57 protein-coding genes and 1 pseudogene (2 of these 58 only partly in view) are annotated in these 55,634 nt (G+C 64.1%); 40 read left to right on the top strand and 18 right to left on the bottom strand.

Going from position 1 to position 55,634, the window contains the following annotated elements; all coding sequences use genetic code 11:
* The 5 genes from AB6802_RS22835 to AB6802_RS22815 all read left to right on the top strand — a co-directional run.
* A protein-coding gene (locus AB6802_RS22835; RefSeq protein ID WP_371012441.1) for a sugar phosphate isomerase/epimerase family protein crosses the window boundary here: on the top strand, positions 1 to 534 show its 3' portion. It extends 378 nt beyond the left edge of the window; only the last 534 of its 912 coding nucleotides appear in the window; the start codon falls outside the window, past its left edge; its stop codon occupies positions 532 to 534.
* A gap of 73 nt (positions 535 to 607) precedes the next feature.
* On the top strand, positions 608 to 1,642 hold the full coding sequence (locus AB6802_RS22830) for an ABC transporter substrate-binding protein (RefSeq protein ID WP_371012440.1): 1,035 nt from the start codon (positions 608 to 610) through the stop codon (positions 1,640 to 1,642).
* Positions 1,643 to 1,843: 201 nt separating this feature from the next.
* Positions 1,844 to 3,382 (top strand): sugar ABC transporter ATP-binding protein, encoded by a 1,539-nt coding sequence (locus AB6802_RS22825; RefSeq protein ID WP_371012439.1) that lies wholly within the window; start codon positions 1,844 to 1,846, stop codon positions 3,380 to 3,382.
* Entirely contained in the window at positions 3,379 to 4,365 is a 987-nt protein-coding gene (locus AB6802_RS22820; RefSeq protein WP_371012438.1) for an ABC transporter permease, read from the top strand. Before AB6802_RS22825 ends, AB6802_RS22820 begins: the two co-directional genes overlap by 4 nt.
* A complete protein-coding gene (locus AB6802_RS22815; RefSeq protein WP_371012437.1) occupies positions 4,362 to 5,348 on the top strand; it encodes an ABC transporter permease in 987 nt (328 codons plus the stop codon). The genes AB6802_RS22820 and AB6802_RS22815 overlap by 4 nt, the downstream gene beginning before the upstream one ends.
* 170 nt (positions 5,349 to 5,518) lie before the next feature.
* On the opposite strand, the gene AB6802_RS22810 is transcribed toward AB6802_RS22815, so the two are convergent.
* Complete coding sequence (locus tag AB6802_RS22810; RefSeq protein ID WP_371012436.1) at positions 5,519 to 7,018, bottom strand: helicase HerA domain-containing protein; 1,500 nt, start codon at positions 7,016 to 7,018, stop codon at positions 5,519 to 5,521.
* Positions 7,019 to 7,234: 216 nt separating this feature from the next.
* Here AB6802_RS22810 and AB6802_RS22805 point away from each other — a divergent pair, with 216 nt between their 5' ends.
* The gene (locus AB6802_RS22805) at positions 7,235 to 7,489 is read left to right on the top strand and encodes a hypothetical protein (protein WP_371012435.1); all 255 of its coding nucleotides are present in this window, start codon (positions 7,235 to 7,237) and stop codon (positions 7,487 to 7,489) included.
* Between the two features lie 188 nt (positions 7,490 to 7,677).
* Here the strand turns inward: AB6802_RS22805 and AB6802_RS22800 are convergent, their stop codons facing one another.
* On the bottom strand, positions 7,678 to 8,163 hold the full coding sequence (locus AB6802_RS22800; RefSeq protein ID WP_371012434.1) for a hypothetical protein: 486 nt from the start codon (positions 8,161 to 8,163) through the stop codon (positions 7,678 to 7,680).
* 243 nt (positions 8,164 to 8,406) lie between these two features.
* Here AB6802_RS22800 and AB6802_RS22795 point away from each other — a divergent pair, with 243 nt between their 5' ends.
* Both AB6802_RS22795 and AB6802_RS22790 read left to right on the top strand, forming a co-directional pair.
* A complete protein-coding gene (locus AB6802_RS22795) occupies positions 8,407 to 8,775 on the top strand; it encodes a RidA family protein (RefSeq protein WP_371012557.1) in 369 nt (122 codons plus the stop codon).
* 28 nt (positions 8,776 to 8,803) lie between these two features.
* Positions 8,804 to 10,027: an amidohydrolase/deacetylase family metallohydrolase gene (locus AB6802_RS22790; RefSeq protein ID WP_371012433.1), complete on the top strand. Its 1,224-nt coding sequence runs from the start codon at positions 8,804 to 8,806 to the stop codon at positions 10,025 to 10,027.
* A gap of 192 nt (positions 10,028 to 10,219) precedes the next feature.
* Here the strand turns inward: AB6802_RS22790 and AB6802_RS22785 are convergent, their stop codons facing one another.
* Positions 10,220 to 12,010 (bottom strand): NAD(P)/FAD-dependent oxidoreductase, encoded by a 1,791-nt coding sequence (locus AB6802_RS22785; protein WP_371012432.1) that lies wholly within the window; start codon positions 12,008 to 12,010, stop codon positions 10,220 to 10,222.
* Between the two features lie 371 nt (positions 12,011 to 12,381).
* On the opposite strand from AB6802_RS22785, the gene AB6802_RS22780 reads away from it, so the two are divergent.
* From AB6802_RS22780 to AB6802_RS22750, 7 genes are read left to right on the top strand one after another with little or no spacing between them, the layout of a single operon-like run.
* Complete coding sequence (locus AB6802_RS22780) at positions 12,382 to 12,471, top strand: K(+)-transporting ATPase subunit F (RefSeq protein WP_112096557.1); 90 nt, start codon at positions 12,382 to 12,384, stop codon at positions 12,469 to 12,471.
* Between the two features lie 34 nt (positions 12,472 to 12,505).
* Positions 12,506 to 14,209: a potassium-transporting ATPase subunit KdpA gene (gene kdpA, locus AB6802_RS22775; RefSeq protein WP_371012431.1), complete on the top strand. Its 1,704-nt coding sequence runs from the start codon at positions 12,506 to 12,508 to the stop codon at positions 14,207 to 14,209.
* Between the two features lie 7 nt (positions 14,210 to 14,216).
* Positions 14,217 to 14,429 (top strand): hypothetical protein, encoded by a 213-nt coding sequence (locus AB6802_RS22770; protein ID WP_371012430.1) that lies wholly within the window; start codon positions 14,217 to 14,219, stop codon positions 14,427 to 14,429.
* Positions 14,426 to 16,522, top strand: coding sequence for a potassium-transporting ATPase subunit KdpB (gene kdpB, locus AB6802_RS22765; RefSeq protein WP_371012429.1), 2,097 nt, complete (start codon positions 14,426 to 14,428; stop codon positions 16,520 to 16,522). The genes AB6802_RS22770 and kdpB overlap by 4 nt, the downstream gene beginning before the upstream one ends.
* 11 nt (positions 16,523 to 16,533) lie before the next feature.
* A complete protein-coding gene (gene kdpC, locus AB6802_RS22760; protein WP_371012428.1) occupies positions 16,534 to 17,097 on the top strand; it encodes a potassium-transporting ATPase subunit KdpC in 564 nt (187 codons plus the stop codon).
* A 57-nt stretch (positions 17,098 to 17,154) separates the two neighbouring features.
* Positions 17,155 to 19,875, top strand: a complete 2,721-nt coding sequence (locus AB6802_RS22755; protein WP_371012427.1) for a DUF4118 domain-containing protein — start codon at positions 17,155 to 17,157, stop codon at positions 19,873 to 19,875.
* Positions 19,872 to 20,564, top strand: a complete 693-nt coding sequence (locus AB6802_RS22750; protein ID WP_371012426.1) for a response regulator transcription factor — start codon at positions 19,872 to 19,874, stop codon at positions 20,562 to 20,564. The genes AB6802_RS22755 and AB6802_RS22750 overlap by 4 nt, the downstream gene beginning before the upstream one ends.
* A 171-nt stretch (positions 20,565 to 20,735) precedes the next feature.
* On the opposite strand, the gene AB6802_RS22745 is transcribed toward AB6802_RS22750, so the two are convergent.
* Complete coding sequence (locus AB6802_RS22745; RefSeq protein ID WP_371012425.1) at positions 20,736 to 21,332, bottom strand: invasion associated locus B family protein; 597 nt, start codon at positions 21,330 to 21,332, stop codon at positions 20,736 to 20,738.
* 33 nt (positions 21,333 to 21,365) lie between these two features.
* Positions 21,366 to 29,444 (bottom strand): autotransporter outer membrane beta-barrel domain-containing protein, encoded by an 8,079-nt coding sequence (locus AB6802_RS22740; RefSeq protein ID WP_371012424.1) that lies wholly within the window; start codon positions 29,442 to 29,444, stop codon positions 21,366 to 21,368.
* Positions 29,445 to 29,942: 498 nt separating this feature from the next.
* Here AB6802_RS22740 and AB6802_RS22735 point away from each other — a divergent pair, with 498 nt between their 5' ends.
* Positions 29,943 to 30,248 (top strand): hypothetical protein, encoded by a 306-nt coding sequence (locus AB6802_RS22735; protein ID WP_371012423.1) that lies wholly within the window; start codon positions 29,943 to 29,945, stop codon positions 30,246 to 30,248.
* 147 nt (positions 30,249 to 30,395) lie between these two features.
* Entirely contained in the window at positions 30,396 to 30,860 is a 465-nt protein-coding gene (locus tag AB6802_RS22730; RefSeq protein ID WP_371012422.1) for an NUDIX hydrolase, read from the top strand.
* An 8-nt stretch (positions 30,861 to 30,868) separates the two neighbouring features.
* Here AB6802_RS22730 and AB6802_RS22725 read toward each other — a convergent pair whose 3' ends face one another.
* Entirely contained in the window at positions 30,869 to 31,102 is a 234-nt protein-coding gene (locus AB6802_RS22725) for a hypothetical protein (protein WP_371012421.1), read from the bottom strand.
* 70 nt (positions 31,103 to 31,172) lie between these two features.
* On the opposite strand from AB6802_RS22725, the gene AB6802_RS22720 reads away from it, so the two are divergent.
* From AB6802_RS22720 to AB6802_RS22695, 6 genes are all read left to right on the top strand, one after another.
* Positions 31,173 to 31,496: an ArsR/SmtB family transcription factor gene (locus AB6802_RS22720; protein ID WP_371012420.1), complete on the top strand. Its 324-nt coding sequence runs from the start codon at positions 31,173 to 31,175 to the stop codon at positions 31,494 to 31,496.
* Positions 31,493 to 31,897 carry an SRPBCC domain-containing protein gene (locus tag AB6802_RS22715; RefSeq protein ID WP_371012419.1) on the top strand — a complete coding sequence of 135 codons (405 nt, stop codon included), beginning with the start codon at positions 31,493 to 31,495 and terminating at the stop codon, positions 31,895 to 31,897. The genes AB6802_RS22720 and AB6802_RS22715 overlap by 4 nt, the downstream gene beginning before the upstream one ends.
* Positions 31,898 to 31,987: 90 nt before the next feature.
* Positions 31,988 to 32,380 (top strand): VOC family protein, encoded by a 393-nt coding sequence (locus AB6802_RS22710; protein ID WP_371012418.1) that lies wholly within the window; start codon positions 31,988 to 31,990, stop codon positions 32,378 to 32,380.
* Positions 32,381 to 32,422: 42 nt separating this feature from the next.
* On the top strand, positions 32,423 to 32,656 hold the full coding sequence (locus AB6802_RS22705) for a hypothetical protein (protein ID WP_371012417.1): 234 nt from the start codon (positions 32,423 to 32,425) through the stop codon (positions 32,654 to 32,656).
* Positions 32,656 to 33,105, top strand: coding sequence for a DUF1801 domain-containing protein (locus AB6802_RS22700; RefSeq protein ID WP_371012416.1), 450 nt, complete (start codon positions 32,656 to 32,658; stop codon positions 33,103 to 33,105). Before AB6802_RS22705 ends, AB6802_RS22700 begins: the two co-directional genes overlap by 1 nt.
* A 164-nt stretch (positions 33,106 to 33,269) precedes the next feature.
* A complete protein-coding gene (locus AB6802_RS22695) occupies positions 33,270 to 33,665 on the top strand; it encodes a DUF1801 domain-containing protein (protein WP_371012415.1) in 396 nt (131 codons plus the stop codon).
* 30 nt (positions 33,666 to 33,695) lie between these two features.
* Here the strand turns inward: AB6802_RS22695 and AB6802_RS22690 are convergent, their stop codons facing one another.
* Positions 33,696 to 34,250 carry a GNAT family N-acetyltransferase gene (locus AB6802_RS22690; RefSeq protein ID WP_371012414.1) on the bottom strand — a complete coding sequence of 185 codons (555 nt, stop codon included), beginning with the start codon at positions 34,248 to 34,250 and terminating at the stop codon, positions 33,696 to 33,698.
* Between the two features lie 201 nt (positions 34,251 to 34,451).
* Between AB6802_RS22690 and AB6802_RS22685 the strand changes: the two genes are divergently transcribed.
* Positions 34,452 to 34,907: a DUF2214 family protein gene (locus tag AB6802_RS22685; RefSeq protein ID WP_371012413.1), complete on the top strand. Its 456-nt coding sequence runs from the start codon at positions 34,452 to 34,454 to the stop codon at positions 34,905 to 34,907.
* Here AB6802_RS22685 and nth read toward each other — a convergent pair.
* Positions 34,904 to 35,710 carry an endonuclease III gene (nth, locus tag AB6802_RS22680; protein ID WP_371012412.1) on the bottom strand — a complete coding sequence of 269 codons (807 nt, stop codon included), beginning with the start codon at positions 35,708 to 35,710 and terminating at the stop codon, positions 34,904 to 34,906. The two genes, AB6802_RS22685 and nth, sit on opposite strands and share 4 nt — an antisense overlap.
* 23 nt (positions 35,711 to 35,733) lie before the next feature.
* On the opposite strand from nth, the gene AB6802_RS22675 reads away from it, so the two are divergent.
* Both AB6802_RS22675 and AB6802_RS22670 read left to right on the top strand, forming a co-directional pair.
* Positions 35,734 to 36,225: a DUF2244 domain-containing protein gene (locus tag AB6802_RS22675; protein ID WP_371012411.1), complete on the top strand. Its 492-nt coding sequence runs from the start codon at positions 35,734 to 35,736 to the stop codon at positions 36,223 to 36,225.
* Between the two features lie 58 nt (positions 36,226 to 36,283).
* The gene (locus AB6802_RS22670) at positions 36,284 to 36,490 is read left to right on the top strand and encodes a hypothetical protein (RefSeq protein WP_371012410.1); all 207 of its coding nucleotides are present in this window, start codon (positions 36,284 to 36,286) and stop codon (positions 36,488 to 36,490) included.
* A gap of 19 nt (positions 36,491 to 36,509) precedes the next feature.
* Here AB6802_RS22670 and AB6802_RS22665 read toward each other — a convergent pair whose 3' ends face one another.
* Positions 36,510 to 37,325, bottom strand: a complete 816-nt coding sequence (locus tag AB6802_RS22665) for a class I SAM-dependent methyltransferase (RefSeq protein WP_371012409.1) — start codon at positions 37,323 to 37,325, stop codon at positions 36,510 to 36,512.
* 114 nt (positions 37,326 to 37,439) lie between these two features.
* On the opposite strand from AB6802_RS22665, the gene AB6802_RS22660 reads away from it, so the two are divergent.
* From AB6802_RS22660 to AB6802_RS22625, 8 genes are all read left to right on the top strand, one after another.
* Positions 37,440 to 38,342: a methylated-DNA--[protein]-cysteine S-methyltransferase gene (locus tag AB6802_RS22660; RefSeq protein WP_371012408.1), complete on the top strand. Its 903-nt coding sequence runs from the start codon at positions 37,440 to 37,442 to the stop codon at positions 38,340 to 38,342.
* 235 nt (positions 38,343 to 38,577) lie between these two features.
* Complete coding sequence (locus AB6802_RS22655) at positions 38,578 to 39,048, top strand: hypothetical protein (protein WP_371012407.1); 471 nt, start codon at positions 38,578 to 38,580, stop codon at positions 39,046 to 39,048.
* 13 nt (positions 39,049 to 39,061) lie between these two features.
* On the top strand, positions 39,062 to 39,454 hold the full coding sequence (locus AB6802_RS22650) for a hypothetical protein (RefSeq protein ID WP_371012406.1): 393 nt from the start codon (positions 39,062 to 39,064) through the stop codon (positions 39,452 to 39,454).
* Positions 39,421 to 39,942 carry a hypothetical protein gene (locus AB6802_RS22645; RefSeq protein WP_371012405.1) on the top strand — a complete coding sequence of 174 codons (522 nt, stop codon included), beginning with the start codon at positions 39,421 to 39,423 and terminating at the stop codon, positions 39,940 to 39,942. Before AB6802_RS22650 ends, AB6802_RS22645 begins: the two co-directional genes overlap by 34 nt.
* A complete protein-coding gene (locus tag AB6802_RS22640; RefSeq protein WP_371012404.1) occupies positions 39,917 to 40,399 on the top strand; it encodes a hypothetical protein in 483 nt (160 codons plus the stop codon). Before AB6802_RS22645 ends, AB6802_RS22640 begins: the two co-directional genes overlap by 26 nt.
* A gap of 145 nt (positions 40,400 to 40,544) precedes the next feature.
* Complete coding sequence (locus AB6802_RS22635; protein ID WP_371012403.1) at positions 40,545 to 41,450, top strand: ribokinase; 906 nt, start codon at positions 40,545 to 40,547, stop codon at positions 41,448 to 41,450.
* A 5-nt stretch (positions 41,451 to 41,455) separates the two neighbouring features.
* On the top strand, positions 41,456 to 42,907 hold the full coding sequence (locus tag AB6802_RS22630; protein ID WP_371012402.1) for an amidase: 1,452 nt from the start codon (positions 41,456 to 41,458) through the stop codon (positions 42,905 to 42,907).
* 93 nt (positions 42,908 to 43,000) lie between these two features.
* On the top strand, positions 43,001 to 43,615 hold the full coding sequence (locus AB6802_RS22625; protein WP_371012401.1) for a LysE family translocator: 615 nt from the start codon (positions 43,001 to 43,003) through the stop codon (positions 43,613 to 43,615).
* A 34-nt stretch (positions 43,616 to 43,649) separates the two neighbouring features.
* Here AB6802_RS22625 and AB6802_RS22620 read toward each other — a convergent pair.
* Positions 43,650 to 44,816: pseudogene (locus AB6802_RS22620) on the bottom strand (alpha-D-ribose 1-methylphosphonate 5-triphosphate diphosphatase).
* A gap of 225 nt (positions 44,817 to 45,041) precedes the next feature.
* Positions 45,042 to 45,983 (bottom strand): nucleoside hydrolase, encoded by a 942-nt coding sequence (locus tag AB6802_RS22615; protein ID WP_371012400.1) that lies wholly within the window; start codon positions 45,981 to 45,983, stop codon positions 45,042 to 45,044.
* Between the two features lie 185 nt (positions 45,984 to 46,168).
* Here AB6802_RS22615 and AB6802_RS22610 point away from each other — a divergent pair, with 185 nt between their 5' ends.
* The gene (locus tag AB6802_RS22610; protein ID WP_371012399.1) at positions 46,169 to 46,594 is read left to right on the top strand and encodes an Hsp20 family protein; all 426 of its coding nucleotides are present in this window, start codon (positions 46,169 to 46,171) and stop codon (positions 46,592 to 46,594) included.
* 64 nt (positions 46,595 to 46,658) lie between these two features.
* Positions 46,659 to 46,916, top strand: a complete 258-nt coding sequence (locus AB6802_RS22605) for a DUF1150 family protein (RefSeq protein ID WP_371012398.1) — start codon at positions 46,659 to 46,661, stop codon at positions 46,914 to 46,916.
* A gap of 139 nt (positions 46,917 to 47,055) precedes the next feature.
* On the opposite strand, the gene ptsN is transcribed toward AB6802_RS22605, so the two are convergent.
* The 6 genes from ptsN to lptC all read right to left on the bottom strand — a co-directional run bounded on the left by ptsN (position 47,056) and on the right by lptC (position 52,410).
* Entirely contained in the window at positions 47,056 to 47,520 is a 465-nt protein-coding gene (gene ptsN / locus AB6802_RS22600; protein WP_371012397.1) for a PTS IIA-like nitrogen regulatory protein PtsN, read from the bottom strand.
* A 61-nt stretch (positions 47,521 to 47,581) separates the two neighbouring features.
* Entirely contained in the window at positions 47,582 to 48,163 is a 582-nt protein-coding gene (hpf, locus tag AB6802_RS22595; protein WP_371012396.1) for a ribosome hibernation-promoting factor, HPF/YfiA family, read from the bottom strand.
* A 415-nt stretch (positions 48,164 to 48,578) separates the two neighbouring features.
* Positions 48,579 to 50,108 (bottom strand): RNA polymerase factor sigma-54, encoded by a 1,530-nt coding sequence (gene rpoN, locus AB6802_RS22590; RefSeq protein WP_371012395.1) that lies wholly within the window; start codon positions 50,106 to 50,108, stop codon positions 48,579 to 48,581.
* Between the two features lie 187 nt (positions 50,109 to 50,295).
* On the bottom strand, positions 50,296 to 51,114 hold the full coding sequence (lptB, locus tag AB6802_RS22585) for an LPS export ABC transporter ATP-binding protein (RefSeq protein WP_371012394.1): 819 nt from the start codon (positions 51,112 to 51,114) through the stop codon (positions 50,296 to 50,298).
* On the bottom strand, positions 51,114 to 51,710 hold the full coding sequence (locus tag AB6802_RS22580) for an LptA/OstA family protein (protein ID WP_371012393.1): 597 nt from the start codon (positions 51,708 to 51,710) through the stop codon (positions 51,114 to 51,116). The genes lptB and AB6802_RS22580 overlap by 1 nt, the downstream gene beginning before the upstream one ends.
* The gene (gene lptC / locus AB6802_RS22575) at positions 51,697 to 52,410 is read right to left on the bottom strand and encodes an LPS export ABC transporter periplasmic protein LptC (protein WP_371012392.1); all 714 of its coding nucleotides are present in this window, start codon (positions 52,408 to 52,410) and stop codon (positions 51,697 to 51,699) included. The genes AB6802_RS22580 and lptC overlap by 14 nt, the downstream gene beginning before the upstream one ends.
* Positions 52,411 to 52,703: 293 nt before the next feature.
* On the opposite strand from lptC, the gene sppA reads away from it, so the two are divergent.
* From sppA to AB6802_RS22555, 4 genes are all read left to right on the top strand, one after another.
* On the top strand, positions 52,704 to 53,660 hold the full coding sequence (gene sppA / locus AB6802_RS22570) for a signal peptide peptidase SppA (RefSeq protein WP_371012391.1): 957 nt from the start codon (positions 52,704 to 52,706) through the stop codon (positions 53,658 to 53,660).
* 75 nt (positions 53,661 to 53,735) lie between these two features.
* Positions 53,736 to 54,020 carry an integration host factor subunit beta gene (locus AB6802_RS22565; RefSeq protein WP_027165368.1) on the top strand — a complete coding sequence of 95 codons (285 nt, stop codon included), beginning with the start codon at positions 53,736 to 53,738 and terminating at the stop codon, positions 54,018 to 54,020.
* 52 nt (positions 54,021 to 54,072) lie between these two features.
* The gene (locus AB6802_RS22560; RefSeq protein WP_371012390.1) at positions 54,073 to 54,408 is read left to right on the top strand and encodes a DUF1049 domain-containing protein; all 336 of its coding nucleotides are present in this window, start codon (positions 54,073 to 54,075) and stop codon (positions 54,406 to 54,408) included.
* A 22-nt stretch (positions 54,409 to 54,430) separates the two neighbouring features.
* On the top strand, positions 54,431 to 55,396 hold the full coding sequence (locus tag AB6802_RS22555) for an ornithine cyclodeaminase family protein (protein ID WP_371012389.1): 966 nt from the start codon (positions 54,431 to 54,433) through the stop codon (positions 55,394 to 55,396).
* Here the strand turns inward: AB6802_RS22555 and AB6802_RS22550 are convergent.
* Positions 55,386 to 55,634 carry the 3' portion of an EVE domain-containing protein gene (locus AB6802_RS22550; protein ID WP_371012388.1) on the bottom strand. 192 nt of this gene lie beyond the right edge of the window, so 249 of the gene's 441 nt are visible here — the last part of the coding sequence; its start codon lies beyond the right edge, outside the window — the gene reads right to left on this strand; it ends in the stop codon at positions 55,386 to 55,388. The two genes, AB6802_RS22555 and AB6802_RS22550, sit on opposite strands and share 11 nt — an antisense overlap.

The raw sequence follows: 55,634 nt of genomic DNA, 5'->3' as shown, positions 1-55,634 counted from the left end.
GCCAATTGGGAAGACGCGCAAAAAGCCTGGCCGGCAATTATCGCCCATGCGCGCGAGCATGGCGTCAAGCTCGCCTTTGAAAACTGCCCGATGATCTTCAGCTATGACGAATGGCCGGGCGGGCACAACATCGCCTACTCGCCTTACATCTGGCGCCGTATCCTGGAAGCCTGGGGCGGCGACGTCGGCATGAACTTCGACCCCTCGCATCTCGTCTGGCAGATGATCGACAAGGAGCGCTTCATTCGCGAGTTCGGCAGCCACATGCTGCATGTGCATGCCAAGGACCTGATGATTGATCATGATGGTTTGTACGAGCGCGGAATCCTTTCGGCCGGCATAGGCTGGCAGGTGCCGCGCATGCCGGGGCTGGGGGACATCGACTGGAGCAGGATCTTTTCCGGCCTTTATCGCGCCGGATATGACGGTCCGGTCATCATCGAGCACGAGGACCGCCGCTTCGAGGGGACGGACGAGAATGTGAAGCGCGGCTTCCTGTTGGCTCGCGATGTGCTGCGTCCTTTCATCAAATGACGAAAAGCTTGGTTCTGATCGCTATCGGAACCCGGAACTAAACAACGAAAATCAATGTGGAGGAGTAACTGAAATGAAAAAACATCTGACCAAGGCCGCGCTCCTTGCGGGTGCTTCCCTGCTCGCCTCGGTGGGCGCCTCTGTCGCCGCCGGCAAGTACACGATCGGCATCTCCAACACGGTGCAGGGCAATGGCTGGCGCGAGGAGATGATCTGCGCCATGAAGGCGCAGGCGCTGGCTTCCGGCGAGGTGGCCAAGCTCAACATCGCCCACCGCAACACCGATGCCGCCGGCCAGCTCGAGGACATCCGCAACCTGATCAGCGCCAAGGTCGACGCCATCGTCGTCAACCCGGCCGATCCGGCCGGCATCAAGGCAGGCCTCGAGGAAGCCACCAAGGCCGGCATCGTCGTCGTTGCCGTCGATCAGGCGGTGACCGAACCGTCCGCCTACATCATCTCCAACAACCAGGAGCAGTACGCCTATCTCGGCGCCAAGTGGCTGTTCCAGCAGATGGGCGGCAAGGGCGAAGTGTTCTACATGCGCGGCGCTGCCGGCGCTTCGGCCGACAGCGATCGCGACAAAGGCTTCAAGAAGGCGCTGGCCGAATTCCCCGACGTGAAGGTGGCGCAGGAAGTCTTCACCGGCTGGCAGCAGGACCAGGCCAAGCAGCAGATCTTGTCCTTCCTCGCCACCGGCACGCCGATCAACGGCATCTGGACCTCGGGCATCGACAACGTCATCGTCGACGCGCTGGTCGAGCAGCAGGCGCCGATGGTGCCGGTTGTCGGCGCCGACAATGCCGGCTTCGTCGGCCAGCTCAGCTCGGTCAAGGGCCTGGTCGGCGCTGCCGTCACCAACCCCGGCTCGATCGGTGGCGCCGGCGTGACGCTGGCGCTGCAGATCCTCGACGGCAAGAAGCCGGCGCAGCAGACCGTCCTGGTCAATCCGGAGCTCTGGGAAAACGCCAGCGACGCGGGCAAGGCCAAGCTGAAGAGCGTCGTCGACCCCTCGCTCAGCCCCGAATGGCCGGTCTCGATCTCTATTCCTGACTGGACGACCTACACCAAGGACCAGATCATCGCCTGCAAGGGCCCGGGCGAGTAAGCGCCTGATCCGAACGGAAACGCGAGGACGCCGGACCAAGGTCTGGCGTCCTTGCCATTTCATTTGGCACGCATAGTTTGAGCTTCGAGCAATTCCAGGAAAAGTGTGAGCGGTTTTCCGTCCGGAGTTGCGTAAAAACAAAGGGATAGAGCCGGTTCGCCGTTTCCATGAAATGGTGAAGAGCTCTGGATCGAGAACGCTTTGACCACCAACCCTCTCCTCGACGCCACCGGCGTCGCCAAGAATTACGGCGCTGTTGCCGCGTTACGCAACGCGTCGCTCTCCGTGCTGCCGGGCGAAGTCCATGCGCTGATGGGCGCCAACGGCGCCGGCAAGTCGACGCTGGTGAAGATTTTGACCGGGGCCATCCGCGCCGATGCCGGCCGCATCCTGATCCGCGGCAAGCAGCTCGATGTCCGCTCGCCTGCTGCGGCCCGCCGCGCCGGCCTGGTGCCGGTCTATCAGGAACCGTCGCTGATCCCCGATCTCGACGTCCTGTCCAATCTGCGGCTTACAGGCACGCCGGTCGAGCCCTTTCGCGCCTGGGTGCGTGAGCTCGGCATTCCCGACCTCGATATCCGCGAGACCGCTCGCAATATCCCCCTGGCGATCCTGCGCGTGCTCGATCTGGCGCGCGCCCTTGCCGTCGAGCCCGACGTGCTGCTGCTCGACGAGATGACCGCCGCTTTGCCGGCTAACCTTGCCGAGAAAGTGCTCGGGGTCGTGCGCCGCCAGGGCGACGCCGGCCGCTCCGTTATCTTCATCTCGCACCGCTTCGTCGAGATCTCGGCGCTTTGCGACCGTGCCACGGTGCTGCGCGACGGCGCCACAGTCGGCGTTGTCGACATCGAACCGGGCATTGAGGAAAAGATCGTCGAGATGATGCTCGGCGCCCGCATCGAAAAGACCCGCGTCGCCGCGCGCATGGCAGCCGAAACCGCCACGGCAAAGGATCGCCGGCCGCGGCTTTCGGTACGCAACCTGCAGCTTGGCGCCAAGCTCAACGATGTCTCCTTCGATCTTGCCGATGGCGAGGTCGTCGGCGTCTTCGCGCTCGAGGGCCAGGGCCAGGACGAACTTTTCGCAGCCCTTGCCGGTTCGATCCGGCCGGCCGCCGGCACGATCGCGGTCGATGGCGCGCCGGCGAAATTCTCGCATCCGAGCGACGCCATCCAGGCCGGCTTCGCCTATGTGCCGGGAGACCGCACCGAGGCGCTGGCCATGCAGCGCTCGGTACGCGAGAACATCGCGCTGCCGTTCAGCGCGACACTGCGCAAATGGGGCCCGATCCGCATGCGGCGCGAGCAGGTGGTGGTTTCCAGCGCCATCGCCAGGCTGCAGATCGACACCCGCGCACAAGGCGAGGTGCAGCGCCTGTCCGGCGGCAACCAGCAGAAGGTGACCATCGCCCGCTGGATCGCGGCGAATGCAAAAACCCTGCTCTGCTTCGACCCGACGCGCGGCATCGATGTCGGCACCAAGCAGGAGATCTACAAGCTGTTGCGCGAGCTCGCCGGCCAAGGCAAGTCGGTGCTGTTCTACACATCCGAGATGGAAGAGGTGCAGCGTGTCTGCGACCGCGTCATCGTCATCTTCGGCGGCCGCGTCGTCGACACTTTCCCGGTCGAAGAGGCAGACGAGCCGGCGCTGATGCGCGCCGCCTATGGCCTGCCGCGTGGCGCCAAGGCCGATATCGGCATCCTTGCCGATGTCAGGGCGGATACGGAGGCCGCATCGTGAGCCACCTCTTGCGCAACCAGGGCTGGGTCGCCGGGCTTTTCGCTTTGCTGATCGTCCTGTTCATCGTCACCAAGCTGATCCAGCCCGGCTATGGCAGCAGCGATTTCGGCTCGCTGGCGCGGGCGGTCCTGCCCTACGCCTTCGCCGTCGCTGCCCAGACCGTTGTCGTCATCGCCGGCGGCATCGACCTGTCGGTCGCCGCCATGATGGCGCTGACCAGCGTGACCGCCGCCTCGATGATGAACGGCGCCAGCGAGGAATATGCGCTGTTCGTCGTGCCCTTCGTGCTTGCCATGGGCTTCGTGCTCGGCGCCGTCAACGGCCTGCTGATCGTCGTCACCCGCGTTCCCGATATCGTCGTCACTTTGGCCACGCTGTTCGTGCTGCAAGGCGCTGCCCTCTTGGTGCTCGACGCGCCGGGCGGCGCGGCAGCCGAATGGCTGAAGGCGATGATATCCGGCACGGTGCCGATACCGGGCCTGCCCGACAACATCGATGCCTGGTTGCCCAAGGCGCTGCTGGTGCTCGTTGTCTGCCTTTGCATCATTTGGATTCCGCTGAGGCGCTCGCGCCTCGGCCTGTCCATCTACGCCATCGGCTCCAGCGAACTTGCTGCCTACCGCAGCGGCGTGCCGGTCGCCCGCACCCGCGTCATCGCCTATGCGCTGTCCGGCCTGTTCGCGGCGATGGGCGGCCTGGCGCTGACCATGAGCACCGGCATCGGCGCGCCGATCCCAGGCCCCTATCTGCTCGCCAGCGTCGCGGCCGTGGTGCTGGGCGGCGTCGCGCTCGGCGGCGGCAAGGGCGGCCTGCTCGGGCCGATCATCGCCGTCTTCGTGCTCAGGCTGGTGCGCACCGACCTGACCTTGCTCGCCATCGATCCCAATGTCACAGCCATCATCGAGGGCTTGATCATGGTGGTGGTCGTCATGTTCGGCGCCTTCATCACCATTCGCGGCCGGCCAGTGGGAGCAACGTCATGACCGACAGCGTAATCATGCCCCCGCCCGTCTCGCTGGGCCGCCGCGTCAAGCGCTTCATGGCGGACCGGCCGCTCATCCCGTTGATCATCCTGCTGATCATTCTTGTGGTGATCCTGCAGATCCTGCGCCCCGGCATCGTCAACGAGCGCTGGCTTGCCAACACGGCAAAATTCGCCATCCCGCTGGCGATCCTTGCGGGATGCCAGACGATGACGATGCTGACCGGCGGCATCGACCTTTCGGTCGGCACGGTGGCGACGATGAGCGCCTTCATCATGGCGACCCAGATCGTCAACCAGGACCCGGCCGTGGCATTCCTCATCGCCATGCTGCCGGCGGTGCTGATCGGCCTCGTCAACGGCATCGGCGTCGGCGTGTTTCGGGTACACCCCTTGATCATGACGCTCGGCACCAGCCTGATCGGCACCGGCTTCCTCCAGGTCTACCAGCGTACGGTGATCGCCTCCGGCGCGAAAATCCCCGACTTTCTCAGCTGGCTCGGCACTGGCGTCACCTATGGCTTTCCCAACGCGCTTCTTCTTTTCGTGCCGGTGGCGGTGCTGATCGTTTTCATGCTGAGCCGCACCGGCTTCGGCCGCCTGCTCTACGCCGTCGGCGACAATGAGCGCGCCGCGCGACTGTCCGGCGTGCGCTACTGGCAGGTGATCACCGCGCTCTACGTGCTTTCCAGCCTGCTCGCCGGCATCACCGGCTTGCTCTATATCGGCCTGATCAAGGCGCCGTCGCTGTCGCTCGCCGAGCCGCTGGTGCTGCCTTCGGTGGCGGCCGCCGTCATCGGCGGCACCTCGATCTTCGGCGGCCGCGGCGGCTACGCCGGCACCATCATCGGCGCGCTGATCCTGACCGTGCTGACGACGCTGCTCACCATCCTGCAAATGCCCGAAGGCGGCCGCCGCATCCTGTTCGGACTGATCGTTCTGTTCGTGACAGCGGCCTATTTGCGGATCGTGGACGAGCGATAGCGGGCGAAGGCGCTGACGCAATGCCTGCTTGGACCGGGTGGCCGCTCGAATTCAGCCTGCGGCTTTCACCGAAGTGAACAGGTTTCTCGGCACGCTGGTAAAGGCAGCTGCACTTCAGGCGGCTTTGGAACCAAGACTTCTGATGCATCTCGCCCAGAAGTGTGCAGCGCCTATGCGGCTGAACTTCCTTGCTCTGCCTCTCCCGCATTCGGATCGCCTGGCGACGTCGCCCAGGCGAGTTCCACCAGCGTCACCGTGCGCCGACCGGCGCCATCGACCTGGCAAACGATGAGGCCCTGCTCCTCGATGTAGTCGAGCAGCCGGCGCGCGCGGCGCAGCGAGTGCGAACCGTAGGCGCGCGCGATCGCTGCATCGCTCGGACACGGCCAGCCTTCCTTGGCGGCCCGCGCGATCATCATGAACACGCCTTGCATATCCTCGGGAAGCAGCGAGGCGCGTACAGAAACATCCCGCCAGGCGTCGTCCTCGGCCATGTCGGAACCGACACCGGCGCGGGCGCGGGTCAGCATGCGGCGGAATTCGGACAAGTCGGGCACCACGGACGCGAGCCCTTCGATGCGGCAGCGGACCACGAACTCCTGGTAGAGCACGCCGATGACGCGGAACCCGGCGTCGGGCTCGGCCAGGATTGCGCGCAGGATGCGGTCCATCCGCTCGCGCCGCTCGGCGAGATCTTCCGCGCTCGGCAGCGGCTCCGCCGGCCCGGGACGCATGTCCATCGGCGCGGCCTTGGCCGCCATCAACTGGTCGAGCAGATCGGGCGAAGGCCGCCGTTGCGGCCTCACCGCATCCGGCGGCGGCGCCGCCAGGATGATCGCGCGCGCATCCTCAAGTGCTGCCCCGGGCATCGGCATCAGTCGCGGCGTGCCGTTGCGCGGGCTGGTTTCGGTCTGGCCGATGCGCACGCCGAGCGGACGGCGCGACAAGGCCGGACCGAGCGCCATGAAATGCCCGCGCTCGAGATCGCGGAAAGCCTCCGCCTGCCGCCGCTCCATGCCGAGCAGGTCGGCGGCGCGCGCCATGTCGATGTCGAGGAAGGTGCGGCCCATGAGGAAGTTTGAGGCTTCCGCCGCGACATTCTTGGCAAGCTTCGCCAGGCGCTGCGTGGCGATGATGCCGGCAAGCCCACGCTTGCGGCCACGGCACATCAGATTGGTCATCGCGCCGAGCGAAAGCTTGCGCGCCTCGTCCGAAACCTCGCCGGCCACCGCCGGTGCGAAAAGCTGCGCCTCGTCGACCACCACCAGCATCGGATACCAATGGTCGCGCGCGACGTCGAACAGCCCGCCGAGGAAGGCGGCGGCGCGGCGCATCTGGTTCTCGGCGTCGAGCCCTTCGAGATTGAGCACCGTCGAGACGCGGTGGATGCGCGCCCGTTCGCCAGCCGCCTGCAGGCCGCGTTCGGTATGCTCCTCGGCGTCGATCACCAGATGGCCGTAACGCTCGCCGAACGAGACGAAGTCGCCTTCGGGATCGATGATGGTTTGTTGGACCCAGGGCGCGCTCTGTTCAAGCAGCCGGCGCAACAGATGCGACTTGCCGGAGCCCGAATTGCCCTGCACCAGCAGGCGGGTCGCCAGCAATTCCTCAAGGTCAAGGGCCGCCGGCCCACCGGCCGACGTCTGCCCCATCTCGATCGCAACGGTCATATTTCGACTCGGGGTTAATCTCTACGCCCGGACGGGGTTATCAACCCGAGGACGATGCGTCGAGCGCGCCGGAGCCGGACGGGCGATGTTCCACATCTATCGACCAGTTGGCGGCAGGTTGTCGGCAATCGCTCTGGTCGGACCACCATTTCACTGGCGCGCGCCGGCCATCGGCGTATCATTGCTCCCGGGAGGGTTCTTGGCAGGAGGAAGCCAATGAACGTCGCTGCGGAAGTACCCGTCATCGATCCGACGGTTCAAGATCTTGTTTCGTCTGCTCTTTCGAAATTCCGCGCCGGCGACACCGTCTCGACCCGCGCCATGCTCGATGCCATCCGCAGATCCGATCCGGCCTGCGGGGACAGTGACGACCATCTGATCGAGCTCATTGTCATGGCGGCAATTGGTAAGACCATGGGCGTCGTGTTCGACCACCGCTCGCCGGACGAACGCTCGGCAAGGCTTGCTTAGTGTGCCTCTAGCAAATGGTTGCCTCTTTCGGGGTCGTCGCGCACTAGGATTTGTTGAGATTCAGGTCAGGCCGAGTCGAAAGTGGTGACTTCCGAGAACCGGCGCGGAGCGTACTACGGTACGCGAGCACCGGAAGCACAGGAAGACGCCACTTGCAGGCCGGCCTCACCTGAATATCGACAGATCCGCTAGCTTCCCAAGGGATGCGGCATGTAACCGACGAAGCCGGCGATCTTCCAGCGGCCGCCGACCTTGCGGCAGAAATAGAGCGTCTGCCATTTCAGCCTGTCGACGCTGCCGTCGGCCTTGGCGATCGAACCGTCGAATTTCTTGTGCAACACCGCGCGATCGCCATCGACGTCGATGTCGCGCAAATTGGTGACACGAAAGATGGCCTCGCGCAGCGGCTCGGCGAATGTCGTCGCCGCCGTCTCCTTGGCCTGGCGCAGCCATTCGTCGCGATAGACATCCAGCCTCGGGAATTGCAGGCGCCAGGCATCGGCATTGGCGAGGAAATGCGCGTGCATGCCGAAGAAGCTTTCGGCGATGAAATCATCCTCGACCATCGACCAGTCCTGGCCGAGGAAAGCGTCGATGTCGCGCCGCACCAGCATTTCCCACAACGCATGGCGATCGGCATCGCCTTCCGGAAACGGGTTCTTGTCGAAGGTCATGCCGGCTATCCCTCTCTCAAGCAATCCGGGGAAAAGTGCGTGGCGTTTTTCCGTCCGGAATTGCGTAAAACAAACGGCGTGCACCGTCCGTCGCAACGGTTTTGCGGCGCAAGATGCTCAGGCTTTTGTAATAAAGCAACATGAAATTCGAAAAAATGTTGCTTTCCAACAGAAGCTCTATGAGGATCACGCCGACCGACTAGACGGCTATAAGCGCCGTTTCCCAATCGACCGAAGGAGGCCATTTTGCCCAAGCAGTGTTTCGGAACCTCGCATGTGCCGCTCTCGCCCGCCGTGCGTGCCGGCGACTTCGTCTATATCTCGGGCCAGGTGCCGGTCGGCAGCGATGGGCTGGTCGTCAAGGGCGGCATTTCCGAGCAGGCCGAGCAGGTGCTGCAGAACGTCAAGGCGGCGTTGGCGCTGGCCGGCTGCACCATGGACGATGTCGTCAAGACCACTGTCTGGCTCGAGGACGCTCGCGACTTTGGCGGCTTCAATGCCGTTTATGCCAGGCATTTTTCGAAGGATCCGCCGGCGCGCACGACGGTCGAGTCACGGCTGATGATCGACATCAAGATCGAGATCGAAGCCGTGGCCTACCGACCGGTCTGATCGACGAGCGATAGTGGAGGATCCGGCGATGCAGTTCGATCTCCTGATCAAGGGCGGGCGCCTCATCGACCCGGCGTCGCGGCTGGACGCACCACGCGATGTCGCCATCGCCGGTGGCCGCGTCGCCGCGATCGAGGCGGCCATCGACGCCGAACACGCCGCGCAAGTCATCGATGCGCGGGACTGCATCGTCACGCCCGGCCTCGTCGACCTGCACAGCCATGTCTATTGGGGCGGCACGTCGCTCGGCGTCGACGCCGACCGGCTTGCCGCCAAGAGCGGCACCACCACCTTCATCGATGCCGGCAGCGCCGGCGCCGGCAATTTCCTCGGCTTTCGCCGCCACGTCATCGAGCGCTCGAAGGTGCGCATCCTGGCTTACGTCAACATCTCGTTTGCCGGCATTTTTGGGTTCTCGAATACAGTGTCGGTCGGCGAATGCAGCGACCTGCGTCTGTGTGAACCGCGCGAAACGGTGGCCGCAGTGCGCGAGCACGCCGATGTCGTCGTCGGCGTCAAGGTGCGTTCCGGCAAGCATGCCGGCGGTTCGAGCGGCATCGCGCCCGTCGACCTTGCGCTCGAAGCCGCGGACAAGGCTGGCCTGCCGCTGATGGCGCATATCGACGAGCCGCCGCCCGGCCGCTCGGAAGTGCTGCCGCGCCTACGTCGCGGCGATATCCTCACCCACTGCTTCCGCCCCTTCCCCAACGCGCCGGTCTTCGCTTCCGGCGCGGTGCGGCCGGACATGCGGCTGGCGCGTGAGCGCGGCGTCATTTTCGACATCGGCCACGGCATGGGCTCGTTCGACTTCGAAGTGGCAAAAGCCATGCTCGTTGAAGGCCTGGCGCCCGACGTCATCTCCAGCGACGTGCATCTCTACTGCGTCGACGGCCCGGCCTTCGACATTTTGGTCTGCATGTCCAAGCTCATGGCGCTCGGCATGCCGCTGGTCGAGGTGCTGCGCGCCGCAACGCAGAACCCGGCCGAGGCAATCGCCAGGCCGGAGCTGGGCAGTCTCAGGGTAGGCGGCATCGGCGATGTCGCGGTGCTCAGGGCGAAACCGGGGCGCTTCACCTTCGTCGATGCGGTTGGCGCATCGTTGATTGCGGACCAGCGCCTGGTTTCGGAGGGGATTGCTATCGGCGGAACATGGTATCCGAACGAGGCACCGGACCACAACGAGACGGAGCGTTTCGAGCCGCATGCGCACCACAGCCATGTGGCTGTGGCGGCCAGGCATTTTGGGAGATAATTAGCCGATTTCCCCCCTCGTGGGGGAGATGCCCGGCAGGGCAGAGGGGGGCGCGAAGGAACGCGACCTTTCTCGCCTTGCAATCGACCGAGAGCCAGTTGGCGCCGATGGCAATAGTTGAGATGCCGGCGGGACAGCGCCCCCCTCTGGCCTGCCGGCCATCTCCCCCACGAGGGGGGAGATCACGCAGCTTCAGCGCCTTGCGTTACTCGGCTCGCCATAAACCGGCGTCGCAATCCCCTCCATCCGCGCCTTGATCTGCAGCGCCACGAACTTCGAATAGAACCGCGACAGCGCCAGATTGCCGCCGTGAAACCAGAGCGCGTCCTGCGCCGTCGGCTTCCACATGTTGCGCAGCTCTCCCTGCCATGGGCCGGGATCGCCCTTCACGCCGGAGCCGAGACCCCAGCATGGACCGACCTTGTCGGCGACGTCGCGCGAGACGATTGCAGCCACCGTCTCGTTCATCGACTGATAGCCGGTGCAGCAGACGATCGCGTCGACAGCGAGTTCGCTGCCGTCCTCGAACAGGATGCCGGTCGCCGTCAGCGACTTGATGCCGATACCGCTCTTCACCGCAATCTCGCCGTTGAGGATCAGCGCGCAGGCGCCGACATCGATGTAATAGCCCGAGCCCGTGCGGTAGGCCTTCATCAACAGCCCGGTTTCGTCGTCGCCGAAGTCGAGCGCGAAACCGGTGTCGCCGAGACGCTTGTAGAAATCCGCATCGCGCGCCCGGATGACATCGTAGAGCGCCTTCTGGCCCTTCGGCACCAGCGCGAAAGGCACCGAGGCGACGATCATGTCGGCCTTGTCGGTGCTGATGCCACGCGCCAGCGCCTTTTCCGAAAAGATCTCGAAGCCGACCTCCATCAGCGTGTCGGATTTCACCACCGTCGTCGGCGAGCGCTGAACCATGGTGACCTTGGCGCCGCTTTCCCAGAGGTCGACGCTGACATCGTGACCCGAACTTGCCGCGCCGATCACCGCGACGCGTTTGCCGCGGAATTTCTCGCCGCTCGAATACTGGCTGGAATGCAGAAGCTCGCCCTTGAAGGCCTCGGCGCCCGGCAGCTCGATCTGCCGTGGCGGGCCATAGGCGCCTGTGGCGAAGACGATGTGCTTCGGCTTCAGCGTGATGCGCTGGCCGACACGGTCGACCACCACCGTCCAGACCTTCTCGGTCTCGTCATAGCTGGCGCTCAGGCATTTGGTGGCGACCCAGTAATTGAGCTCCATGACGCGCGTATACATTTCCAGCCAGTCGCCCATCTTGTCCTTGGGCGTGAACACCGGCCAGTTTTCAGGGAACGGGATGTAGGGCAGATGATCGTACCAGACCGGATCGTGCAGCACGAGCGAGCGATAGCGGTTGCGCCAGGAATCGCCGGCGCGCGCATTCTTCTCGGTGACCAGCGTCGGCACGCCGAGCTGCCTGAGCCGGGCGCCCAGCATGATGCCGCCCTGGCCGCCGCCGATGACCAGGCAATAGGGTTGTTCGTGCACGCCAAGGTCGCGCGCTTCTCGGGCTCTGGCTTCGGCCCAGGTCTCGCGCTCGGGATCGGCCTTGTGGCGAATGCCGAGCGGCCGGGCCGGGCCCTTCTGCTCCTCGAAACCCTTGAGTTCGCTCATCGCCGTCAACAGCGTGCGGCAGCGGCCGTCCTTGAGGCGCAGAATGCCCTCGCCGCGCGCCACCATGGTCTCGAAGGTGAACCAGGCCTCGACGACACCGTCGTCGACGCTCGGCTCTCCGGACAGCCGCCAATGCGACGGCTTCGCTTCTGACAGCGTTGCCTTCAGCATCTCGCGAATGGCCGCCTGGCCCTCCATGGTCTTGATGTTCCATGTGAGGGTCAAAAGATCGCGCCAGTAGCAGTCGTCCGCGAACAGGCCGGCCGCCGCCTCGATGTCGCCGGCCTCGAGCGCCCGCCCGAAGGAGCCGAGCCACGTGGCCGCCTGTTGCGATGGTGCGATGTCGAGCATTTTGGTCCTTCCCTTCGCGCAGCAGCAACTTATCCAATTTCGGGCGCCTGCCGCTACGCCTTCCAGATTGAAAAGCCGGCGAGCCCAAAACCCCTATAAAATTCCTATATCTTTCGCATCCGCCCCGTCTCGAACCTTTATGGCGATCGGGTCCATATTTCCCTTCGAAAAGCGCTTTTGTCGCCGTCACCGCTAAGATGACGTGCGCTGGCACATAGTTTTTTGAGCCTGCCAATGCAGGCCTTGGACATAAGCGGAAACAAGGATCGAACGCATGGACATCATTGTTCTCGGGATCGAGGTTTTATTCTTCGTCCTCTCCATCGCCTACATCAAAGTCTGCGACAGAATCTGAACGGAAGGATCGATCCATGCTTCTCGACTATTTCCTCGGCGGGGCGGTGACGTTGTTCCTCCTCGTTTACCTGACCTACGCCCTCATCCGCCCAGAACGTTTCTGATCGCAGCTGGCGCCCGGCACGGAAAGCTATTGTCATGACCCTCAACGGATGGATTCAGATCCTTCTTTACTGTGTGATCGTCCTTTTGCTGGTGAAGCCGCTCGGTGGCTACATGTACCGCGTCTTCAACGGCGATCGCACATTCCTCTCTCCGATCCTAGGCCCCGTTGAGCGGGCCCTCTATCGCGCGTCGGGAACCAGCGAGAGCGAGGAGCAGCACTGGACCTCATACGCGGTCGGCATCGTGTTCTTCAGCCTGGCCAGCTTCCTCGCGGTCTATTTCCTGCAGCGGCTGCAGGGCGTTCTGCCTTACAATCCGGCCGGGATGTCGGCTGTCGCACCGGGCCTTGCCTTCAACACCGCCGTCTCCTTTGTCACCAACACCAACTGGCAGAATTACGGCGGCGAGAGCACGATGTCCTATCTCGCGCAGATGGCCGGCCTGACCGTGCAGAATTTCATGTCTGCCGCGGTCGGCATCGCCATCGCCGTGGCGTTGATCCGCGGTTTCGCACGCGCTTCCGGCAAGTCGATCGGCAATTTCTGGGTCGATATCACCCGCTGCACGCTCTACGTGCTCCTGCCGATCTGCATCGTGCTGACGCTGGTCTATGTCTGGCTGGGCATGCCGCAGACGCTTGGGCCCTATGTCGACGCGACCACGCTCGAAGGCGCCAAGCAGACGATCGCGCTCGGCCCGGTCGCCTCGCAGGTCGCCATCAAGATGCTCGGCACCAATGGCGGCGGCTTCTTCAATGCCAATGCCGCGCACCCCTTCGAGAACCCGAACGCGATCTCCAACCTGATCCAGATGGTGACGATCTTTGCCCTGGGGGCTTCGCTCACCAACGTCTTCGGCCGCATGGTCGGCAACCAACGCCAGGGCTGGGCGATCCTTGCTTCGATGGGTGTGCTGTTCGTCGCCGGCGTCGCCATTTGCTACTGGGCGGAAGCCGCCGGCAACCCGCTGGTCCATGCCTTGAGCATCGATGGCGGCAACATGGAAGGCAAGGAGAGCCGCTTCGGCATTGCAGCCTCGGCGCTGTTCGCGGTCATCACCACCGCTGCCTCCTGCGGCGCCGTCAACGCCATGCACGACAGTTTCACCGCGCTTGGCGGCTTGATCCCGCTCGTCAACATGCAGCTCGGCGAAGTCATCGTCGGCGGCGTCGGCGCCGGTTTCTACGGCATCCTGATGTTCATCATCATCGCCGTCTTCGTCGCCGGCCTGATGGTCGGCCGCACGCCCGAATATCTCGGCAAGAAGATCGAGGCCAAGGAGGTCAAGATGGCGATGCTCGCCATCCTCGCTTTGCCGCTGGTCATGCTCGTCTTCACGGCCATCGCGGTCGTGCTGCCGAGCGCCGTGGCCTCGATGGCCAATGGCGGACCGCACGGCTTCTCCGAGGTTCTCTATGCCTACACCTCGGCGGCCGCCAACAACGGCTCGGCCTTTGGCGGTCTCAGCGGCAACACGCCCTGGTACAACCTCACGCTTGGCATCACGATGTGGGTGGGACGCTTCTTCGTCATCATTCCAGCGCTTGCGATTGCCGGCTCGCTGGCGGTCAAGAAGACGGTTCCGGCTTCCGCCGGCACATTCCCGACCGACGGCCCTCTGTTCGTCGGACTGCTTGTCGGCGTCATCCTGATCGTCGTCGGCCTCACCTTCTTCCCGGCCCTGGCGATCGGCCCGATCGTCGAACACCTGGCGATGATCCATGGGCAGACTTTCTGAGACGGCCATGCCCAAATTCACCAACATACGCCGAGGCGACCGGCATCAACCCGGCGAAGAGGGGAACGAGAAGCCTCGTCCCTTCCCGACGTTCTCAACCTTCCTCGGCATGGCAGCTGTGCTGCTCGTGCTCTGGCTGCTGGCCACCGGCCTTCCGCATTTGTTGCCGAAGACCGAGCATCCGGCGCCGTCCAACATTGATACTGGAGTCTCCAAATGAGCCAGTCCAAATCCGCTGTTATCATGGATGCGGCCATCCTGGTGCCAGCCATTGGCGGCGCCTTCCGCAAGCTCGATCCGCGCACGCTGATCAAGAACCCGGTGATGTTCGTCGTCGCCGTGGTCTCGCTGCTGACCAGCGTGCTCTTCATCCGCGATCTCATCACCGGCGGCGGCGATCTCGGCTTCACCTTGCAGATCATCATCTGGCTGTGGTTCACCGTGCTGTTCGCCAATTTCGCCGAAGCTGTCGCCGAAGGCCGCGGCAAGGCGCAGGCCGATTCGCTGCGCAAGGCGCGCACCGAGACCCAGGCCAAGCTGCTCAACGGCGAGGACCGCTCCAAGTTCAAGCTGGTGCCCGGCACCAGCCTGAAGGTCGGCGACATCGTGCTCGTCGAGGCGGGCGACATCATCCCCTCGGACGGCGAGGTGGTCGAAGGCGTGGCTTCCGTCAACGAAGCGGCGATCACCGGCGAATCCGCTCCTGTCATCCGTGAATCCGGCGGCGACCGCTCGGCCGTCACCGGCGGCACGCAGGTGCTGTCGGACTGGATCCGCGTGCGCATCTCCGCCGCTTCCGGCCACACCTTCCTCGACCGCATGATCTCGCTGGTCGAGGGCGCCGAGCGCCAGAAGACGCCGAACGAGATCGCCCTCAACATCCTGCTGGTCGGCATGACGCTGATCTTCGTGCTGGCGACCGCGACCATTCCAAGCTTTGCCGCCTATTCCGGCGGTTATATTTCGGTGACGATCCTCGTCGCTTTGTTCGTGACGCTGATCCCGACCACGATCGGCGCGCTGCTGTCGGCGATCGGCATTGCCGGCATGGACCGCCTGGTGCGCTTCAACGTGCTCGCCATGTCCGGCCGCGCCGTCGAGGCCGCCGGCGACGTCGACACGCTGCTTTTGGACAAGACCGGCACCATCACGCTCGGCAACCGCCAGGCGACCGAGTTCCGCCCGGTCAGGGGCGTCAACGAGCAGGAGTTGGCCGACGCAGCCCAACTCGCCTCGCTCGCCGACGAAACGCCCGAGGGACGTTCGATCGTCGTGCTGGCCAAGGAGAAATACGGCATCCGCGCCCGCGACATGGCCACCCTGCATGCCAACTTCGTGCCCTTCACCGCGCAGACCCGGATGAGCGGCGTCGACATCGACGGCTCGTCGGTGCGCAAAGGCGCCGTCGACGCGGTGCTTGCCCATGTCAACCAGGCGGCGACGGTCGCCGCCCACGGCACGCGTCCCTCCAGCGAGACGACCCGCGACTTGCAGGCCATCGCCGACGAGATCGCCAAGGCCGGCGGCACGCCGCTCGCCGTCGAGCGCGACGGCCGCCTGCTCGGCGTCGTCCACCTCAAGGACATCGTCAAGGGCGGCATCGCCGAACGCTTCGCCGAATTGCGCAAGATGGGTATCCGCACCGTGATGATCACCGGCGACAACCCGCTGACGGCGGCGGCGATCGCCGCTGAAGCCGGCGTCGACGACTTCCTCGCCCAGGCGACGCCGGAGAACAAGCTGTCGCTGATCCGCGAGGAGCAGGCCAAAGGCAAGCTGGTCGCCATGTGCGGCGACGGCACCAATGACGCGCCGGCGCTCGCCCAGGCCGATGTCGGCGTCGCCATGAACACCGGCACGGTGGCCGCGCGGGAAGCGGGCAATATGGTGGACTTGGATTCTGATCCCACCAAGCTGATCGAGATCGTCGAGATCGGCAAGGCGCTGTTGATGACACGCGGCTCGCTGACCACCTTCTCGATCGCCAACGACGTGGCCAAATACTTCGCCATCATCCCGGCGATGTTCGCGGTCTTCTACGTCGCGCCGGGGCAGAAAACCGGGCCCTTGCAGGCACTCAACATCATGCATCTGGCGACGCCGCAGAGCGCCATCCTGTCGGCCATCATCTTCAACGCGCTGATCATCATCGCGCTGATCCCGCTGTCGCTGAAGGGCGTCAAGTACCGCCCGATCGGCGCTGGCGCGCTGCTCAGCCGCAACCTTCTCATCTACGGCCTTGGCGGCATCGTCGTGCCGTTCGTCGGCATCAAGGCGATCGACCTGATCGTCACCGCCCTCGGCCTCGCATAAGGATAACTCCGATGCTCAAGCAACTTCGACCCGCTTTGGTCATGATCGTCTTCTTCACGGTGTTGACCGGCCTGATCTATCCGATCGGCATGACCGGCATCGCCCAGGCGCTGTTTCCCAACCAGGCCAATGGCAGCTTGATCACCAGGGACGGCAAGGTCATCGGCTCCAGCCTGATCGGCCAGGCCTTCGCCGGCGACAAATATTTCCACGGCAGGCCTTCCGCCGCCGGCAACGGCTATGATGCCACCGCCTCCGGCGGTTCCAATCTCGGCCCGACCAACTCGAAGCTGATCGATCGCATCAAGGGCGACGCCGAGAAGCTGAAGGCGGAAAACCCGAACGCGCCGGTGCCGATGGGCTTGGTCACCACCTCGGGCAGCGGCCTCGATCCCGATGTCAGCCCCGACGATGCCTATTTCCAGGTGCCACGCGTCGCCAGGGCCCGGGGCGTCGACGAAGCCAAGGTCAAGTCGCTGGTCGACGGCCATGTCGAGGGCCGCGAGCTCGGCCTGCTCGGCGAGCCGGTGGTCAATGTGCTGGCGCTCAACCTGGCGCTCGACGACCTGAAGTAACCCACCTACGCGCGCCGGGGATCGACACGACCCCCGGCGCTACTATGATTGGACCTGATGCCCGACGACCGAAGCAACGATTCCAGGCCCTCCCCCGACGCGCTGCTCGAGCATGCCGAGCGGGAAGGGCGCGGTCGCCTGCGCATCTTCTTGGGCGCGGCGCCCGGTGTCGGCAAGACCTACGAAATGCTGATGGCCGGCCGCGCCCGGCGCGCCGACGGCGTCGACGTGGTGATCGGCATCGTCGAGACGCATGGCCGCAAGGAAACCCAGGCGCTGGTCGACGGCTATGAGCTGATCCTGCGCCGCCAGGTCGAATACCGGGGCCAGACGCTTGAGGAAATGGACATCGACGCCATTCTGAAGCGGCGGCCGGCGCTCGTCCTGGTCGACGAGCTTGCCCACACCAACGCGCCCGGCAGCCGCCATCCCAAGCGCTATCTCGATGTCCAGGAAATCCTGGCGCAAGGCATCGACGTCTACACCACGCTCAACATCCAGCATGTCGAAAGCCTGAACGACGTCGTCGCCCAGATCACCCGTGTCAGGGTGCGCGAGACGGTTCCCGATTCCATCATCGACGAAGCCGATGACATCGAGATCATCGACCTCACCCCCGACGACCTGCTCAAGCGCCTGAAAGAGGGCAAGGTCTATTTCCCCAACACAGCGCAGCGCGCCATCGAGAATTATTTTTCGCCGGGCAATCTGACGGCGTTGCGCGAACTGGCCTTGCGTCGCACAGCCCAGCGCGTCGACGAGCAACTGCTCAATCACATGCAGTCGCACGCCATTCCAGGGCCCTGGGCGGCAGGCGAACGGGTTCTCGTCTGCGTCGACTCGCAGCCCGGCGGAGCCATCCGCATTCGCTATGCGCGTCGGCTTGCCGACCGTCTGCGCGCGCCCTGGACGGCGCTGCATGTCGATACGCCTCGGCTGGCCGGCATGTCGGAGGAGGACAAGGACCGCCTGGCCAGGAACCTGCGCCTTGCCGAACAGCTCGGCGCCGAGATCACGACCATCCCGGGTCAGAACGTCGCCCAGGACATCGTGCGGCACGCGACCGCCAACAATTTCACGCACATCGTTGTCGGCAGGCCGACCCGCTCGCGCTGGCGCGAGCTGATCGAGGGCTCGCTGACCTATGACCTGATCCGCAATGCCGGCGACATCAGCGTCCATGTCATTTCGGGAAGCGAGCGCGACACCGATACGCCGTCGCCAAGGCTGAAGGCGGCGGCCGAGCCGAAACCCTTCCAGGTCTGGCCTTATCTGTTCTCCACAGCCTATGTCGCCGGAGCGCTGGCCGTCAGCACGATCCTCGACCAGTTCCTCGATGTCCGCAATCTCGCCAGCGTCCTGCTTCTGGCGGTGCTGACCGCTGCGGTGACATTCGGTCTGTGGCCGGCGCTTTACGCCTGTTTCCTAAGCGCCCTGGCCTTCAACTTCTTCTTTCTCGAGCCGCGCTACACGCTGACGATCAGGGATCCGGAAAGCATCGTCGCCTTTGCCGTCTTTCTTGCCGTCGCCGTCATCGCCAGCAACCTGACCGCGCGCGTGCAGCGCCAGGCGGTCGCCGCGCGCTCACGGGCGCGCGCCACAGAAGACATCTATTCCTTCTCGAAGAAGCTCGCCGGCGCCGGCACGCTCGACGACGTGCTGTGGGCCACCGCCTTCCAGATCGCTTCGATGCTCAAGCTGCGCGTCGTCCTGCTTCTGCCGGAAAACGGCACCATCACCGTCAAGGCCGGCTATCCGCCGGACGACACTTTGGTTGACGCGGACATCGGTGCCGCCCGCTGGGCCTGGGAGCATAATCGGCCGGCAGGCCGCGGCGCCGACACGCTGCCAGGCGCCAAACGCCTCTACCTCCCCTTGCGTACCGGGCGGACCGCGATCGGTGTCATCGGTCTCGACAACGACAAGCAGGGACCGCTGCTGACGCCCGAGCAACAACGCCTGCTCAATGCGCTGGCCGACCAGGCGGCGGTCGCCATCGAGCGCGTCCAGCTTGTCGCCGATGTCGACCGCGCCAAGCTCGCGGCCGAGGCCGACCGGCTGCGTTCGGCGCTGCTCACCTCGATCTCGCACGATTTGAAGACACCGCTGGCGGCGATCATGGGCGCAGCCGGCACGTTGCGCGAATTCGCCCCCGCTCTGCCCGAGAAGGACCGTGACGAGCTTCTGTCGACCGTTGTCGGCGAGTCGGAACGGCTGAACCGCTTCATCGCCAATCTGCTCGACATGACCAGGATCGAGTCCGGCGCGATGGAGCCGAACTATGCGTTCCACTATGTCGGCGATATCGTCGGCTCGGCGCTCAACCGCGCCCGCAAGATCACCGCCGAGCATACGATCGAGACCGACCTTCCGTCGGACCTGCCAATGCTGAAGCTTGACCCGGTGTTGTTCGAGCAGGCGCTGTTCAACCTCCTCGACAATGCCGCCAAATACGCCTCGCCCGGCTCGACCATCAGGCTGCAAGGCTGGGTCGACAATGGCGCGGTCATCCTGCAGGTGATGGACGAAGGACCTGGCATCCCGCCGGAGGATCTCGAGCGCATCTTCGACACCTTCTACCGGGTGCGCAAGCGCGACCAGGTGCGCGCCGGCACCGGGCTCGGCCTGTCGATCAGCCGCGGCTTCATCGAGGCGATGGGCGGCACGATCCTGGCGGCGAACCGCACCGACCGCTCCGGCGCGATCTTTACCATCCGCATGCCTATCCCGGCCGAACTGCCCGACATGAGCGAAGCCAAGATGGATCAGACGGCATGACCAACCAGAGCGTCTCGATTTTGGTCGTCGACGACGAGCCGCCGATCCGCAAACTGCTGCGTGTCGGCCTCGGCAGCCAGGGCTACGCGGTCTCCGAAGCGCCAAGCGCCAGGGTCGCGATCGAGCTTATGCAGTCGCAGTCGCCCGATCTCATCCTGCTCGACCTCGGTCTGCCCGGCATGACCGGCCTTGAGCTGCTGGCCAAATGGCGCGGTGACGGCCTCGATGTTCCGGTCGTCATCCTCTCCAGCCGCACCGACGAGGCCGGCATCGTCTCGGCGCTCGAACTCGGCGCCGACGATTACGTGACAAAACCGTTCGGCATGAACGAGCTGGTCGCCCGCATCCGCGTGGCGCTGCGCCACAAATTCCAGCAGCAGGGCGAAAAGCCGGTGTTCCACACCGGCGATCTCACCGTCGATCTGGTCAAGCGCATCGTCAAGGTCGAGGGCAATGAGGTAAAACTATCGCCCAAGGAATACGATATCCTGCGCATCCTGGTGCAGCATGCCGGCAAGGTGCTGACCCACCAGTTCATGCTCAAACAGATCTGGGGCGACACCACCGACGTCCAGTATCTGCGCGTCTATGTGCGGCAGTTGCGGCAGAAGATCGAAAAGACGCCGGACCAGCCGCGCTACATCACGACCGAGACCGGCGTCGGCTATCGCCTGCGCGAGGTGGAGTAGCTGAGGCAGAGACCGTGGCGGTTGGCCGCAGCAGCTCAAGATCGTCGTCCCAGGGTCTGCGCCGCGTCGCTTCGCTCCTTGCTCCGCCCGTAGATGACTAAGCGTTCAACGTTTCGGCAAATCACCACGGGTAGAGCCGCCAAAAGACATCGGCCGGACGGTCTCCGGCGCTTAATCCGCCGACAGGTCCGCCGTCCGGGCGAGCGCGCCGCCGAAACCATTGAGCGAGATGGTGAAGGCGATCGGCTGCGTCGTGTCGGCGGCCGTGGCGTTGACCTTCAGCGTGGTGCCGTTCTGCAGCAGCGCCGTGGTATCGGCATCGAAGGTCACCGGCACCAGGCAGCCAACGGCCTGGCAGGTGTTGAACGCCAAGGTGCCATCCAGCTTCTTGTCGTCGATTTCGAGCGACACGCCATTGGCCAGAGCCAGCCCGAAGGGCAGCGCCAGTGTGCCGATGGCGTCCTGACCGGTCTTGGTCGTCAATTCGATGGCCAGCAGCCGCTGGCCGCTCTGCTTGTTGAACTGCTGGTGCGACAGGCTGCACACCTTGTTGGTGCCTGTGATCTGGCAATTGACCGTCCAGTCGCCATGCGTTTCCGACAGCGCCGAGGCGCCGCCCGGCAGTTGCGGCTTGGCCGCCGCGTCGGCGGGCTGAGCCGCGGGCGTCACCTTGTCGCCCTTGTTCTGCGCGGCAAGCGCCGTCGCCGGGAGACCGGCAATGCAGGCGGCTGCCAGCATTGCGACGAAATACGCGCGCTTCATCCTCATGAGATCCCTTCTTGGCCGCCGCCTGGGGCCAACCTAGAAGTTGACCTTGAGAGACGCGCTGACCGCGTTCTGCTTCACCGTTTTCCCGAAGGCGCCGTTATACCTGACCGACAGGCCGACGCCATTGACGCCATTAAGTTCAACTCCGGCGCCGACGCGATAGAGCGGCGAATCTATTGCTTCCGTCAAGTGCAATGCCGGGTTGCCCGGCAGATTCTCCGCTGCGGCGAAGCGTCCCTCGATCTCCCATTGCTTGGTCGAGAATTCGACGCCGGCCCTTCCGTAGATACGGAAACTGGCAATGTTGCTGATTGGAATATCGGTGCCAAGTTCAAGCGTCGGCGTCGCGGCGTAGAACATCGTGTCGCTGCCGTCGAAGTTGAAGGCGGCAACCGAGCCTTCCTCCTTGCCGGAGACGTCGAGCCAGCGCGCGTCGAACTGGATCGTCGGCTGCAGATAGAAAGCGCCCATCTGCTGCGTCATGCCGATGCGCGCCGAACCGCCGAACTGGCTTGTGGTCTGCTTATAGGAAACGCTGCCGCCGATGCCGTCGAGCAGCTCCTCGGGCAGGTACACGCCATCCAGCGTCTCGCCCGGAACGAACGCGACCGGGTCGACATGCGTGTCGCGTTCCCCCTTGAAGGAGCCGGTGCCGCCGCCGAGCGCGAAGTCGACGAAATAGCCGCTGCTTTCATATTTTGCCAGCGCATAGGCCTGCCAGGATTCACCCTCGGTGTCGGAGAGCTGCTCGCCATTGTTGGCGATCTTGGAATCGTACTCGGTGCGGCCGAAGGTGGCGCCGAGCGACCAGTTGTGGCCCACCTCGCCGATGCCGCCGAACGACAGCGTCTTCAACGTATCATCCCGGCTGGTGGTGCCGGCGCCGGCATCCCTGCTGTACTGGGCCTGCGGGCTGATGGTGCCCCAGATGCAGCGGCCGTCGGCGTTCTTGTAGGCCGGGACGCCAGTGCACTCGCGCGCTTGGTCGAGCATGATGTCGGTGGAGCGGTTGATCATGTCGAAGGTGTGCACGGCATAGTGTGGCGTCAGCCGGGTCAGCGCGGCGCCGAGCTCGGCCTCGGTCTGCGAGAAGCGCAGCATGTTGATCAGCCGCGCCATCGGATTGTCCGGACTGGACGCAGCCTCGAGATCGTCGAGATACTGCGCCATCTGGAACACGCCCGGATCGCTGGTGCCCGAGCCCGGATCCTGCGCCAGTTCGAGGAAGCTCTTGTTGTCGGCGTAGAGTACCAGATCGGTGCCGTTCTCGACCTTGACCAGGAAGTTGAAACCGACCGCCGGATGCAATGTGTGCGGTGTCAGGCCGGAATCCGTCATCGCCGAACCCGTCGCGAGCTTGTAATGCGTAAACAGCTTGTCGATCGACAGGAAGTTGAGCGGCGCCGTGCCGTCGAAATCGCCGGCGCCACTCAAGGTCACCGCATCGGTGATCTGGTTGTTGAGGTCGATGTCGGTGACGAAACTGCCGGTGCTGTCCTGGGTAAATCCGCCGGTGACATCGACGGTCGCCACCACGCCGATGCCTTGGCTGGTATAGAGTCCGTCATTGGTGAACAGCCCGCCGCCAAGATCGATGGTCTTGAGGCCGACCATCGAGGCATCGGCGAAATTGTGGAAGCTGTTGTTGCCGCCGCCGAGATCGATGTTGCCGATCACGCGGCCGAGAGTGCTCACTGCCTGCGAATTGTCGATATGGTCGTCGCCCGACGTGCCGGTGATCGCGAACGGACTGAAATCGTCCAGCAGCGATTCCAGGATCGCGTCTGTCGGCACCACCGGACCAGGCGCCAGCAGGAAGGTCTGGAACGCCTTGAACTGCGATGCCTGGATCTCGAAGGTCGGGTTCGCTCCCATCGCGTAGAGCAGGCTGTGGTTGGTCAGCGTGTTGTCGGCGCCGCCGACAAGCATTGCCGCCACGCCCGTTCCGGCGCCGCCGATCGTATACTTGCCGTTGAGGTTGATGGTGATGTTGCCTTTTGCGTGCTCGGCGGTGCTTTCGCCATAGACGGCCACGGAATCCGCACCCTGCGCGAACAGGCTGTCACCTGCCGTGAGGTCGACCGTGTGCGCGTCGCCGTCGCCGGTCGCGCTCTGGCCGAACATGGCATACGAGCTTGCGCCCTTGACCCAGACCTGGCTGTCGGTGCTTGCCGATGCCGCCGCCGCATCGCCGATGCCGCCTTGCGAGCCGGCTGCCGAACTGCCCATGGTCAGCGAATCGGTACCGCCCGCGCCGCCACCGCCGCCGACGGCCTGTGCCACGATACCATGCGCGCGGTCGCCGTCGGTTTCGATGGCGCCGGACTGCTTGATCGTGACCGTTCCGCCATTGCCCTTGGTGCCGCCAGGCGTGTTGAAGCCGATGGCGTTGGGCCCGCCGCCATCGTCATCGGCGCCGAACCGGCCGAAGCCCGCGCCACCGAAGCCGCCGCCGCCGCCGATCGATTGCGCGATGATTGCAACGGAGTCCTTGCCATGCGTGATGATCTCGCCGGTGCGCGTGACGTTGACGTCGCCGCCGTTGCCGCCGTCCCCGCCAAGTCCGCCGATGGCGAGCGCGTTGGACGTCTTGCCCTTGGCATCGCCGCCATAGCCGCCACCGCCGCCGATGGATTCAGCCACCACCCCGTGCGCACGCTCACCGAACGTCTCGATGACGCCCGAAACGGTGACATCCACTTGGCCGCCATTGCCGCCTCGACCGCCGAAGCCACCGATCTGCAAGGCAAAGGCATTGTCCCCGGCCGCATCGCTCGAAACCGTGCCGCCATAGCCGCCGCCGCCGCCGATCGACTGGGCAAAGATGCCGATCGCGCCGTCCTTGTTGGTGGTTATCACGCCGTCATTGGAAACGATGACATGACCACCGTCGGCACCGACGCCGGCAGGCAGTGAAACACCGATAGCGAGCACTTGCCCGCCGACATTGGTGTCTCCCTCGGTCGCATTGGCGGCCGCGCCCGAAGCGCCGCCGCCGCCGCCCACGGACTGCGCGAAGATGCCATGCGAGAGATAGCCATCGGTGGTGATCTGGCCATGATTTTCGACCGTGACGTCACCGCCCCTGCTGCCTACCCCGCCAATACCGCCGACCGAAAGGCTGACGGAAACGTCTTTGGCCGCACCTGTCGTTGTCGAACCGCTGCCGGCCGCGCCGCCGCCGCCTCCGATCGACTGCGCAAAGACGCCGTAGGAGTTGTCGCCTTCAGTGTGGATAATGCCGGTCTGATTGTTGATGACATGGACGAATTTTCCGACGCCACCACCGCCGCCGAGACCACCCAAGGCAGCCGAAATGGAAACCTTGGCATCCGCTGACGTCGATCCTGCAGCGCCGCCGACGCCGCCGCTGCCACCGATGGATTGCGCCATGATGCCATGCGAATTGGCCATGTCGGTTTCGACGGTTCCATTGTTGGTGACATGAACTTCGCCGCCATCGCCGCCACCGGCGCCGGAGCCGCCCATCGTGAACTTGACGTCCACGGTGCCGCCGTCGCTGCCTGTGCTCTTGCCCGCGCCGCCGGAGCCGCCGCCGCCGCCGATCGACTGCGCGAAGATCCCGATCGAATTCTCTCGCTTCGTCCAAATGTGACCATTCACGTCATTGGTCACCTCGACAAGCGCACCAGTGCCGGCGCTGCCGCCGGCGCCGCCAATGCCGCCACCGATCGCGTATTCCGCCTTGGCGCCGGCCGAAGCCGAGCCGCCGACACCGCCGCCGCCGCCGATCGAGCTGGCACTGATGCCATAGGAGAAGGCGCCGTCCGTGGTGATAAAATTGTTGTTGGTGACGGAAACCGCGCCGCCATCGCCGGCTGTGCCGCCGGGAAGGGCGAGCGCCACGCCGATCGAAACCGTCGTCTTGCCGTCGTCGCCCGCGCCTGCATCATCGCCGCCGCCGACATCTTCGTCGGAAGCGGACGCAGCACCGGCCGCGCCACCGCCACCGCCGACGGACATGGCGACGATGCCGGACGACCCGAAGCCCGTCGTGTCGATAATGCCGGTGTTGTTGACGGTGACTTTCATGGCGTTGGCCGCCCCGCCGCCCGAACCGCCGAGGCCCATATTGACGCTAACGCTGGTCTGGCTGGTGCCGCCGATGTTGTAGGATTTCGCCGTGCTCGAGCCGCCGATGCCGCCACCGCCGCCGATCGACTGCGCCATGATGCCGGAGGAGAAAGCGCCGGTCGTGGTCAGATTGCCCGAGTTGGTGACATCGACCGTGTTGCCGAAGCCGCCCTGGCCACCGCCGCCGCCCATGGCGAAATTGGCGGCGATGTTGACGCCGTCGCCGCCACCGACATTGGCGCTGCCGCCGGTGCTGGTGCCGCCATTGCCGCCGCCGCCGCCGATCGATTGCGCCACGATCGCGCTCGAGGAATCGCCATCTGTGGAGACAGTCATCGCATTGTTGACGTGGACATCGCCTGCATTGTTGCACTTGGTCGGATCGTTGCCGATGCAACCGCCGCCCTTGCCGCCGATGTTGACGGAAGCCGTCACCGTCACGCTGTTGCCGTAGCCGCCAGCACCGCCGAACGTGTCGCCTCCATTGCCGCCGCCGCCGCCGATCGACTGGGCCAGGATGCCGACCGCCTGGAAGCCATGGGTGACGATCTGGCCGCCGCTGACCAGGCCGGACTCCACCGTGACCTTGTTGCCCTGGCCGCCATTGCCGCCGCTGCCGCCGATGGCGACGCCGAGATTGATCGCGACCTCGTCGCTGATGGCGCCGGCGATCGAGGTGGCGCGGCCGCCATTGCCGCCGCCGCCGCCGATCGATTGCGCCACGATGCCGCCCGAACCGTCCGCGTCGGTCAGGGACACGATGTTGCCGTTCGCCTTGACCGTAACCTCGCCGCCCGAGCCGCCGTCGCCGCCGCTGCCGCCGACGGTCACCGCCACGGCCGCGGATGCGTAGAGCCCGACGCTGAAAGCGCCGGCGACAGCTTTGCCGCCATTACCGCCGCCGCCGCCGATGGCCTGGGCGATGATGCCCTTGGCGCCCATGCCGCTGACGGTGATGTCGCCGGTATGCTCGACCGTCACCTTCATCGCGTCGCGGCCCGCGCCACCGTCGCCGCCGACGGCGACGCCGACGCCGACAAAGAGGCCGACCGAGACCGCGCCGGCATTGCCGCCATTGCCGCCGCCGCCGCCGACCGATTGCGCCATGATGCCGTGAGCAAGGTCGCCCTTGGTCGTGATGTTGGCGTTGTTGGTGACCTCCACCTCGCCGCCATTGCCGCCGCCGCCGCCCTTGCCGCCGACGCCGACAGCAGTGAACAGGCCACCCGCCCCGGCGAGACCGCCATCGCCGCCGCCACCGCCGATCGCCTGGGCCAGGATGCCGACCGACAAATCCTCATTGGTCTTGATCACGCCGGAATTGGTCACCGTGACCTTCATGGCGCTGCCGCCGTCTTTAGCTGCGCCGCCGACCGCGAGCGAAGGTCCGCCGACGGCGATCGAGAAGCCGCCCGAGCCGCCGCCGCCGCCGACCGACTGCGCCTGGATGCCATGCGACTGGATGCCGTCGGTGGTGATGTCGGCGCCGTTGGTGACATCGACGGTGTTGCCGTTGCCGCCGCCGGCGCCGTTGCCGGCGATGCCGACATTGAGCGACAGGCTTCCCGCTATGCTGCCGCCGCCCGTGCCGCCGCCCCCGCCCACCGATTGTGCGAGAATGCCGGTCGAATGGTCCTTCATCGTATGGATGGTGCCGTCGTCGATACCGACCGTGACGGTGTTCGACGCGCCCGCCGCGCCGCCCTTGCCGCCGACGCCGACGGACGCGCCCGCGGCCAGGTTGAACGAGAAACCGCCATTGCCGCCGCCGCCGCCGATCGACTGCACGATAAGGCCGGCAGAATTCACTTCATGCGTGGTGATGGTCGTGCTGGCGGAATGGTATTCGACCGCACCTGCGCCGCCGCCGCCGGCGGCGCTTCCGCCGACGCCGACGGTGATGCCGGCGCTAAGACCGATGACGCCGCCGCCATTGCCGCCGCCACCGCCGATCGACTGCACGATGATGCCGGCCGAGCGTTCACCGAAGGTCTCGACCGAGCCATTATAGGTAGCGTGCACATCGACGCCCGCGCCCGCGGCGCCGGCACCGCCGCCGATGCCCACCGTCGCGGCGACCGCAAACGTTCCTGCGAAGCCGCCATTGCCACCGCCGCCGCCGATTGACTGCACAATCAGGCCCGCCGAATCCGCGCCATGCGTGATGATGGTTTGATTGCCGCCGTCCGGCGTTCGGAAAAACACCTGGCCGCCGTCACCGCCTTTGCTTCCCGAGCCGCCGACGCCGACGCTGGCGCCTAAGCTGCCCGCAGCCGAGAATCCGCCATTGCCGCCGCCGCCGCCAATCGATTGCGCAATGATGCCGGCTGAACGCTGCTGCTGCGTTTCGACTTTGCCGCCGCTGGTTACATCGACCTTTTTGCCGACGCCTGCGGCCGCACCCTTGCCTCCGACACCGACAGCGGCCAGACCCGCGCCGCTGAGCGCAAATCCGCCATTGCCGCCGCCACCGCCCACGGATTGCGCCAGAATGCCGATGGAGTCGCTGCCGTTCGTATTCACCGTCGCATTGGCGACGTTGTAAGTCACCTCGCCGCCATCGCCGCCCGCCGCGCCACTGCCGCCGACGGCGACCGAGACGAAGGCTCCGGCCGCTATGCTGCCGCCACCGTTGCCGCCGCCGCCGCCAACCGACTGGGCCAGGATGCCGATAGCCGAACTGCCTTGGGTGGAGACGCTGGCGCCGGCGCCGGCCTGGTTGACGTTCACGGAACCGCCATTGCCGCCTGTGCCGCCGCCACCGCCTATGGCCACCGCTATGTTCGAAAGCGCCGCTGCCCCGTAGCCGCCATTGCCGCCGCCGCCGCCGACCGATTGCGCAAGCACGCCATGGGCGCCGTCGCCGCTGCCATCGGCGCCTGTGATGATCGTGCCGCCGACATTCGCGGTGACCGTACCGCCGGTGCCGCCGCCGCCGGCCGTGCCGCCGATCGACACGATGCCGGCTGCCCCGCCTCCGTCGCCGCCGCCGCCGCCAATCGATTCCACCAGCATGCCGATCGCGCCGGTGCCGTTCGTGGTGATTTTGCCGTTATTGGTGGCGGTTGCCGCCGACCCGTCATTGCCTGCGGCCCCCGAGCCGCCGCCGCCGAACAGACCAAAGGCGCCGCCGCCATTGCCGCCGCCGCCGCCGACCGACTGGACGACCATGCCGCTGGCAAAATCGCCTCCGGTGGTGATAACGCCGGTGCTCTCATTGGTGCCTTCGACGATTCCGCCAATCGTCGCGGCGCCGCCATTGCCGCCCTCGGATATGATGCCGAGGCCACCCTTGCCGTTGCCGCCGTTGCCGCCGGCCGACCGGACCAGCATGCCGTATGAAAAGGTTCCGGACGTGCTGACGGAGCCCGCATTGCTCGCCGATGCGCTGCCGCCGGAAGCGCCATTGCCGCCGTTCCCGCCGGCGCCGATCAAGGCCGCATCGAAATCCCCGCCTTGGCCGCCATTGCCGCCGCTAGCGTCGGCATAGATGCCGAATGACGAATTGCCAGTCGTGCTGACGGTACTGGTTGCGGAGGCCGTGGCCGTGGCGCTGCCTCCGGCACCGCCGCTGCCTGCGTCGCCGGATTCGGATGTTGCCGCAGGCGCCGCCCCGCCGCCATTGCCGCCATTGCCGCCGATTGCCGTTGCGACTATTCCGTGATGGTTGTCGCCGACGGCCGAAAGATCGGCGTTGTTTGTGATGTCGACCGTGCCGCCGTGACCACCATTGCCGCCTTCGCCGCCATTGGTATGTACCGGTGTGCCGGCGCCGCCATAGCCGCCATTGCCGCCTTTGCCACCATTGGCCGTTCCCACGAAAGTGGATGCGCCGATATTGAGTTGGTCTACATTGTTGGTGCCTGTAGCGTTACCACCGTCGTGGCCATTGGCGCCGTCATCGTCATAACCGCCTGGCCCTCTATCGGGAGCCGCAGAACCGTTCTGGTCGATGACCACCTGTGATCTGGCAATGTCGATGGCGGAGAGCCCGGCCAGCGCCGTGGCGCCAAGCAACAGCGACAGACGCCCGGCCCTTAAGACAGTTCGTCCCCGGCCCTCGCCTGAAAAAGTCTTCGTCTCGGGAACCGGGCCGCCTGACCCGCCCAGCCGGATTGCCCACCGGCACTCGTCATCAAAGAACGCACGCCGCCCACAGCGCGTTGAAAACAAAGCCATGCCACCCCACCCCTATTCGTGCCCGCCGTCACTCCCCTGAGATCAGCGCCACGACCCCGTTGCGGCTTGCAGGCCGCATATGCCCCATCCAAGTCGATACATCCCCCAGTTGTGAGCGATGCCTTTTTTAGAGTACCCTAACTTTTTGCCGATGGAACCCGAAAACTTACGTAAGGGACACTGACCAAATTTTGTCGCGCAACGCAGTCGTCAAATGACGACAGTCGGGGGAATATCCGTGATCATCCCGTCCGGGTTCGAGCGTTTCTCCCATGGCAAGCCGGGCTGAACGCCCTATATGAACAGCCGATACTGTGTTCGTGCGGGACGTAACCGATGCTTCGGCTTGATTTGTTGACGATGGTCATTTTGGCGCAGCTGACGGGATCCGCGCTCTTCATCGCGGGGTCGCAGGCTTCGGCGCAGATCGTTATTCCGACCAATCGCAGCACATCGGTGGACCAGGGTCAGTTGCAGCAATTGCAGAACAGGCTGCAGCGGCAGCAATACCAGCAGCAGCAGCAATTGTATCGCGAGTTGGACCGGCAGGCGGTGCCAAAACCCCAGCCGGGCGTCCCGGTCTTCAATCCGACCTGCCGGATGGAGGCGGTCGGCAACACGATTTCGCGTGTTTGCCGCTGACATTTCGATTTTTTCGGTTTATTAGCCGACTTACTTGCTGGTGGAAGCCGGATTGCAAGGGCGGTGTTTTTGGGGTTTGCAGACGGTAGGATTTCTTGCCGTGCGCGCCGGCGCGCGACATCGAAGCTGCTCTCACCGGAATTTGGGATGGCAACAAAGAAGAAAGCAGTTCGCAAGGCCAAGAAAGGGCAACGGATCCGCCAGGTGGCGGCCATCCCTTTTCGATTGCGCGACGATGGTAGCCTGGAAGTGCTGCTGGTCACCTCACGCACGACCAGACGCTTCATCGTGCCCAAGGGCTGGCCGATGAAGGGCAAGAGCGGGCGCAAGGCGGCGACGATCGAGGCCCAGGAGGAAGCGGGCGTTCTGGGCAAGTCGCGCAAGCAGCCGGCCGGCACCTATTCCTATTGGAAACGCATGACCAATGGTTTCATCCGTGTCGACGTCACGGTCTATCTGCTCGCGGTGACCGAGGAGCTGGCCGATTGGCAGGAAGCGGCGAACCGGCAACGCGCCTGGCTGCCGCCGGCCGATGCCTCCTTGCTCATCGACGAGCCTGACCTGTCGACGCTGCTCAGGGACCTGACCATTCCGGCGGCCGACCCGGCTTAGCGATTTCCCTATTCCGTATCCGGGAAAGGCCGCGCCGACGTGCCGGTATAGGCCCACAGCCATTCCCTGGGCAGCGGCCCTTTTGTTGCGCTCGCTCTGCTGTGACTGTCCCAGGCATGCGCCAGGATGCCGGCCGATCGCGACAGCACGAAGAGGCCGCGCGTCAGCGGCGGCGGAAAGCCGAGCTCGCCATAGATGACGACGGTGGCGAGCGGAGAAGCCGCTTTCAGCGTGTCGCTCAAATTCACCGCTTGACTTACATATATCCCGATGGTTATACGTCAACCAATAGCCAATGGGTTATCGATTGAGATGCCAGCCACGCACGATATGCTGTTCAGGACGCTTGCCGATCCGACGCGGCGCGCCATTTTCGAGCGCCTGTGCCAGCAGGGCGAGCAGACGGTCGGCGCGCTCACTGCGCAGGCCGGCGTCTCGCAGCCGGCGGTGTCGAAGCATCTCGGCCTGCTCAAGGAGGCCGGGTTGGTGCGCGACCGCCATGAAGGCCGCCAGACGCATTACAGCGCGCGGCTCGCGGCGCTGTCGCCGCTGATGGATTGGACGCGCGAGATGGCGGGGTTTTGGGAAAGCCGGTTCGACGACCTCGAGGATTTGCTCAAAAGGATGGATCAATGAATGAGGCCGTAACGCGCTCCGTCATCGTCGAACGCGAGATCCCTTACCCGCCGGAAAAGATCTGGCGCGCGCTGACCCAGCCGCATCTGATCGAGGAATGGCTGATGAAGAACACCTTCAAGCCGGTCGTGGATCACCGTTTCAATCTGAGCGCGGATTGGGGCGGCGTCGACTGCCAGGTGCGGACCATCGAGCCCAACAAGACGCTGTCCTACAGCTGGGACACCAAGGACCTCGAAAGCGTCGTCACCTGGACGCTGACGCCGACAGGCGCAGGCACCCGTCTGCGCATGGAGCAGGTCGGCTTCCGCTCGGATCAGGAGCCGTATTACCGCGGCGCCACGGTAGGCTGGAAGAGGAACCTTGCAGCCCTGGAGGAAGTCCTTTCGCGGATCGACTGAGGATCCGCGAGGCCCAAGGCAAAGACTGCTCAGAACCACATATCGTTTGGCGGATGGCAAGCCGCAAGCGTAAGCAATGGAGGATTTGAAATGAAGATCAAGCTGACCAGCATCTATGTCGACGACCAGGAGAAGGCTCTCGGCTTCTATACCGACGTCCTGGGCTTCACCAAGAAGGCCGACTTCACCAACGGACCGTTTCGCTGGCTGACCGTCACGGCGCCCGACGATCCGGACGGCACCGAACTGCAGCTGGCGCTCAACGACAATCCAGCGGCAAAGACCTATCAGCAGGCCATCTTCAAGCAGGGGCAGCCGGCGCTGATGCTGTTCACCGACGACATCAAGGGCGATCATGAACGCATCAAAGCCAATGGCGGCAGCTTCGCCATGGCGCCGACCGAGGTGACCGGCGCCACCATCGCCCAGCTCAACGACACATGCGGCAATCTCATTCAGCTTTCGCAGCTGGCGCGCTGGTAGGAAACCGGCCTGTCCGGTTACGTTTTGCAAAGGGAGGTTAGAATGGATTGGAGTAAGTGGATACGCCAGGCTCACCGCTGGCTGTCGATTATGTTCACCGTCACCGTTGTCGCCAACTTCGTCGCCATGACAAAAGGCCAGCCGCCGGCATGGATCGTCTATTCGCCGCTGATCCCGCTCTTCCTGCTGTTGTTTTCCGGCCTCTATATGTTCGTGCTGCCTTACATAGGAAAACGGCGCAGCGGTGCGGCGCCTGAGCACGCAAGGTCAACCTGATGACAAAAACCAAACCGTCTGATGCCAAGGCCAAGCCTTCCAAGGCCGAGCCCGTCCTTTTGTCAGGCGGCAACCCGCAAATCGCCAAGGGCTATGGCGACGGACCGGTGCAGGCCTATATCGCCGCCATGCCGGACTGGAAAAGCGACGTCGGGCGCCGGCTCGACCAGCTTATCGTGCGGGCGGTGCCAAACGTGCAAAAGGCGGTGAAATGGAACTCGCCCCTCTATGGCATGGAAGGCGAAGGCTGGTTCCTCGGCATTCACTGCTTTGCCAAATACATCAAGGTAGCGTTCTTTCGCGGCATGTCGCTGGATCCGGTGCCGCCGGGTCAGCCCAAGAGCAAGGACACGCGCTACCTGCACATCCACGAGGACGGCGCGCTGGACGAAGCGCAGTTCACCGCCTGGGTAAAGCAGGCGAGCCGGCTGCCTGGCGAACGCATGTGAGCAATTCCAGGAAAAGTGTGAAACGGTCGGGCTCGGCGACTTCGCCGTAGCCTCCGTCCGGAATTGCGTGAAAACAAAGAACTAGGCACACAAACGATCAAGTGCGGTTCCCCTCGAAGCGGCACGGTGGCAATCTTTTATTCGGACGCGAAGGAGATCCGGACATGACCAAAAGCGATGCGGACAGCAAATCTGCCTCCGAGCTGATCGACGGACGGATAAAGGAACTGGACGACTGGCGCGGCGAGACGCTTGCCCGGCTCCGCGCCTTGATCAGGCAAGCCGCGCCCGGAGCCACAGAGGCCTGGAAATGGCGCGGCGTGCCGGTCTGGGAGGATACCGGCATGATCTGCACCGGCGAGACCTACAAGGCCGTCGTCAAGCTGACCTTCGCCAAGGGCGCGGCGCTGCCGGATCCCGCCAAGCTTTTCAATTCCAGCCTCGAAGGCAATACAAGGCGCGCGATCGACTTCAAGCAAGGCGACGCTATCAACGAGGAAGCTCTCAAAGCCCTCGTTCGCGCGGCCGTGGCCCTGAACAAGGCCAAGCCCACGCGCTGACCCGGCAGAAGGCCGACGGTCCCTCCAGAATTACGCGGAGCCGCCGCCGGCCTGCCGCTCAAGCATGATGGTCGGGTTGTCGTGGTAGGTGGTGCGCAGGATCTCGCGGTAGCCGTTCTTCTGCGCCACCCGCAGCGAAGCGCCGTTTTCGGGATCGATGATGCAGACAGTCCGGCTAGGCGCGAGCACCTCGTCGGCCCAGGCGACGATCCGTTCGACGACTTCACTAGCCAGTCCCTTGCCGTGCACATGCGGAGCGAACGCCCATCCTGCCTCCGGCAGGCCTTCGATCGACGGCACGATTTCGCGCTTCAAATCATGGAAGCCGGCCTCGCCGATGAACTGGCCGCTGGCTTTGTCCTCGACCGCCCAGAAGCCCTTGCCGAGCAGCGACCACAGGCCGGCATGGCGCAGGAAGCGCATCCAGCTTTCCTCGCGCGTCCGCGCCTTGCCGCTGATGAAACGGGCGGTGACCGGATCGGCCCACATGGCGGCGTAGGTCTCGAAATCGCCGAGCCTGTGCGGCCGCAGAATGGTCCGCGCCGATTCGAGGATCGGCACGCCGGCTTCCTTCTTGATGCTCATCGACTTTGCCTCTGTTGATTGGGCAGCACTTAGCAAGCCGACGTCGCGGTGCAAGGGCCAGGACAATGCGGTCGCTCTTCCAGGCAGCATGATGAAGCTCGGCTCGCCGCGACCTCTTCTGGGATTCTTGGCCGACGGTGATACTCTGCGCACGGGATGCGGCGCCGAACGTCTCGGTGCGCGGCTGGATGAGGAGACAGCATGGATACCACCGACCTTCTGCTCGCGATCGCCCATCATTTGCTGGTGTTCTCGCTGGCCGGCATCATCGGCGCCGAATTCGTGCTGATCCGTGGCGACTTGCCCGCCGCTACGTTGAAGCGCCTGGCCGGTATCGACCGCCACTATGGCATCATCGCCACGCTGATCGTGATCATCGGCAGCTGCCGCGTGTTCTTCGGCCTCAAGGGCTGGGAATTCTACGTCTACAATTGGGTGTTCTGGGCAAAGATGGTGGTCTTCATCATCGTCGGCCTGCTGTCGATCATCCCGACCGTGCGCTTCATCTCCTGGAGCCGGCAGGCGAGCGGCAACACGTCCTTCTCGGTGCCGGCCGGTGAACTGGCCTCGGTGAAGAGCTACATCCGCGCCGAGGGCGTCATCTTCCTGCTCATCCCGGTCTTCGCCGCCGCGATGGCGCGCGGCTACGGCTACTAAACTTCCTCTGCCGCCGTGTCCTTGAGCGGCGCGATCGGCACCAGCGGCGCCGGTATGTCGGTGGTCTTCTCCGCGGACTTGCAGATGTCGGCGATCACGCAGGCCGGGCAGTCAGGCTTGCGCGCCTTGCAGACATAGCGGCCATGCAGGATCAGCCAGTGATGTGCATGGCGCATATATTCGGCCGGAATGACTTTCAACAGCCCCTCTTCGACCTGCTCCGGCGTCTTGCCGGGCGCCAGCCCGATCCGGTTGCCGATGCGGAAGATATGCGTGTCGACCGCCATCGTCGGCTGGCCGAAGGCGACGTTGAGCACGACATTGGCGGTCTTGCGCCCGACACCTGGTAGTTTGACCAATTCGTCGCGTTCCCGAGGCACCTCACCGCCATAGTCGTCGATCAACGCCTTCGACAGCGCAATCACGTTCTTGGCCTTGTTGCGCCAGAGCCCGATGGTGCGGATGGCGTCGCCGACCTTGGCCTCGCCCAGGGCGAACATCTTTTGCGGTGTGTCGGCGGCCTCGAACAGCGCCTTGGTCGCCTTGTTGACGCCGGCGTCGGTCGCCTGCGCCGACAGCACCACGGCAACCAGCAGCGTGAAGGCGTTGACATAGTCCAGTTCGCCCTTCGGCTCCGGCCGCTGCACGGAAAACCGTCGGAAGATCTCATGCACCTTGGCGGCGCTGTAGAGCGAGCGCGACGCGTTCTTGCGCGGCCGCCTTGCGCCCGTTCGGCCACCGCTTGAAGCGGGCTGCTGTGGTTTTTTGACAGCTACGGATTTTTTGGACTTGGGAGGTGCCATGTCCCTTCCTATAATAGTCCCCCATGAGCGACACAAACGCCTCATTCGAAGCCGACGAGCCATTCTTCCAGGCCTTGCTGACGCCGCACCGTTCGCTTGGCCGCACCGGCTTCCTGATCCTGATGGGAGCCCTCCTGTTCGGCTGGGCTGTCACGGGCGCCTTTTTCCTGTCGCATGGCGCCTGGCCGGTGTTCGGCTTCTTCGGCCTCGATGTGATTGCAGTCTACATCGCCTTCCGCGCCAACTACCGCACCGCCCGCGCCCGCGAGGAAATATCTGTGTCACGCACCAGCCTTGACATCCGCAAGACGGCACCGTCCGGCCGCTCGGAGGCGCATCATTTCAATCCGTTCTGGACGCGCTTTTCCGTCGCGCGGCATGCCGAGATCGGCATCACCAAAATGGCGGTCGAGGTGCAGGGCGAAAGCGTTACGATTGGCGGCTTCCTCGATCCCGATTCCCGCGAAAGCTTCGCCACCGCTTTTTCCCGCGCGCTCGCGACCGCCAGATCGTAACTTGAAGCTATACTTGTTTTTTGCTTTCATCCTCGGTCTTCAGGACGGGAGGAAAGTCATGGTAGACCGCTATACCAAAGTCATTTTAACCCTGATCGGCGTCATGCTGTGCGTGATTTCAATCCAGCTATCGTTTCGTGACGCGATAGCTCAGCCGCATGAATGCGGATCGTCCATACAAACCGCATGCTTCGTCACTACCCAGTTCCCTGAGAATGGCGACCAAAGAACATGGGTAAATATTCTTGATATAAAAAATCGATGAGTCTATCCGAGGATAGGTCTCAGAATCGAAAGCGCAAAATTCTGCCCACCTTGCGCAGCGGCGGGATGATTTTCCAGAGGCCGACGAACAGTCTCGCCGGCCAGGTCATACGAGCGCCTGCTGGCGACTTGTAGCGCGAAATCTCTTCGATGAAGCGCAGCTTCGGAACCGCCCGCTCTAGTTCGCGCGGATCCTCGATCGCCCAATGCACGTCGGCGCCGGTCACCTTGATGGCCGGGCTGAGGCGCATCAGCTTCAGGCCGAGATTGCTGTAGGCGTCGAACATCAGCTCGCCGCCGGCCAGATGCGCGACCAGCCGCGATAACAGGCGCGGCCCTTCCTCGGCGGGGAGATAGGGCGTCAGCCCCTCCGCCACCACGATAGCCGGGCGGTTGCGAGGTATCTGGGCCAGCCAATCCGGCTCGGTCACCGACGAGGCGATGAGGTGATAATTGTCGCGGGACGGGTAGAGCTTGCGTCTGAGTTCGATCACCTCCGGGTAATCGACATCGAACCAGTCGATGCCCCTTGGCGGATCGACCCGGAAGACGCGTGTGTCGAGCCCGCATCCCAGATGCAGCACGATTGCATCCAGGTTTCTGGCGAGGAAATCCTCGACGCTGGCATCCAGCGTCTTGGCCCTGATGGCAAAGCCGAGCCCCAGATTGGCATCAACCTTGAGCCTGGAGAAATCATAGTCGATCTTCTTCACCGCCTCGTCGGCGAAGCGGTCCTTGAGCAGCGAATGGGGCAGCCGGCTCTCCAGCGCCTTGCCGTAGAGCGTCATCAGCAAGGTCTCCCTTGCGCCGGTCAGATTGACCTTTTCGCCGGCCATGAATCGTCCTTTCAACCCGAGCTCACTCTATCTGGGCGTGTTCGGCGGGAAGGCAAGTTTCGGGTGGTTGCAAAGCCGGGGAAGACCGATATTCGCGGTCAAGGAGATATTGCCATGAACGCTCAGATGACCATGAATACGCAGATGAAACCGACAGCGATCCTTCAGAACGACATCACGCCGGAAGGCAGCGACTACGAGGTCGTGCGCCGCGCCATCGAGAAGATCAGCCTCGACTATCGCGACCAGCCCTCGCTGGAGGTGCTGGCCGAGGAAGTCGGTGAGACGCCGACCGGCCTGCAGAAACTGTTCACCCGCTGGGCCGGCCTGTCGCCGAAAGCCTTCCTGCAGGCCGTCACACTCGACCATGCGCGCAAGCTGCTCGATTCCGGCATGCCGCTGTTGGAGACGTCGTTCGAGCTCGGCATGTCGGGCCCGGGCCGGCTGCACGACCTCTTCGTCACGCATGAGGCGATGTCGCCCGGCGACTACAAGACCCGCGGCGCCGGCCTCACCATCCGCTACGGCTACCATATCTCGCCCTTCGGTATCGCGCTGATCATGGTCACCGATCGCGGGCTCGCCGGCCTCGCCTTCTGCGATGTGGGCGGCGAGCGGGCGGCCTATGCCGACATGTCCGGCCGCTGGCCGAACGCGACCTATGTCGAGGACATGTCCGCCACTCAGCCCTATGCGGCGCGCGTCTTCGACCCGACGCAGTGGCGCGCCGAGCAACCACTGCGTGTGGTGATGATCGGCACCGATTTCCAATTGCGCGTCTGGGAAGCGCTGCTGCGCATCCCGATGGGCAAGGCCTGCACCTATTCCTCGATAGCGGCAGGCATCGGCCATCCCAGCGCCAGCCGTGCGGTGGGTGCGGCGGTCGGCGCCAACCCGATGTCCTTTGTTGTGCCCTGCCACCGTGCACTGGGCAAATCGGGAGCGCTCACCGGCTACCACTGGGGCCTGACGCGCAAGCGAGCGATCCTTGGCTGGGAAGCCGGACAGGTAAGCTGAAAGATCGATTTTTCCTCAATTTGTTACAGAAAACCGAAGATTACAATATAAACAAATATAAATTGGAGAAATCGATCTTTTTACAAGGAATACAACCGGCGACAACCTATGGTTTCGCCGGCTTGTTTTTCAGAGTTACTTATCGTGGTTATTTCAGTTAACGCTAAATTAACCATGATAAATGAATGATGTCCCGACGTTGAGCCGAACCGTTCGGCTCGAAAGAGGGGTCTCAATGAAGTTCGCTCGCGCCGCAATCGGTGCGGCCCTGCTGGTCGGCTGTGCCGGCCAGATGGCATCCGCCACCACCGGGAATGTTCTGTTCAACGGCACCATCACCGCGACCTGCACGCTGACCGTCAACTCGAACGGCACCATGACGGTCAGCAGCAATCTTCAGTCGCTGAGCTCGCACAATGCCGGCGGCTCGGCCGGCAGCGTCCTGGTCGACACCACGGGCGGCGTCCAGCTCAGTGTCGACCCGGTGACCACGACAACGGTGCCGGCAAGTGATGTCACCGCCACCACCTGGACACCGACCTTCGCCACCACCGGCGCGCAGACCATCGCTGAAACGGGCACCGCGACGGCCCTCACCGTGCCCGGCACGTCGACCGCCGCGATCAACCTTGCCGGCACCAAGAGCGGCACCAATCGCTTCTCTGCCGGCAACTATCAGGCAACGGTGACGGTGCGCTGCGAATAGAAGGAAGCGGCCTGTGATAAAGCTTCGGATTCTCTTGGCGGCAACAGCGGCTGGCCTCGCCCCTCTTGCCGCCACGGCCCAGTCGATGACGCCGATGCGCGGCGAAGTGAGGTCCTTCACCGATGCCTTCGCCGTAAAGGTCTTTCCGGGCAATCCTTACGACCAGCGCATCCGGGTCGAAGTCCATGTCTACGACCAGGATTTCCAGCCGGTCGACGCCAGGATTTCGCCGAGCGTCTTTCTGCTTGCCGGACAAGCGTCGCGTTCGGTTCTCGTGGTCGTGCCATTCGACGGCGCGAACGATCGTAAAGTGCGTATCTGTACCGAGAGCATCCCCTTCCCAGGCGAGCAGACGCAGATAAGGGCGCAGATATGCGGCAAGTTTTTCGGTCATCGCAGGTTCTGACCCTTTGCGCGTTGACCGTGCTCGCGGGCGCGCGTCCGGGTTTTGCCGAGGATGTCTATAATCTCAACCAGAACCAGACCGGCTTCACCTTGCCGGGCGTCACCTTGCCGCAAGGCCAGGACGAGGTTCATGCGTCCGACGGCACGACATGCCGCTCCGCCGTCTCGGGCAGCGGCGCCTATTTCGATCTCGGCGTGATCCAGGGAAACGGCCAGTCGAGCCACGACCTCGCTACCTATGGCCGCGTCGTCATTCCGATCGGCCGCACGCCCAAGCGCCTGGATTGCAGCCGCCTCTACGAGCTCGAGGTCGAGCGCCTGCAGATGGAACTGCGCTTGTTGAAAATGGGCATCGCCCCCGACGGCCAGACGACAGGCAGCGTCACCGCCGCCGCGCCCCAGGTGACATCGCCGGCTTGGGCCAACGAAGGCTGGGACATCAGAGGCGGAAGCAACGACGGCAATGGCAAGAAAAAGAAGCGGAAATAGGCGCGCGCTGCTTGCCGTCGCCTTGCTCGGCGGCCTCTGCCTGCCGGCACAGGCAGCGATCATCGGCACCTGCACGATCATGATCGGCGGCACCGGCGTGATGAAGGCAAATCCCGCCATCAACATCTTCGGCTCCAAACAGGCGGGCGGCTCGAGCGCCACCGCCACCATCACGGCCAGCTCGCTGCTTTGCACGATCCTCAACCTTCTCGACTGCTATTCCGTTTCCGCGCCGGCGCCGGCCGCCTTCACGTCGGCGCCGAGCGGCGGCAACACCAACGTCACCTTCGCCACCGTCTTTCGCCTCGACGGCTCCGGGCTCGACATTGCGGGCGGTTCGCCGCAGCGCGTCACCAACGGAACCCACTCTCTCCAGGTCGATCTCACCGCCACGAAATCGCCCGGCATCTTCCCCGCCGGCAGCTACCAGGGCACGGTCACGGTCCGCTGCGAATGAAGCTGTCGACGCGCACAGCCGACAGAGCGTTTCCCTGTTTGCGTGAAACGCTCTAGCTTCCCGCGCAATCACTTGTGTAAAAGCAGGCACTTGGAGCGGACCTGCCTTCAATCGAAGGCTGGCCGGCTCCGCCAGGAGGCACTTCTTGATTATCGTCGTCGGCTCGATCAACCTCGATCTCATCGCCAATGTCGACCGCTTGCCGGCGCCCGGCGAGACGGTGCGCGGCTCCAATTTCACCACCGCGCCCGGCGGCAAGGGCGCCAACCAGGCGCTGGCCGCCGCCCGCGCCGGCGCTGCGGTGCGCATGGTCGGCGCGGTCGGCAAGGACAGCTTCGCCAACGATGCGTTGGCGCTGCTCAAGACTGGTGGTGTCGATCTCTCCGGTGTCGGCCAAAGTTTCGCCTCGACCGGCACGGCGTTGATCCTGGTCGGCGCCGATGGCGAGAACGTCATCGCGGTGGTGCCGGGCGCCAATGATTCGGTGGTGCCCGGCGACATTTCCAAGGCCTTTCTGAAAAAGGGCGACGTCGTGCTCCTCCAGCACGAAATCCCGCTGCAGGCGGTCGAAGCCGCGCTCGACGCCGCCGTCGCGGCGGGCGCGGTCAGCGTGCTCAACACCGCACCATTCCGGGCCGAGGCGTCCAGCTTCCTCGGCAAGGCCGATTACGCGGTGGCCAACGAGACCGAATTCGACCTCTATGGCGAGGTGCTGGCTCTGTCCGGGCGCGACCGCCCTGCGCGCATGCGCGATTATGCGCGAAAGACCGGCCGCGCCATCGTCGTCACCCTCGGCGGCGACGGCGTGCTTGCCGCCACGCCGAACGATTTCCTCGCCGTGCCGGCACTCAAGATCACGCCGGTCGACACGGTCGGCGCCGGCGACACTTTCTGCGGCTATTTCGGCGCCGGCCTGTCGTCTGGCCTCTCGCTGGAGCAAGCCCTGGTCCGCGCGGCGGCGGCCGGCTCGCTCGCTTGCCTGAAGCCGGGCGCACAGCCGGCAATCCCGTTGGTAAAAGACGTCGAAGCGGCTCTGGCGGCGGGGCGATAACAACGATGCGCCCCATCACAAAACATGCCGTGCCGCAGGCCGGCGACATCTGCCGCCTGTCCGCCGTGGCGCTCGCTGAGGCCATCCGGCATCGCCGCCTGTCGGTGCGCGAGGTGGTTGCCGCCTTCCTCGATCGCATCGAGGCCGTGAATCCGCTGGTCAACGCCGTCGTCTCACTGCGCGAGCGCGGCGACATCCTGGCCGAGGCCGATTCAGCCGATAACCGGCTGGCGCGGGGCGGCGAGACCGGATCGTTGTTCGGCCTGCCGATCTCGGTCAAGGACCTTGCCCTGACCAATGGTTTGCGCACCACGTTCGGCTCGCCGATCTTCGCCGACTTCGTGCCGGATGAGGACGAGTTCTTCGTCGAGCGTATCCGCAAGGCCGGCGCCATCATCATCGGCAAGACCAATGTTCCCGAATTCGGACTGGGCTCCAACACCTACAATCCGGTCTTCGGGCCGACGCTGAATGCCTTCGACCCGGCGCTGACCGCCGGCGGCTCGAGCGGCGGCGCGGCGGTGGCGCTGGCGCTCGACATGGTGCCGGTTGCCGACGGCAGCGATTTCGGCGGCTCGCTGCGCAATCCGGCCGCCTGGAACAATGTCTACGGCTTCCGCCCTTCGCAAGGCCTCGTTCCGGCCGGGCCGATGTTCGACGTCTTCCATTCGCAGATGGGTGTCGAAGGGCCGATGGGGCGCAGCGTGCGCGACATCGCGCTACTGCTCGACGAGCAGGCCGGCCATCATCCGCGGGCGCCGCTGTCGCATGACAGCCAAGGCTCGTTCCTCGAAGGCCTGGCGAGAAAAGCGGCCGGCGGCCGCATCGCCTGGCTCGGCGATCTCGGCGGCCATTTGCCGATGGAGCCGGGAGTTCTCGACCTATGCGAGGCCTCGCTGGCCCGCTTCGCGGACGCATCCTTCCACAGCGAGGCGCTGGTGCCGGACATCGATTTCGAGGCGCTGTGGCAGGCCTTCGTCATCCTGCGCCAGGCGAGCAGCGGCTGCGGACTGAAGGCGCATTACGACGATCCGGCAAAACGCGGACTGCTGAAACCCGAGGCGATCTGGGAGGTTGAACAGGCGATGCGCCTGAGCGCGCCACAGGTCCATGCCGCCACCGTACGGCGCACGTCATGGCACCGGACGCTGCTGTCGCTGTTCGAACGCTTCGATCTCATCGCGCTGCCGAGCGCGCAGGTCTTTCCCTTCGAGGTTTCGACGCACTGGCCGCGCGAGGTCGCCGGCCGTGCCATGGACAGCTATCATCGCTGGATGCAGGTCTCGGCCTTCGCCACGCTGGGCGGCTGCCCGGCGCTCAACGTGCCGGCCGGTTTCGACGAAAAGGGCCGGCCGATGGGCATGCAGCTGATCGGCCGGCCGCGCGGCGACCTCGATGTGCTGCGGGCCGGCGCTGCCTATGAGGCGATTTTGCCCTGGGATGCAGGAGCGGCATAGGCACTCGGCCGGCACCGCTTGCGTCGGCAGCCACGTCGTGCATTGATCCATCCGGCCACCGCCGCATCACCTCTATCCCCTGCCGAGGAAACCATGTCGCTGGAACTCTATGCAACCTATGTCGTCGCCTGCATCGTCATCATTCTGGTGCCGGGCCCGACGGTGACGCTGATCATCGCCAACAGCATCCGCCACGGCTCGCGCGCGGGCTTGGCCAACGTCGCCGGCACCCAGGCCGGCCTCGCCATCATGATCGCCATCGTCGGCATCGGTCTCAATACGCTGATCGCCGGCATGGGTCACTGGTTCGAATGGGTGCGACTGATCGGCGCCGCCTACCTGATCTGGATGGGCGTGCAGATGTTCCGCGCCAAGGGCACGCTGAACCCCGACGGTTCGGCCAGGAAACCGCGCGGCGGTTTCTTCCTGCAAGGGCTGCTGGTAGCGCTGAGCAACCCCAAGACTTTGGTGTTTTTCGGCGCCTTCTTCCCGCAGTTCATTGCCCCGCAGGGCAATTATACGCTGCAGATCGTCGTCATGGGCCTGACCGCCATGATCTTCGCCGCCGTCTCGGATTCGACCTACGCCCTCGCCGCCAGCCGCGCCGGACGCCTGCTGTCGGCCAGCCGCGTCAGGCTGATGTCCAGGATCAGCGGCAGCTTCCTGGTCGGCGGCGGGCTGTGGCTGGCGTTCTCGAAGGCGAAGTAACGGACGCCGCCTCTTAGTCAATGACGGCCGCCCCTCAGCGCCCGCGTGCGGCCAGCGTGCCGTCGCTGTAGATCATGCGGCCGGCGCGGAAGGTGGCGCGCACGCGCGCCACCGGCTGGCGGTCGGCGACGACCAGATCGGCCAAAAGTCCTGGCTCAATGGCGCCGCGATCGGCAAGCCCGAGCGCGATGGCCGGATTGGCGCTCGTCAGCGCGACCGCCGCCACGAGGCCGCCTTCGCTCAGCTCCGCAAGGCCGAGCGTAGCCGGCAGGATCGAGGCCGGGTGATAGTCGCTGGCCAGCATGTCGAGCAGCCCGGCTTCGTAAGCCTGCCGGGCGGAAAGGTTGCCGGAATAGGACTGGCCGCGCAGCGCGTTGGGCGCGCCCATGACGGTATGCATCTGCAGCCTGCGGGCCTCCTGCGCCGCTTCCAGGGTTACCGGGAATTCGCTGAGCCTGGCGCCCAGACCATGGACCAGTTCCACCTTTTCCAGCGTGTCGTCGTCATGCGAGGCGAGCACGACGCCGCTGGCGTGAGCCCGGGCCGACAGATCCTGCAACGCGTTCAGCACGTCGCCCTGGCCTTCGCGGCCGGCGATGCGGTGGCCGACAATTTCGGACGCCTCGGCAACGGACATGCCGCGCTCCTTGGCGATGCGGGCGATGTACAGTTCGACGTCGCGGTACTAGCCCTGTCCGGGCGTGTGGTCCATCAACGAGATCAGATGCAGCTTGCCTGCGTCCATCAGTTTTTGCAGCACGGCGATGGCAGGCGTGTAGGTGACTTCGAAGCGGGCGTGGATGCGGTGATCGACCAGAAGGTCGCCCCTCAGCCCGTCAATGGTCTCGATGATCGCCGATGTGTGACCTTCCGAGCGCAGCACGCCGCTGGTGACGCTGGCGCCGATGAAGGAGAGCGCGGCATAGGCGGTGGTCACGCCGCACGAGGCCAGCTTCTTGTCGAGTTCGGCGATGCCGATCTTCATCGGCACGTGGACGCCGATGCGAGGTTCCACTTCCCTCTCGACCATATCGCCGTGCATGTCGATGAAGCCGGGCAGAAGCAAGCGGCCGCCGCCGACGATGTCGGCATTCTCGACCGGCTCGTCGCGGATTTCGGCGATCCGGTCGCTCTCAATCCTGACGGCACCGCTTGGGATGACGCGGTCGCGCAGGACAATCTCGAATTCACTCAACCACATGTCGTCTCTCTTCGATGGAATCAGCTGCTTCAAAGTCCCGACCGACACAGTCGAGGGACAGGCGACCCATAGCAGCTGGTTGACGCACAAGGATGACAACAGGGAGGGACGGCTAACTATATGCCGATAAAGGCGATCGAGGCCTATGGCGACGCTCGGCTGCCGCGGATGCGGCAGCCGGCCCCATCCGCGATTCCGGCTGCGGCTGGCCTTGCGGCGGTTTGCCTACAATCGTCCCAACCGCTCGACGAGCAGTGCGAAGAAGCCATCATGGTCGATGTCGCGCATCACCATGGCGTTCTTCTGGCGTTTGGTGACGCCCCACCAGTCGATCACCGTCATGCCCATGGTGAGCTCCGACGAGGTCTCGATGCTGACATTGCAGTGCCGGCCCTTGAACAGCTCGGGCTTGAGGAGATAGGCGATCACGCAGGGGTCGTGCAGCGGGCCGCCGTCGGTGCCGTATTTTTCCTCGTCATAGCGCTCGAAGAATTCCAGCATCTCGGCGGTGGCGGTGCCGACCTTCGTGCCGAGCTGACGGAATGCCTGGATGCGCTTGGACGTGGTCAACGCCTTATGCGTGACGTCGAGCGGCATCATGACGATCGGAATGCCCGATTTGAAAACCAGATCGGCGGCCTGCGGGTCGACATACACGTTGAACTCCGCGGTCGGCGTGACATTGCCGCCCTCGAAGAAGCCCCCGCCCATCAGCACGATTTCCTTGATGCGCGGCGCGATCCCCGGCTCGCGGATAAGCGCCAGCGCAATGTTGGTGAGCGGTCCGAGCACGCACAGCGTGATCGAGCCGCTCGGCTCCTTCATCAGCGTCTCGACGATGAAATCGACGGCATACTGATCCTGAAGCGGCATCTTCGGCTCGGGCAGCTGCGGCCCGTTGAGGCCGGTCTTGCCATGCACTTCCTCGGCGGTGACGAGCTCGCGCGCCAGCGGGCGGATGGCGCCGGCATAGACCTTGATGTCGGGCCGGCCGGCCAGTTCGCAGATCTTGCGGGCGTTGTTCTGGGTCAGTTTCAGCGGCACGTTGCCGGCAACGGCGGTGATGCCGACGATGTCCAGCTCCGAACTGCCGAGTGCCAGCAGGATGGCGACGGCATCGTCCTGGCCGGGATCGGTGTCAATGATGATCTTTCGGGATTGGGGCATTTCAATTCCTTTTTGGGAGTCTTTTTGGGCGGGTTTTGAAACATGAACCAGGATGGCGGTTCGACGAAACGTCCTCCTGATTTAGCGGCTTGAACTTGATCGCGCGGCGGACCATATCAAGTCCATCGGGAAAAATGCCATCCGGGTTTTTCCAGTTTATGTCGCTCTTGCGAGGACAGTGTAACATGAGCCGAATGACGCCCTTCTCCAGCCCGCTTCTCCTGGGTTTTGACGCAATGGAAAAAACCCTCGAGCGTCTGGCGAAGTCGGGTGACAGCTACCCTCCCTATAACATCGAGCGCCTGAACGCGTCCGACGGCAAGTCCGAGAGGTTGCGCATCACGCTCGCCGTTGCCGGCTTTGCTGAAAGCGACCTCGATGTCACCACCGAGGAAAACCAGCTGATCGTGCGCGGCCGTCAGAGCGACGACACCGAGCGCGAATTCCTCCACCGCGGCATTGCCGCGCGCCAGTTCCAGCGTTGCTTCGTGCTGGCCGACGGCATGCGGGTGATTGCGGCGGAATTGAAGAACGGCCTGTTGTCGGTCGACCTCGACCGACCCGAATCCGAGCGGCTGGTACGGAAAATAAACATATCGGTGAAAGACTGATCTTTGCCGATGGCTCTAATGCGGGACGGCCGAAAGCGGCGTCTCCGCGCCAAGGAGGCTTGAAATGACCAGAACTGACGAAACCATCACCATGACCAGCGGCGAATTCGCCCATCTCGGCGAAGGCTCGGTCGCTTACCTGAGGAAAGTGTCGAGCGACGATCTGCGCGGCCGTTTCCCGGGCATGGATGAGATCGCTCCCGGCATGGAGCTGTGGGCGCTGTTTGCCGCCAACGGCCAGCCGATCCTGCTTTCGGATGCCCGTGACCGGGCGCTGGCAGGCGCGATGGAAAATGATCTGACCACGGTCGCCATTCACTGACCCATGATCCCGAAAAGTGGGAACCGGTTTTCGGGAAAGATCATGGTCAACTAGGAACGACCCTGGTCACCTCTGAATGGAAAGGGCCGCTTTTGGCGGCCCTTGGAGATTTATCTCAAAAACTTGAATCCGAAAAACTTCAAGCCGCGTGCGAGGCCTGTGTATCGGACAGCAGCGCGTGGATGGCCACCGCGTCGCGCGCTCCCCTGATCTTGGCCACCGTATCGGCGTCGCGCAGCACGCGCGCGATGCGCGACAGCGCCTTGAGATGGTCGGCGCCGGCGCCTTCAGGCGCCAGGAGCAGGAAAACGAGATCGACCGGTTGATCGTCCAACGCCTCGAAATCGACAGGCGTCTCGAGCCTGGCAAAGACGCCGGCGATGTGCTTCACGCCGGCAAGCTTGCCGTGCGGAATGGCAATGCCGTTGCCGACGCCCGTCGAGCCCAGCCGCTCGCGCTGCAGGATGGTGTCGAACACTTCCCGCTCCGGAATCCCCGAAATCGCCGCCGCCCTCTCCGACAGCAATTGCAGAAGCTGCTTTTTGGAATTCGCCTTCAACGTCGGCATGATCGCCGAAACGCTGATGAGATCACTCAGATCCATGCTTGAAAAATCCCTTGCTCGCCTGCCGCGCCAGTCGTCGCCCCCTCGCGCGGCTGGCTTTTTATCCTTGAGCGACTTTGGTCGTCGACGGATCGATCCAGCCGATGTTGCCATCCGGCCGGCGGTAGACGATGTTGAGATGGTCGTTTCCGGCGTTTCGGAAGACGAAGACCGGGCTGTCGCTTGTGTCGAGCTCGATAACGGCAGATGCCACCGACATGGTCCGCAGCGTCATGCTTGATTCGGCGACGATGACCGGCGCGAAGTCCTCCGCAATGTCTTCTTCGTCATCGGCCAGCGGCGCCATCACCGTGTAGGCGATGTCGGTCGGCTCCTCGCCATTGCCGGTGTTGCGCGACTTCAGCCGGCGCTTGTAGCGCCGCAGCCGCGTTTCAAGGCGCTCGGCGGCGGCCTCGAAGGCAAGCGTCGGATCCTGGGCATCGCCCGTTGCCTGCAGTGAGGCGCCGGAATCGAGCCGCACCATGCAATCGGCCGAAAAACGCGATCCTGATTTGATGACAGTGACATGTCCCGAAAAACCCCGATCGAAATATTTTTCGATCGCTTCGCCGACGCGGTCGTTGATGCGCGTACGCAACGCATCCCCGATATCCATGTGTTTTCCCGAAATGCGCAGATTCATCTGAAAACTGACCTTCCTTGCTCAGGCTTCAAACTGTTCCCGAGTTTATACCCGTGGTGCGCGCGCACAAGCTTTGCAGCGGCATGCGCGCCGATTTTAGACCCGAACTTTCCGGTGATCACAAGTCGCCTTCTCGGCCGTCGAGGCTTTGTCTGACGGACCCTTCCGCAAGCGTGCATTACCGCCCCGCTCCATGCGGGCGGGCTTCTAGACACTTCATTGCGGCTTGTCAATGAAGCTTAAGAACTGTGCAAAATCCGCAAGTTTCATATCGGCCAAGCCTTGTTGAGATACGCGTCGTGCCAAGTCCGCAATGATGGTTTTCGGGAACCGGACCGCAGCGTATATAGGGCATCTGAGACCGGAAGCACGCAAACCATCCTTCGCGGACCGGCATGGCTCGAATATCGAAGGTCTAGCGGCCTGCGTTGGCGAGCGCGCGCTTTTCGCGCCGCCGCTGCACAGAAGAGGGGATGTTCATGCCTTCGCGGTATTTCGCGACGGTGCGGCGGGCAATATCGACCCCATTTTCCTTCAGCATGTCGACGATGGCGTCGTCGGAAAGCACGTCGGCAGGCTTTTCCTCATCGATCATCTGCTTGATGCGGTCGCGCACCGCCTCGGACGAATGCGCCTCACCGCCAGCCGCCGAGGCTATCGAAGCCGTGAAGAAATAGCGCAATTCGAAGACGCCGCGCGGCGTCAGCATGTATTTGTTGGCGGTGACGCGGCTGACGGTCGATTCATGCATGCCGATGGCGTCGGCCACCGTGCGCAGGTTGAGCGGCTTGAGATGACGCACGCCATGGACGAGGAACGCGTCCTGTTGCCGCACGATTTCCGAGGCCACCTTGAGAATGGTCTTGGCGCGCTGGTCGAGGCTGCGCGTCAGCCAGTTGGCGTTCTGCAGGCATTCGGCGAGGAAATCCTTCTCCGCCTGGCCCTTGGTATGGCCAGAAATACGGGCGAAATAGACATTGTCCACCAGCACGCGCGGCAATGTGTCGGCGTTGAGCTCCACCGCCCAGCTGCCGTCGCTGGCGGCCCTGACCTCGACATCGGCAACGATCGCGTCGCTCGCGCCGCCCGAAAACGCCATGCCGGGCTGCGGGTCGAGCGCCCGGATCTCGGCCAGCATGTCGAGAAGATCTTCCTCGTCGACGCCGCAGATACGCTTCAGCGTCTGGAAATCCCGCCGCGCCAGAAGCTCGAGATTGGCGACCAGCGCTTTCATCGCCGGATCCAGCCGGTCGCGCACCGCCAGCTGCAGTGACAGGCATTCGGCGAGGTCACGCGCGAAAAGGCCGGTCGGCTCGAAGGTCTGGCAGATTTCGAGCACATGCGCCACCGCCGCCCGGTCCGTGCCCAGCCGCGCCGCGATCTCATCGAGCCCGGCGCGCAGATAACCGGTTTCGTCGAGCCCATCGGCGAGTTCGCCCGCAATCAGGCGTTCGCCCGTACCGAGAGCGGCAAGCGCGATCTGCTCGCCGACATGGTCGCGCAGCGTGATCGCGGCAGCGGCCATATCGCCGACATCGAACCCTTCCGACGAAGTGGCGTTGCCACTGCCGCCCGAAGCCGACTTCCATTGCGCCGTCAGATCCGGTCCCAGCCTCTCGCTGGTGCCTGGATCGTCGGGAAACAGGTTCTCCAGCGACGAGTCCAGCTTTTCCGAGATCGCCTCGGCACTCCACTGCGTCTCGCCTTCGAACCAGTCGCCTTCGGGAGCCCGCTCCTGCGCGGCCTCGCTTTTCTGCGACTGGTCGCTCGCCGCATCGTCCTGCGGCTCGACCCGCTCCAGCAGCGGGTTGCGCTCGATCTCCTCGTCGATGAACCGCTCGAGCTCGACATGGGTGAGCTGCAGCAGCCGGATCGACTGCATCAGCTGCGGCGTCATCACCAGCGACTGGGATTGTCTGAGCTGCAGTTTGGCTGCCAGCGCCATGGTGGGGTTCAAACGCCTCGTTTACGCATCGAAGTTACGGATTTTCGATCGGGCATAGAAACTGGCCCGGCTTTTGCTTGTCAAGCCAAACGCTAGCAGCCGCGGCTTACCGGAGCGTTATCCGCGACAGCATTTATAAGAATTCGCTGAAATCCGCGGAAATCCGGGATCAAGCCCGACTTCGCCGTCAGAGCGTGAAGCCCTCGCCGAGATAGAGACGCCGCACGTCGGGATTGGCGACAACCTGGTCGGCGCGGCCATGCGTCAGCACCTGGCCGGCATGGATGATGTAGGCGCGATCGATCAGGCCGAGCGTCTCGCGCACATTGTGGTCGGTGATCAAAACGCCGATGCCACGCGCCGTGAGATGGCGAACGAGCTGCTGGATGTCGGCGACCGCGATCGGATCGATACCGGCGAAAGGCTCGTCGAGCAGCATATAGGCCGGCTTGGTCGCCAGCGCGCGGGCAATTTCGAGGCGGCGCCGTTCGCCACCCGACAGCGACATCGACGGCGCCTTGCGCAGATGGCTGATGTGGAATTCCTCGAGCAACTCGTCGAGCATGCGCTCGCGTTCCTTGCGGCTCTTTTCCACCACTTCCAGCACCGCGCGGATGTTCTGCTCGACATTCAGGCCGCGGAAGATCGATGCTTCCTGCGGCAGATAGCCGATGCCAAGGCGCGCGCGCCGGTACATCGGCATCGAGGTGACGTCGAAGCCGTCGATCTCGATCGAGCCTTCGTCGACCGGCACCAGGCCGGTGACCATGTAGAAACATGTGGTCTTGCCGGCGCCGTTGGGACCGAGCAGGCCGACGGCCTCCCCGGCGCGGACGCCGATGGTGACGCCGCTTACCACCTTGCGGCCCTTATAGCTCTTGGTCAGGCCCTTGGCGATCAGGGTGCCCTTGAACTTGGCCTTGTCGGTGCCGACCGTCGCCGGCGCAGCCAGTGATGCGGCCGCCCGCCCCGGAAGACGGGCAAGCAGCGATGTTACGCCGGCCATTAGTTGCTCGACGCTCCCTGCTTCTGGGTAGCGTCCTGCTTCTGCGGCTTGAACATCATGATCACGCGCGGGCAACCATCGACATTGCCGAGGCCGCTCTTCATCTGCACGGTGAGCTTGCAGCCCTTAAGCACATTGTCGCCCTGCGACAGCACCACTTCCTGGCCCGAAAGCACCAGAAGCTGCGTCTTCATATCGAAGGTGCCGGTGTCACCGGTGGCGATCTGGTCATTCGATTTGATATAGACTTTGTTCTCGATCACAAGATGGTCGATGTTGGCGGCACCTGTCATTGCCGACGCGCCCGCCGCGGCGCTTTTGTCGCCATTGGCAGGCTTGACGTAGTAGACCGTCATCTTGCCGGCCTTGAGCAGGGTCGGCCCCTGATTGACGGTCACGTTGCCGCTGAACACCGCCATGCTCTCGTTCTGCCGCACCTCGAGCTTGTCGCTTTCGATCTGGATCGGCTGGTCACCCGACAATTTCAACCCCGGAACCTGGCTGGTCGCGCTCGACTGCGCGAAGGAACCCGCCGTCCCCAACGACAGAAATGCAGCGGCAGCGCCCAGAAGCCATGCGGATTTACTGCGACGCATTCTGCTCTCCACTTTTTACCCCCGCCGCCTTCAGGCCAGCCGGATCGATGTTGACGCGTACCCGGTTCTCGAAGACGACGAGCCTGCCATTGTCCTCGACCGACATCGAATCCGCGGTGATGCGCGATCCACCACGGCTGACATCCACCGGATTGCTCGTCTTCATAGAGCCTTTGCCCATGTCTAGGAAGATGGATTTGAACTTCGCCACCAGGCCGTCGGAGGTCGTCACGGAGACCTCGCTGGTGAGGTCCATCGTGTTGTGGTCGCGATCGTAGATGCCGTGCGCAGCATCGACCGCTACCACATTGTCGCTGGCGACCGGCAGCTTCGCGTTGATGCCCTCGAGATCGATAATGCCTTGCTTGCCGACATCCTGGGTGGCTCTAGTCGCGGTCAGCGAGTATGGCAGCTTCTGCTTGGTGAAACCGTTGAGCTTGGGATTGGCCATCACCAGCTTGCCGTCCGAAAATGCCGTGCCGTCAGCCTGGATCGAGACTGAAACCGGCGCGGCGAGATAGGAGTAAACCGGAAAAGCGATGGCGATCGCGACCGCAAGCAGCGGCACCGCGAACTTCAGCACGCGCACGCGGCGCGAATGCTTTTGGGCGCGATGAAAAGCGTCGCCCCGCATGCCGTCCGGCATCGCGGCGGCCAACGCCGTATCGGCATTGCTCATTTCGTCAGATCGCGCCAACATGACTTTTCTAATGGACCTTCGCCCGCCAAAACACCGCCTATAGGTGGTATGCCGGCCTCCGCAAGCAAGCACAAGCGGAGGAAAACTGCAAAAATGTGACAGCCGCCGCCCGCAAAATCGAGAAGAATTCGGCAAGACGACCAACGCTTCATAGCAGATACCAACGGCCAGCGTTAATTTTTCGTGAGGTTATCGCAAGTGTCGCGGCTTGACGCTACACCTCTCAGGAAACGGTAGCCGCACGCAAAGCCTTGCTTTAAAAGCGGACTTCCCACCGATCCAAGAGGCAGACAATGGCAATGAGAGCCGACGACCTGATCGACCGCCGCCGCTTGCGCCGCAAGCTGACATTCTGGCGCGTGGTCGCATTTCTGGTCCTGGCGGCAGCGGTGATCGGCTTCTCTTCCTGGATCTATGACGGGAAGTTTACCGGCCGTTCACTCGATCACATTGCCAAGGTAAGGATCGAAGGCACCATCACCGAGGATGAGGAGCTGATCAAACGGCTTGAGTCGATCCGCACATCGCCGCAGGTCAGGGGCGTCATCCTGTCGATCGATTCGCCTGGCGGCACCACGGTCGGCGGCGAGTCGATCTTCGAGGAAGTGCGCAAGGTCGCCGGCGACAAGCCAGTGGTGGCCGAAGTCGGCACGCTGGCGGCGTCCGCTGGTTATATGATCGCCACCGCGGCCGACCACATCGTTGCCCGCAAGACCTCGATCGTCGGCTCGATCGGCGTGCTCATCGAATATCCCGATGTCAGCGGCCTGATGGACAAGCTCGGCATCAAGCTGGAGGCAGTGAAGTCGTCACCGCTCAAGGCCTCGCCCTCGCCCTTCACGCCGACCAATGACGACGAGCGCGCCATGGTGCGCAAGCTCATCCTCGACAGCTACGACTGGTTCGTCGGTATCGTTGCCGACCGCCGCAAGATGACGCATGAGCAGGCGCTGGCGTTGGCCGACGGGTCGATCTTCACCGGCCGGCAAGGTTTGGCCAACCACCTGGTCGACGCCGTCGGCGGCGAGCAGGAGGCGATCGACTGGCTGGCGACCAAGGGCGTCAACGGCAAGCTCAAGGTCATCGAATGGAAGGACACCGATAGGCGCGGCGGCTTCCTGTTTTCCCAGTCGATGGCAAAAATGGTGGCCAAGGCGCTCGGCCTGCCCGACGCCGGCGGCGATGTCATTCATGAACTCGGCGCCGACCGCTTGTTTCTTGACGGTCTCGTTTCGGTCTGGCACCCTTGAGGCCGTTGGGGCGAGCCAAAAAAGCAATAAAATCATCCTGATAATTGACCGCAAGTGGTTTACGGGGAACGTTCTATGATTAAATCCGAACTTGTGCAGATCATTGCTGCGCGCAACCCGCACCTGTTTCTGCGCGATGTCGAAAACATTGTCGGCGCCATCTTTGACGAAATCACCGACGCTCTTGCCGAAGGCAACCGCGTCGAGCTGCGCGGTTTCGGCGCTTTTTCCGTGAAAAATCGCCCCGCCCGCACCGGCCGCAATCCGCGCACCGGCGAATCCGTCGAGGTCGAGGAAAAGTGGGTGCCGTTCTTCAAGACCGGCAAGGAGTTGCGCGAAAGGTTGAACGGCGGCAAATAGGCGCCGCGCCGGACGGTTGAACGGCGCTACAGCTCGCCTCCATGGAGATTTGATGTTCAATCGCTTCGTGCTCGTCGTGGTCTTCGTGCCGCTGGCAATCATCCTCATCGCGCTCGCCGTCGCCAATCGCGGCTCGGTCGCCTTCACCCTCGATCCGTTCCATCCCGGTAATCCGGCGCTGACGCTGAACTGGCCGTTTTTCATCTTCCTGTTCCTGGCTTTGGCCATCGGCATGATCGTCGGCAGCCTCGCCACCTGGGTGAGGCAGGGCCGTTACCGCAAGCTCGCGCGCCAGCGCGGCCTCGAGGCGGAGAACCTGCGCCAGGCGGTAAGCCGCGCGCCCGCCGCGCCGCCGAAGGGACCGGCGCTGCCCAAGCCGACGAACTGAGCCTGCCGTCACGGAGCCTGCCATGCTGACCATTTCGGCCGCCGAGGTCGATCGCGCGCTGACTTTTCCCGGGCTCGTCGAGACGTTGCGCGGCGCTTTCCGCGACGGCGCGGTACAGCCGGTTCGCCACCACCACGGCGTCGAACGGCCCGATGGCGCTGCCTCGACCTTGCTCTTGATGCCGGCCTGGACCGACTTCAACGCTGCCGGCACGTCGGCCGGCGGGCACATCGGCGTCAAGATCGTCACTGTGTCGCCGGACAACAACACAAAAGGCAAGCCGGCGGTGATGGGCCTCTATCTGCTGCTCGACGGCGTCACCGGCGAACCGCAAGCGCTGATCGACGGCCAGCGGCTGACGCAGTGGCGCACCGCCTGTGCCTCGGCGCTAGCCGCCTCCTATCTCGCCCGCAAGGATGCCTCGCGTCTTCTGCTCGTCGGCGCCGGCGCGCTGTCGTCCTTCCTCGCCAGGGCGCATTCGGCGGTGCGACCGATCGGTTCTATCCGCATCTGGAACCGCACGCCGGCCAATGCCGAAAAGGTGGCCGCCGCGCTGCGCGCCGAAGGGATTCCGGCCAGCGCCGCCGACGATCTGGACGCCGAGCTTGGCGAGGCCGACATCATCTCGTCGGCAACGATCTCGGCCACGCCGCTGGTCAAGGGCGCGCTGCTGAAGCCCGGCGCCCATGTCGACCTCGTCGGCGGCTTCACGCCGCAAATGCGAGAGGCGGATGATGCGGCCATTTCCCGCGCGCGCGTCTATGTCGACACCCGGGCCGGCGCCACCAAGGAGGCCGGCGACATCGTCCAGCCTTTGGCGTCCGGCCTGCTGAAGCCGGAAGCGATCGTCGCCGACCTGCACGAACTGACGCGTGGCGAGAAACAGGGCCGGCAGAACGACAGCGAGATCACGCTGTTCAAGTCGGTTGGCGCCGCCCTTGAAGACCTCGCCGCAGGCATCGCCGTCTACAACGCGCTCAAAGTTTAGCCACCGCTTCGATTTCGGCGCCCATCGCCGCGACGATCAACCGAAAATCGTGTTCGTCGATTTCGAACAGGCCAAAGCGCAATTGATAGCCCCAGTTCGACTTGCCCTTGGTGAAGTCGAGTTGCTCGAGCAATGGCTTGATCGGCGTTTCCTCGGCTTTTGCCCAATCGACATCACGGCGGAACGGCGTGAAACCGCCGCCCATGTCGCCTTGATAGGGCTCGCCTTCGCGCACTGT

It is taken from the genome of Mesorhizobium sp. RCC_202, assembly GCF_041355295.1.
Taxonomy (GTDB): Bacteria; Pseudomonadota; Alphaproteobacteria; order Rhizobiales; family Rhizobiaceae; genus Mesorhizobium.
Note: the sequence above shows the minus strand (reverse complement) of the source record. Positions and strands in the feature narration are given on the sequence as shown.

Coding starts and splice junctions, on each gene's coding strand:
- AB6802_RS22700 (WP_371012416.1), top strand. CDS start 32,656: ATGACAAAAACCAAACCGTCTGATGCCAAGGCCAAGCCTTCCAAGGCC.
- AB6802_RS22790 (WP_371012433.1), top strand. CDS start 8,804: ATGCAGTTCGATCTCCTGATCAAGGGCGGGCGCCTCATCGACCCGGCG.
- AB6802_RS22675 (WP_371012411.1), top strand. CDS start 35,734: ATGAGCGACACAAACGCCTCATTCGAAGCCGACGAGCCATTCTTCCAG.
- AB6802_RS22630 (WP_371012402.1), top strand. CDS start 41,456: ATGCGCCCCATCACAAAACATGCCGTGCCGCAGGCCGGCGACATCTGC.
- AB6802_RS22685 (WP_371012413.1), top strand. CDS start 34,452: ATGGATACCACCGACCTTCTGCTCGCGATCGCCCATCATTTGCTGGTG.
- AB6802_RS22730 (WP_371012422.1), top strand. CDS start 30,396: ATGGCAACAAAGAAGAAAGCAGTTCGCAAGGCCAAGAAAGGGCAACGG.
- AB6802_RS22810 (WP_371012436.1), bottom strand. CDS start 7,018: ATGACCGTTGCGATCGAGATGGGGCAGACGTCGGCCGGTGGGCCGGCG.
- nth (WP_371012412.1), bottom strand. CDS start 35,710: ATGGCACCTCCCAAGTCCAAAAAATCCGTAGCTGTCAAAAAACCACAG.
- AB6802_RS22770 (WP_371012430.1), top strand. CDS start 14,217: ATGCCCAAATTCACCAACATACGCCGAGGCGACCGGCATCAACCCGGC.
- kdpC (WP_371012428.1), top strand. CDS start 16,534: ATGCTCAAGCAACTTCGACCCGCTTTGGTCATGATCGTCTTCTTCACG.
- AB6802_RS22655 (WP_371012407.1), top strand. CDS start 38,578: ATGAAGTTCGCTCGCGCCGCAATCGGTGCGGCCCTGCTGGTCGGCTGT.
- AB6802_RS22625 (WP_371012401.1), top strand. CDS start 43,001: ATGTCGCTGGAACTCTATGCAACCTATGTCGTCGCCTGCATCGTCATC.
- AB6802_RS22755 (WP_371012427.1), top strand. CDS start 17,155: ATGCCCGACGACCGAAGCAACGATTCCAGGCCCTCCCCCGACGCGCTG.
- AB6802_RS22640 (WP_371012404.1), top strand. CDS start 39,917: ATGGCAAGAAAAAGAAGCGGAAATAGGCGCGCGCTGCTTGCCGTCGCC.
- kdpA (WP_371012431.1), top strand. CDS start 12,506: ATGACCCTCAACGGATGGATTCAGATCCTTCTTTACTGTGTGATCGTC.
- rpoN (WP_371012395.1), bottom strand. CDS start 50,108: ATGGCGCTGGCAGCCAAACTGCAGCTCAGACAATCCCAGTCGCTGGTG.
- AB6802_RS22715 (WP_371012419.1), top strand. CDS start 31,493: ATGAATGAGGCCGTAACGCGCTCCGTCATCGTCGAACGCGAGATCCCT.
- AB6802_RS22670 (WP_371012410.1), top strand. CDS start 36,284: ATGGTAGACCGCTATACCAAAGTCATTTTAACCCTGATCGGCGTCATG.
- AB6802_RS22605 (WP_371012398.1), top strand. CDS start 46,659: ATGACCAGAACTGACGAAACCATCACCATGACCAGCGGCGAATTCGCC.
- AB6802_RS22780 (WP_112096557.1), top strand. CDS start 12,382: ATGCTTCTCGACTATTTCCTCGGCGGGGCGGTGACGTTGTTCCTCCTC.
- AB6802_RS22660 (WP_371012408.1), top strand. CDS start 37,440: ATGAACGCTCAGATGACCATGAATACGCAGATGAAACCGACAGCGATC.
- AB6802_RS22710 (WP_371012418.1), top strand. CDS start 31,988: ATGAAGATCAAGCTGACCAGCATCTATGTCGACGACCAGGAGAAGGCT.
- hpf (WP_371012396.1), bottom strand. CDS start 48,163: ATGAATCTGCGCATTTCGGGAAAACACATGGATATCGGGGATGCGTTG.
- AB6802_RS22615 (WP_371012400.1), bottom strand. CDS start 45,983: ATGCCCCAATCCCGAAAGATCATCATTGACACCGATCCCGGCCAGGAC.
- AB6802_RS22580 (WP_371012393.1), bottom strand. CDS start 51,710: ATGCGTCGCAGTAAATCCGCATGGCTTCTGGGCGCTGCCGCTGCATTT.
- AB6802_RS22720 (WP_371012420.1), top strand. CDS start 31,173: ATGCCAGCCACGCACGATATGCTGTTCAGGACGCTTGCCGATCCGACG.
- AB6802_RS22805 (WP_371012435.1), top strand. CDS start 7,235: ATGAACGTCGCTGCGGAAGTACCCGTCATCGATCCGACGGTTCAAGAT.
- AB6802_RS22800 (WP_371012434.1), bottom strand. CDS start 8,163: ATGACCTTCGACAAGAACCCGTTTCCGGAAGGCGATGCCGATCGCCAT.
- AB6802_RS22560 (WP_371012390.1), top strand. CDS start 54,073: ATGTTCAATCGCTTCGTGCTCGTCGTGGTCTTCGTGCCGCTGGCAATC.
- AB6802_RS22695 (WP_371012415.1), top strand. CDS start 33,270: ATGACCAAAAGCGATGCGGACAGCAAATCTGCCTCCGAGCTGATCGAC.
- ptsN (WP_371012397.1), bottom strand. CDS start 47,520: ATGGATCTGAGTGATCTCATCAGCGTTTCGGCGATCATGCCGACGTTG.
- AB6802_RS22785 (WP_371012432.1), bottom strand. CDS start 12,010: ATGCTCGACATCGCACCATCGCAACAGGCGGCCACGTGGCTCGGCTCC.
- AB6802_RS22830 (WP_371012440.1), top strand. CDS start 608: ATGAAAAAACATCTGACCAAGGCCGCGCTCCTTGCGGGTGCTTCCCTG.
- AB6802_RS22745 (WP_371012425.1), bottom strand. CDS start 21,332: ATGAGGATGAAGCGCGCGTATTTCGTCGCAATGCTGGCAGCCGCCTGC.
- AB6802_RS22610 (WP_371012399.1), top strand. CDS start 46,169: ATGAGCCGAATGACGCCCTTCTCCAGCCCGCTTCTCCTGGGTTTTGAC.
- lptC (WP_371012392.1), bottom strand. CDS start 52,410: ATGTTGGCGCGATCTGACGAAATGAGCAATGCCGATACGGCGTTGGCC.
- AB6802_RS22645 (WP_371012405.1), top strand. CDS start 39,421: ATGCGGCAAGTTTTTCGGTCATCGCAGGTTCTGACCCTTTGCGCGTTG.
- lptB (WP_371012394.1), bottom strand. CDS start 51,114: ATGGCCGGCGTAACATCGCTGCTTGCCCGTCTTCCGGGGCGGGCGGCC.
- sppA (WP_371012391.1), top strand. CDS start 52,704: ATGGCAATGAGAGCCGACGACCTGATCGACCGCCGCCGCTTGCGCCGC.
- AB6802_RS22705 (WP_371012417.1), top strand. CDS start 32,423: ATGGATTGGAGTAAGTGGATACGCCAGGCTCACCGCTGGCTGTCGATT.
- AB6802_RS22690 (WP_371012414.1), bottom strand. CDS start 34,250: ATGAGCATCAAGAAGGAAGCCGGCGTGCCGATCCTCGAATCGGCGCGG.
- AB6802_RS22735 (WP_371012423.1), top strand. CDS start 29,943: ATGCTTCGGCTTGATTTGTTGACGATGGTCATTTTGGCGCAGCTGACG.
- kdpB (WP_371012429.1), top strand. CDS start 14,426: ATGAGCCAGTCCAAATCCGCTGTTATCATGGATGCGGCCATCCTGGTG.
- AB6802_RS22665 (WP_371012409.1), bottom strand. CDS start 37,325: ATGGCCGGCGAAAAGGTCAATCTGACCGGCGCAAGGGAGACCTTGCTG.
- AB6802_RS22565 (WP_027165368.1), top strand. CDS start 53,736: ATGATTAAATCCGAACTTGTGCAGATCATTGCTGCGCGCAACCCGCAC.
- AB6802_RS22750 (WP_371012426.1), top strand. CDS start 19,872: ATGACCAACCAGAGCGTCTCGATTTTGGTCGTCGACGACGAGCCGCCG.
- AB6802_RS22555 (WP_371012389.1), top strand. CDS start 54,431: ATGCTGACCATTTCGGCCGCCGAGGTCGATCGCGCGCTGACTTTTCCC.
- AB6802_RS22815 (WP_371012437.1), top strand. CDS start 4,362: ATGACCGACAGCGTAATCATGCCCCCGCCCGTCTCGCTGGGCCGCCGC.